This window comes from Actinomadura terrae (assembly GCF_022751215.1).
GTDB classification, from domain to species: Bacteria; Actinomycetota; Actinomycetes; order Streptosporangiales; family Streptosporangiaceae; genus Spirillospora; species Spirillospora terrae.
The window spans coordinates 286,310-343,980 of the sequence record NZ_JAICDG010000004.1; the positions used below are offsets into that span (position 1 = coordinate 286,310).

The window sequence follows — 57,671 nt, forward strand, 5'->3', positions numbered from 1 at the left end:
GAGCACGCCCTTGGGGATCTTGGCGCCGATCGACTGGAACTTCGCCGGGTTCTGGAGGAAGTCCTTGATCTCTTCCAGTTCCTCCAGGGCCTCGTCGGCCCCGGCCACGTCGGCGAAGGTGGTCTTGGGGGTGTCCTTGGTGATGAGCTTGGCCTTGGACTTGCCGAAGTTCATTACCCGCGAGCCGCCGCCCTGCATCTGGTTCATGATGAACAGGAAGATCAGCACGATGACCACGATGGGCAGCAGGCTGAACAGCAGGTTCAGGAAGAAGCTCTGCTTGGGCACGTCGACGTTGTAGCCGCCGGGCAGCTTGCCCGCGTCGGCCTGCTTCTGCAACAGCTGCTGCAACTGCACGCCCTGGCCGTCGACCCAGGACGCCTGCTGGTGCGTCTTGTTGTCGACGAGCGTGACCTCGATTCGCTGGTCCTTGTCAATGATCTTGGCGGACTTCACCTGGCCCGCGGCGATCTCCTGGACGACCTTGGAGGTGTCGGTCTTCTCGTACGAACGGCCGGGGTTGAAGCCCCACATGACGAGGGCGACCAAGAGGCCGAACAGCAGGATCCACAGCAGCGGCCCGCGAAAATAGCGCTTCACGTCCATTTATCCGGTTACCCCTTCGGGGCCCGTCCCTCCTGACCAACGTCTGTGTGCGATCCTCGCCCGTCCCGGGGGGCGGACGCCACTGCGACCAACCAAAGGCCCGTATCCCGGGGCTCCGGACCCACCAAGGCGGCCTCCCTCGGGTGGCTCCCCGACCCAAGGGCCGGGGACACCGACGGTACACCGCAGGACACAGGAGACGCAGCCAGCGCCGATCTCCTGATCCTTTCCATATACCCGTCAACGACCTTTGCAACGATCCGTCACGGTCCCTTGTTCCCCGGCGCCGCTGTCGAGCCCCTCACCAGCCGCTGAGGAGCACGATTCATTCGCCGGTCCCGGGCCGCCCCGAGCCGGGGCTCTGGAACACATCCGCCCGGGGGTGGGTGCCGCAGGTCAAGGGTAAGCGCGAACGGGCCCGGTGCGGTCACCGCCCCGTCGAAAGGGGATTGGGTCGCCGTCGCTCTGGGGCCGCACCGCCCGTGTCAGGACGTGGTCCCTCCGTACACATGCGGGGCGAGCGTGCCGACGAATGGCAGGTTCCGGTACTTCTCCGAGTAGTCGAGCCCGTACCCGATGACGAACTCGTTGGGGATGTCGAACCCGATGTAGCGCACGTCGATCTCGGTCCTGACCGCCTCCGGCTTGCGCAGCAGCGCGCAGATCTCCAGAGAGGCGGGCCCACGCGACAGAAGGTTGCTCACCAGCCACGACAGGGTGAGACCCGAGTCGACGATGTCCTCCACGATCAGGACGTGGCGGTCGATGATGTCGGTGTCCAGGTCCTTGAGAATCCGCACCACACCGGACGACTTGGTGCCGGAGCCGTACGACGAGACCGCCATCCAGTCCATGGACGCCGGCGTGTGCAGGGCGCGCGCGAGGTCCGCCATGATCATGACGGCGCCCTTCAGGACACCGACGAGGAGCAGGTCCTTGCCCGCGTAGTCGGCGTCGATCTGCTCGGCCAGCTCCCGCACCTTGGCCTGCAACCGGTCCTCGGGGATCAGTACCTTCGCCAGGTCCGTGCCCAGGTCCTTCTCGTCCACAACCCCACCCTCATCGCTGTGACACTCGCTTGCCCGGCGGACGGCCCGCCGCCGCGCGGCCGGCACGCCATATGGCGCCTGCGACGCGATCTCAGGCCGGGCCGAACAGCAGCCTGCCATACCGCCGGAACGCGCGAAGACCCCCGGGCAGGTCGACGTGCCGCTGCCCGCGCCAGGCCGTGACCAGCCGATCCACCGCATCGACATGGACGGCCGCGAGCGTACCGGGTGGGCTTCCGGCCTCGACCGCCGCCATCCGCAACACCCGGGTACGGACGGCTCTGGGCAGGTCGCCGAGGCCGTCCAGACGCAACGTGACAAGGGCTCGGGGCTCGTCGCCCTCCCCGGTGGGCCCGGCCGGTTCGGAGGCCGTCAGATCGGCGTAGGCGGCCGCGGCCATGTCGTCGAGGGCGTCGGCGTCGTCGCGCAGCATCCGGGCCGTCCTCGCCAGGGCCTCGGTCACTCCCGGGCCCAACGCCTTCTCCAGGACGGGGAGGACCTCGTGCCGGACGCGCACGCGTGTGTAGGCCGGGTCGTCGTTGTGCGGGTCGTCCCATGGCTCCAGCCCCATGGCGAGGCAACCCTTACGCACGGTCGCCCTGCCGATTTCCAGCAGCGGGCGCTTGTAGAGCACGGTCGCCATGCGCTCCGAGGGCGACCGAGTGCGTGTGAAGGACGAACGCATGCCGGACAGGGAGCGCGTACCCGAACCCCGCGCCAACCCCAGCAGGACGGTTTCGGATTGGTCGTCCCTGGTGTGGCCCAGCAGGATCGCGGAGGCGTCCAACCGCTGGGCGACCTCGTCCAGGGCCGCGTAGCGGGCGTTGCGGGCGGCGTTCTCCATCCCGCCCTCGGCCCCTACGGAGACGGCGACCGATCCGACCGGATCGAGACCGAGGCCCGTCAGCAGGCGGACGACCGCGTCCGCCCGGACGTCCGAACCGTCCTGGAGGCCGTGGTCGATCGTGACCGCGCCCGCCGCATGGCCGGAGCGCGGAGCCTCGAACGCCAGTGCCCCCGCGAGCGCCAGGGAATCGGCGCCGCCGCTACAGGCCGCGAGCACCATCGCGCCGGGCGGCAGCGTGGCCAGCGCCCCCCGCACAGCGTGACGTACCGCCGCCACCGCCGGATCAGGCCCCATGCGCTACCTCTACCACCAGCCGGTGACAAACACGGCGAGCGGAACGGCCGCAGGCGCTGAGACCGCCGAGGTTCCGCCTCAGGCTTCACTGGCCTCCGGCGGGGCCACATCGATGGCGTGCGACCCGACCACCCGCGCTATCCACAGGGCCGGTTCCTTGATCTCGTCGTGCGTCGGCAGGGTCTCCGGCGACTGCCAGACCTTGTTGAAGCCGGACATGCCGGTTTCGGCGACGACCCGCCGCACGAACCTCGACCCCTCCGCGTACTGCTTCATCTTCAGGTCGATGCCGAGCAGCCGCCGGATCGTCTTGTCCAGCTTGGAGCCGCCGTCCCGCCGCCCCTGGAAGCGCGAGCGGATCTGCTGCACCGAGGGGACGACCTCCGGGCCGACGGCGTCCATGACGTAGTCGCCGTGGCCCTCCACCAGGGTCATCACGGCGGTGAGCCGGTCGAGGATCTCGCGCTGCTCGGGGCTCTGGATCGCGTCGATGAGGTTGGCGTCGCCTCCCCGGACGGCGTCGGCGACGGCCTCCGCCGCGTCCCGGAGGCGGTCCAGCATGACGCCGGGGTCCAGATCGGACGCGAGGAGGAACTTGGTCATCTGGTCCTGCACGTACTCGCGCAACCAGGGGACGCCGGTGAACTGCGCACGGTGCGTCTCCTCGTGGAGGCACACCCAGAGGCGGAAGTCCCGTGATTCCACGCCCAGCTCTTGCTCGACATGCACGATGTTGGGCGCGACCAGGGTGAGCCTGCCCGTCGGCGCACGCCCGGACGGGTCCGGAGGCAGGAAGAGCTCGTACTGCCCCAGGACGCGGCTCGCCATATACGCGAGGATCGCGCCCACCTGCATGCCCGTGACCCGGGAGCCGACGGCCTGGACGACCACGTTTCCGGCACCGCCCAGTCCGCCGCCCGTACCGCGCCGTTCGGACATCTGCTCCATGAGGGGTTCGAGCACCACCCGGAAACCGTCCACGTTGGCCCGTATCCAGCCGGGCCGGTCCACGATCGTCGCCGGGGCCGGATCGACCTCGGAGGCCATGCCGGTGAACTCCCTGACGTGCCCGTGGGCGAGCCTCGAAAGCTCGCGGAGCTCCGCCACGACCTCCCGGGCCTCCGCGTGGCTGACCTGGGGCCCCGGCCGGACGAGCCGGGTACCGGCCTGGACCGCCACGTTCCAGTCGATCATTGAGGCGCTCATGTACTCCACCGTACGTTTCGGAGACGGCGCCGGAGCGCCCCTGCACGATCGTTCAACGAACAACCGTTCTGGTTATCTCCCGTACAGCCCCTCCCACACCCGTACGGCCTGCCGACACGACCGGGCCGTCCAAGCCGAAACCCATGCGCGGATGGGTCAGCCGCAGCCGCACGTCGCGACGGCTGCGGCGAGCCGGTCGAGTTTCCCGGGATCCACCGGCGTCTTGCCGTCCCCCGCCATGAAGGCGAACGCCAGCAGTCGCCCGTCCGCGTCAAAGGCGATGCCCGCGAGAGTGCTGACGCCCGAGAGCGTGCCGGTCTTCGCGCGCACGATCCCGGCCCCGCCCTGACTCGCCGGAACCGTGTAGCGGGGCGGGCCCAGCGTCCCCGAGAAGCCCGCGATGGGCAGGCCCGTGATGACAGCCCGCAGATCGGGACGGTCGGGGTTCGCCGCGAGAGAGACGATGCGTGCGAGCGCCACGGGGGAGATTCGGTTCAGGGGCGAAAGTCCGCTGCCGTCGTTGACCTGCACGCCGTCCGCGACGCCGAGCCTGCCGAGGACCTCGTGCACGGCCTGGGCCGCCCCGGCGAAGGACGCCGGGCGTCCCAGCTTTATGGCGACCTGCCTGGCCATCGCCTCGGCCACATCATTGTCACTGTCGGTCAGGAGATGCTCGACCAGCGCGGACACCGGGGGCGACTGGACGGCGCCCAGCTGCGCCGCGCCCTTCGGAGCGTTGACCATACGACCCGCCTTGGCGGCGACCCCGTACCGGGACAGCATGCGCGCGAACGTGGCCGACGCCGCAGCGGGCGGGTTGCCAACGCGTGTTTTGTGCTCCGAGCCCGCCGGAGCGACCCGCCCCTCGTCCACGGTCAGGGCGGTGACAGGGGCCAGCTCACCATCAGGCAGGTAGTTGGGCTTCCAACTGGCGGCCGCGCGAGGGCCCTGATAGGCGGACGTGTCGTAGTCCACTCGCGTGCGGCTCACACCGGATGACTTGAGTTGCGCCGCAGTCTGCTTAGCCAGTTCCGAGAGCGACGCGTATGGCGGACGGCCCCCGCCGGGACGCTCCGGGAGGGCCGTGAGGGTGGGATCCCCACCTCCGACCAGTACGATGCCGCCGCCGGCACCACGCACGACCTTGGTGGTGATCCGGTGCCGGGGCCCGGCCGACGCCAGCACCGCCACCGATGTCGCCAGCTTGGTCGTGGAGGCCGGGGTGGCCGGTTGCCCGGCGCGCATGTCGAACAGCGGACGCCGGGTCACGGCGTCGATGACCACCGCGTTGACCTTCCCGCCCGGGCCGCCGATCAGGGGCGTCAACCGTCCGGCGAGGACGGACGCGTTCGGAGGCCGCCCCGCGGCGGGATCGGCGGCGGGCACCACGGCCGACGCCCGCACGAGATCGCGCTCGGCGACACCCGGCGGCTGGGGCGACAGGTGCCGTTGTGGTGTGAGTTTCGCCACTGCCACCCCCGCCACGACGGTGAAGACAATAAGGAGGGACAATGACATCACTGCCGGGGTCCGGCCCCGTCCAGGCACGTGACCGCCCCTCTCCCACTCAGCAACCACCAACGTGCGACATCCTTATATAAGGGAACACCCACCCTGTGGGGGGCGGCCTCGCCCGCACAGGCTCCCGAAAGACTATTCACTGCGACCGCGCAGGGAGCGGAGGACATCTTGGATTTCGACGTCACCATTGAGATCCCGAAGGGCCAGCGGAACAAGTACGAGGTGGATCACGAGAGCGGCCGAATCCGGCTCGACCGCATGCTGTTCACCTCCACGCAGTACCCCGCGGACTACGGGTTCATCGAGGACACGCTCGGCGAGGACGGCGACCCCCTGGACGCGCTGGTCCTGTTGCAGGAGCCGACGTTCCCCGGCTGCCTCATCCGCTGCCGCGCGGTGGGCATGTTCCGGATGACGGACGAGGCCGGTGGTGACGACAAGGTCCTGTGCGTCCCCGCGACGGACCCGCGCATGGAGCACCTGCGCGACATCCACCACGTCGCCGAGTTCGACCGGCTGGAGATCCAGCACTTCTTCGAGGTGTACAAGGACCTCGAGCCCGGGAAGTCCGTCGAGGGCGCGAGCTGGGTGGGCCGGGTCGAGGCCGAGGTCGAGATCGAGCGGTCCCGCAAGCGCGCCGTCAACCAGGGCGGGCACTGACGGGCTCCCCGCTCCGGCGACCGGCTGGGCACCCACCTGGAGAACCGGCTGGGCTCCGCCCCGCGCAAAGGCTGGGCTCCGCTCGGTGCAACAAGCCGGGTTCGCCTTCGGAACGAGACTGCACGGCTCAGGACGACGCTTGGCGGACGGCGCTGGTCCGCTCCCGCCGCCCCCGCGACGGCCTCCTGGAGAACCCTTCCGTACGGGACACCGTGCGGAAGGGTTCTCGCCGTACAGGCGTCGGCCCCTGTCGGGCCTGGCGCGGCTGTGGGTCGGCTCCTCAAGGGCGGGTCAGCCTGAGGGGCGCGTAGCGCCGATCAGGTCGTTCCGGTGGATGCTGGAGATCCGTACACGCGCGCCCGTGTAGGGCGCCTCCACCATCCGGCCCTGTGCGAGGTAGATGCCGACATGATGAATCGTGTCCGGGTTGGACGTGTCCTTAGCGAAGAAGACCAGATCCCCTGGGCGAAGCTCACTTACGGGGACGTGCGGGCCGGACGTCCACTGCGTCCCCGTCCAGTGGTCCAGCCGGACACCCGCCTGGGCCCACGCGTGCATGGACAGGCCGGAGCAGTCGAAGCCGAAGATGGCCGCGCCCTGCCCGGTACCGAAGCTCGGCCCGTCCGCCGTGCCGCCGCCCCAGGAGTACGGGGTGCCGAGCCACCTGAGCGCCGCCCGCGCGACGATCAGTCCGCGCGTCCTGGACAGGGCCAGCCCGGCTGCCGGACGGCCTGACCCCTCGTAGGCCGATCGTGCTTCGGCCGCCTCCAACGCCCGTTCCCGCGCGCGCTTGACCTGGGCCGCGTGTGACTCCGCCTTGGACAGGCGCCGCTCCAGCTTCTGCTTCTCCGCGGTTATGCGTTGCACGGACGCCTGTTGCGTATCCACGGCGTCCTGTGCGCGCCGTTTGGCGTCCTCCGCGCGTCTGGTCGCATCGCCCTGTTCCTTGGACGCGCCCTTCGCCTGCTTGCGGAATACGTCCGCCACGTTCTCGGCCGCCTCCACCTGCCGGAGCGCCCCCGCACGCTGCTTGGCGAGCACCTCCACCATCCCCGCGCGGTCCATGAACCCCTGGGGGCCGCCGTGCCCGGCGACCGCGGACGACATCTGGTCGTATCCCGTGTTGTGCTGGTAGGCCTGCGCGGCGAACGTCGCCAGCGCGGCCTGGCTCTCCGCGACTCTCCGCCCCGCCTGCACGAGTCGCGCCTGAGCGTCGCGGTAGGCCTGCTGGGCGCGCTCCAATCTGACCCGCTCGCCGTTGTAGCGCTCGATGGCGCTCTCGGCGGCGACCGCGAGCCTGTCGAGTTCGCCATCCGCCTGGGCGAGCATCGCCTTCGTCCGGCCCACCTCCGCCGCACGGTCCTCGACAGCGCGTTCGCTCCGCTCCACATCCCGGGCACTGGGGGCGGGCTCGGCGGTGGCGGGCGGCACCAGCCACGTCACGCCGATCGTCACTCCGGTGGAGAGGGCAACGAAGCGCAGCATCGCACCCCAGGTGGAAGAACGGGTCCGGCCGCGGAGCCCCGCCGTGCTCGATGCCATGCACCCGTCCTGCCCGGGGCTGGTTTTGCTTAGCGCAAACGATCACCTACGAAGAGTGGTTCAGTTGGGCAACGATCGGAACTTCCCTTGCCCGAACGTGGTCGAACCACCCGGGCCCAGTTGAATCGGTCAGGCTCGTCCAAACCAGTCGGATCGGAGTTGGAACACGATCTTGGTCGGAGCACCGGCGGCCCGGCCGGTCCGTCTGATGGATCAGCGCGTGGCGGGGCCCAGCCCAGGAGGGATCGGCGGCCGGGGCAGTGGGCCTGGCGACTGCGGCGAATCCGAATGGCCGCCAGAGGGCGGCGGGCCCGAGGAGGGCGCGGGCTCCGGCTTCGGCGGTTTCGGTGAGGCAGGCGGCTTGGGGTCGGAGGATGAGGCGGAGCCGCTCGATCCCCCGCTCTTCGACGGCGAAGAAGGAACCACCGGGTCAGGGCTCGTGGAAGTGGACGTCGACGCGGGACCTGGGACGCTCGAGCCGGGACTGCTGGGCCGCCACGTGACATGCACGGGAATCCCGCCGGGCTGGAACAGAACGCCACCTTCGCCTTGCGCGGCTGCGTTCCGCGCTACGTGCACGTCCACGGTCGCCATCTGGCCCGGCGCTAGATGTCCGGAGACCGCGCTGGGTCGAACGCCTCCCCAGCTCCTGGCACGCCACGTGACCGGTCTGCCGGTTGCGCGCAGCACGATCGAGCCGTCCGAACCTCCCGCCAGGTCGAGGAAGTGCGGGGCGACGTCCAGCCGCCTGTTCGCGCCAGTGGCCGATGGATGATGCGCCCAATTCCCCGAGCTGACCTCGTACACCGCCCGCGGAGGCGTCGCGAACAGGGCGATCGGCGGCGCGGACGACCCACGCGAACCGAGCGGAGAGGTGACCGACGCGGGAACGGCGTCGATGGTCCCGTTCCTGCCCGTCCCTGGCCGCGCGGCGCCGGCCGCGGCGTGCGCCCGCTTCTGCCCGGGGCCAGCGTCCGGACGTAGGCCGCCGGCGGTGCCCGCCCGTCCGGGGCGCCAGTCCAGCAGACCGAAGAACCCGTTCGCCGAGGCGAGCACACCCCCGAAGAAGACCGTCGCCACTCCTACGACGAGGGCCACACGGCGTGCGCGCACACCCCACGCGCTCCTCTCTGACGTGCCGCGCTCCGGGTGGAGGCGGCTCGGCCGAGAAGCATCACGTCCAGGACGGGACACGCTGGGCACATGCGCCGTCTGCCGTGGCTGCGCCGGAAACCCGCTCGGCGTGAACTCGGCGGCACGGTTGGCGACGAAAAGCCGGTACCCGACGAGTTCCGGATCCAGGAAGCAGGCCAGAACCCGCTGCCGCAGGTCCGCTGGAGGCTCCACGTCCGGGAGAACGCCGAACACCTTGGCCGCTGAGACGGTACGCGGGCGGAAAGCCGCACAGACCTCGCATTCCTCTGCGTGCCTGAGCAGCCGCTGCCCCCGCTCCGTCGAAGGCTCGCCTCGTCGCACGCGAAGGAGCAGCGCTCGCTCGGCGCAACCGTACGGCCCCTGATGCGCGAGGATCTCGGCTGTCAGCGCGCCTTCGAGTTCCTCGTGCGCGCGATCCAGCGCGGTCTGGGCCTCCTTGGGCGGCAGATCGAGAACCACTGCGAGGTCGGGAACCGCCAGCTGGTGCCGAACCCGCAACTCCAGGACTTCACGGGCGTGCGGCGGCAGGGCCAGCACGGCCTGCCACGCCACGATCCGCTGGTCGGCGTCGTCCTGGTCGTGCTGGGCGACGGGGAGGTCGGGTGGCCGGGCACGCGTCGGCAGACGGCGAGCGCACTCCTGCCGGGCGATGGCGTACAGCCACGCCCCGAACCGGTCGGCGTCGCGCAACCTGTCGATGTGCGCCTCGGCCACGACGAAGGTGTCGCACAGCACGGTCTGGGCCGCGTCCATGTCGTGCAACTGGAACCAGCAGTACGCGTAGATCCGGTCGGCATACGCGTCATAGACCTCGGCCGTGGCATTCGGATCACGCGCGCGCAACGCCTCGACCAGAAGAGGGTCGTCCATGGCAGCAAGGTAAATGCTCCGAGATCCCTCAGTCGTGAATTTGAGAGATCTGAGGCCGGTGTCGCCCGCCATTCCTCTACATTGATCGACACTCTACAGGATTACGACAAGTTGACTTTTCGCGGGCAATTAGCCGCCATGTCGGTTTCCAAGCCGGACAGCCGCCGGGGCGGGGCGCCCGTCACGACAAACACCCCTTAAGAATCTTCTTGACTTTACGTGCTATTCACTCGATCTCGGACATACTGCCGTTGACACTGTCATCGTGACAGTGTCATCATGGCGGCATGGACGGAACCTGGACGATCAGCGAACTGGCGGAACGCGCCGTCGCGGCTCTCGCCGCCGGCGAATCCGCGCAGGTCAGCGGCCGGGTCCGCGACATGCCGAACGAGCGCCTGATCAGGTGGTACACCACGATCGGCCTCGTCGACCCGCCGCTGGCACGGCGTGGCCGTATCGCGCTCTACGGCCGACGGCACCTCCTCCAGCTCATCGCCGTGAAGCGGCGCCAGGCCATGGGGCGCTCGATCGCCGAGATCCAACTGGAGCTGGCCGCCGCCACCAACGCGAAACTGGAACAGATCGCCGCACTTCCCGCGCCCGACTCCCCAGCGACAACGGCCACCACATCCGACTCGCAAGCGACGGACACCTCGCGCGCCGATGCCACGGGTCGCCCGCGAAAGGCCGAGACGTCAACTCGAACGTCGAACCCAACCGTCAGCCGCGTTTCCGGCCCCCCGAAACGTTCACCCCGACCGTCCTCATCGCCGACCGATACCACGGAAAGCCAGAACGCCCAGCCGCCGGATGCCGCCACTTCCCACCCCACCGACGCACCGACCCCCACCCCTCCAGGCGCCACCTCGCCCGCCAGCGGCGCGCCCCACACCACCACGCCAGCCGACCAAGCTCCCAACACCGCCACGCGAGACACCGAGGCGCCCAACACAGCGGCCTCGCCGCACCGACAGGAAGCGGCGACCGGCGGACACCAAGCCGGCTCCGCCCTCTCGAACACCGCCGGCGCCCTCCCCGCCGGCACCGCAGACGCAACAGACACCGCGGACGTGACCGGCACCGCGGAGGCAGCAGGCACCGCGGAGGCGACAGGCACCGCGGAGGCGGCAAGTGCCGCGGAAATGGCGGGCACCGCAGAAGCAGCAAGTGCGGCGGAAACGGCAGGCGCCACAAGGGTGACAGGAGCCGCAGACACCGGAGGGGTGGCAGGGCCGGCAGGCACCCCAGGACCGGCAGGGGCGACAGACACCGCAGGGTCGACAGGCGCCACAAGGGTGACAGGGGCGACAGGGGCGTCGGCAGGCGCCGGGGCAACAGGAGCGTCAGGCACCGGAGCCGATACCGCGAGCGACTCCGACGGCCGTTCAAGGTTCTGGAGCGCCCGCCCCGACGTGTCGTACGACCGAGGCACGCCCGTCTCCTACGGCGCGCCTCCCCCCACGGTCCTTCAGGGCGTCCGGCTGGCGCCCGGGCTCATGCTGCTACTGGAGATCGCCACGCTGAGCGGCGACGACCTCGACGCGATCCAAGCCGCCGCGGAGCCCCTGCTCGAGGAGCTGCGACGACGCGGTCTAGCCCCGTCCCCCACAAGCCCGGTCCCAACGAACCCGGTCCCAGGCAACCCGTCCCCCACGAAGCCGCCCACCGCCCCCTCCCGGAGGTCACAGTGACCGTGCGCATCCTGCCGCTACCCGAGACCGCGACGCCTCCGGAACCCGACGGCGGGCTCGGGGCACTGACCACCGACAGGGGCAACCTGCCGCTCGACTCCGTCGACGTCCACGCCTCGATCACCGGCCTGGCCGCCGGAATCGAGGTCGCCCAGGGCTTCCGGAACCCGTTCGACGTCCCCCTGGAGGCGACCTACATCTTCCCGCTGCCCGACCGCGCCGCCGTCACCTCGCTCCGGATGGAGGCGGACGACCGTGTCATCGAGGGGACGCTGAAGGAGCGCGGGCAGGCCCGCCAGGACTACGACACCGCCATCGCCGCCGGTCAGCGGGCCACGATCGCCGAGGAAGACCGTCCGGACGTCTTCACCATGCGGGTGGGGAACATCCTGCCGGGCGAGCGCGTGACGGTCCGGCTCACCCTCGACCAGCCCCTGCCCTGGGAGACCGACGAATCGGGCTCCAGCGCCACGTTCCGGTTCCCGCTGGTCGTGGCCCCCCGCTACATCCCGGGTGTACCGCTGCACGGCGAACGCGCAGGCTCCGGAGTGGCGGACGACACCGACGCCGTGCCCGACGCCTCGCGGATCAGCCCGCCGGTGCTGCTTCCCGGCTTCCCCAACCCGGTGCGACTGTCGATCACCGCCGACATCGACCCGTCCGGCCTGCCGCTCACCGGCATCCGCTCCGCCCTGCACGTCGTCACCGAGAACGAGGAGGCCGGACGCACGACCCTCCGCGTCCAGCCGGGGGAACGCCTCAACCGCGACTTCATCCTGCGCCTCGACTACGCCGCGCGGGAGACCGCGTCCCTCGCGCTGGCCCCGGACGCCTCCGGCGAAGAGGGCACGTTCACGCTGACCGTCCTCCCGTCCGGCGAGGCCCGGCCGAGTCCTCGCGACCTGGTCCTCATCCTCGACCGTTCCGGCAGCATGCGGGGCTGGAAGATGGTCGCCGCCCGCCGCGCCGCCGCCCGCATGGTCGACACGCTCCGCACCGAGGACCGGTTCGCCGTCCTGTCGTTCGACACCGTCGTTGAACGACCCCGCGACCTCGACGCGGGCCTGGCCAACGGCACCGACCGCAACCGGTTCCGTGCCGTCGAGCACCTCGCGACGCTGGCCGCCCGTGGTGGAACGGAGATGCTCGCCCCGCTCGACCAGGGCTGCGCCCTGCTCGCCGACTCCACCCGCGACCGGGTCCTCGTCCTCATCACCGACGGGCAGATCGGCAACGAGGACCAGATCCTCGCCCACCTCGAACCCCGCCTCCAAGGCGTCCGCGTCCACACCGTCGGCATCGACCGCGCCGTGAACGCGGGCTTCCTGAACCGACTCGCCGCCATCGGCCAGGGCACCTGCGAACTCGTCGAATCCGAGGACCGCCTGGACGAGGCGATGGACCACATCCATCACCGCGTCGGCACACCGCTGGCGACCGGCCTCTCGCTCCACCCCGACGGGCTGGAGGTCGTTCCCGGCTCGGTCTCGCCCAGCCGCTTCGGCGCCCTCTTCCCCGGTGTCCCGCTGGTGATCGCGGGTCGCTACCGCGGAGAGCCCGCCGGAACCCTGTCCGTCCGCGGCACCACCGGCGACGGCGCGCCCTGGGAGCAGCACGCTCCCGCCACGCTCACCGAGAGCACGACCGCGACGTCCATATGGGCCCGCGCACACCTCCGCGACCTCGAAGACCGCTACACGGTCAGCGGTTCCGACGACCTCGAACACCGCATCGTGGAGACGTCCCTCAAGTTCGGCGTCCTGTGCCGCTTCACCGCCTTCGTGGCCGTCGACAGCCGGGTCGTCGCCGAAGGCGGCGCACCCCACCAGGCCGTCCAACCTGTGGAGGCTCCCGATGGCTGGGCCGCCCCGATGGCGGCCCCGATGGTCGCCCCGGCCGCCTTCACGGCCCAGATGGACGCGGCCGCCCCCGCACCCATGTCCTACGGAGCACCGCCGCCCGCGCCGGGCGCCGCCCCACAGGTTCCGCCCCCCGGCGCCGCGCCGCACGCTCCCGCACCGGCTGCTGGATCGCCGCCACCCGCACCAGGCGCCGTAGCCCGACGAGGTTCAACCCGCCCGCCGGAAAGCGCGTACGGCATGGCCCCTCCACCACGACCCGGACCCCGGCCCGCACCCCGCAGAGCCCGTCGCCCACTCAACCAGGAACTCGCCGCCGAACTCGAACGCCTCCGCAACGTCCCCGACGACCATGACCAACGACTCGATCACCTGACACGCGAACTACCGCTCGTCATCGACTCACTCCTCCGGAACATGACGTCCTACAACCTCGACACCACGTCCCTGAAGGCGCTCCGCGACGAACTCCGCCTTCTCGACACGTCCTCCACACCAACCCACATCAACGAGCTCTGGGCCCGCGCCCTCCAGATCTTCACCGGACTCACCAAGGAACCGACCCGCCGCCCCTTCTGGAAGCGCAACAACTAGCCGCAACTCCACCCACCACCACAGGAGCGTCCAAGGCCCAACTCCGCACCCAACAAGCCCCGCCAACAGCCGAGGGGCGCCCACCAACCCCACGCCATCCCCGCCGCCCCCGGCCGTCAACAACTCCGCATCAGCGCGCCTGGACGGTGGGTTTGGTGATCGCCATCGTGACCACGGTGTCCTCCCAGTCGGCCAGGTCGTCGGCGGTCTGGCAGAGGCGTTCCTATCGGTCGGTCAGCGGCTCGTCCCACCAGGTGTCGTTGGACATCAGCGGTGAAGGCGGCAGCGGTCTAGCCGGTCTCACCCATCCCCGGCGCCGACCCAGCGGTGCAGACGACCGCGGCATGCGCCCGGTCGCGGATCCGCCAGGTCTCGCCAGGTCTCACCCGGTCGGTCTGCACTGTCGATCAACTCTGCCGTGCAGAAATGGCGGGTGCAGCACGAAGGGGCGCCCTCCTGGATGGAGGACGCCCCCGCGATCATCCGGTCCCCCCGGCCGGAGGACGCCCCCGTGGATGTCCTCCGAAGCGAAGGACTACCGGGGTGATCTTTCAGCCGTGCTTCGGGCGGTGACGACGAAGAAGGGGAATCAGGTTGAGGGCTAGACCCACGACCGCGACGCCGCTGACGAGGTTGACTCCGGGGTGGAACTCGCCGAAGTCCCCGCCGCCGCTGTGCGCGCCACCCGCGACCAGGGCGGTGACGACGGCGAGCACCAGGGCCGCGCCGACCTGGCCGGAGGTCTGCACCAGGCCGGAGGCGAGCCCCTGCTCGGAGTCGTCGATGCCGTCGGTGGCCTGCGCCATGATCGAGCTGAACCCGAACGCGAAGCCGCCACCCAGCAGGAGCATCGTCGGCAGGATGGTGAACGCGTAGTGCGGCGTGTCACCGGCGGTCGCCAGGAACCAGACATAGCCGAGGCTGAGCGACAGCATCGAACTGAAGATCAGCGGCGACGTCCCGTAGCGGTCGATGAGGCGGCCGACGAACGGGGAACCGAAGGCGACCAGAAGTCCGGCGGGCAGCAGCGCCATGGCCATCTTCAGCGGCGACCAGTGGAGCACGTCCTGGAGGTACAGGGTCATCATGAACTGGAAGCTCAGGTAGGACCCGAAGAGCGCGACGATGCTCAGGTTGGCGCGGACGATCGAGCCGATCCGCAGGATGCCGAGGCGGATCAGGGGGTGCTTCACCTTGTTCTCGGTGATGACGAACCCGGCGAGCAGGATCGCCGCGACCGCGACCGAGCCGAGGGTCACCGGGTCGAGCCAGCCCCGGTCCGGCGCCGACACGACGGTGTAGACCGCCAGCAGCATGCCCCCGGTCAACGTGACGGCACCGACAAGATCGTGGCCGCCGTCGGCGGACGGCTTGTCACGCGGGATCAGCGCGATGCCCGCGACGAGCGCGATCAAAGCGAGCGGAACGGGCGTCAGGAACGTCCAGCGCCAGCCGAAGCTGGTGAGCAGCCCGCCCAGGATCAGCCCGGACGAGTAGCCGCTGGCGCCAAAGACCGAGAAGACCGACAACGCCCTGTTGCGCGCTGGTCCCTCATGGAACGTGGTGGTCAGGATGGACAGGGCCGTAGGCGCGGTGAACGCGGCGGCGAGGCCCTTCACGAATCGGGTGACGATGAGCAGCGTGCCATCGTTCACCAGCCCGCCGATCAGGGACGCGACGGCGAACACCGCCAGCGCGGCCAGGAAGACCCGGCGGCGGCCGAGCAGGTCGGCGGTCCGTCCGCCCAACAGGAGAAGTCCGCCGTAGCCGAGGACGTAGCCGTTCACGATCCACTGAAGCGAGGTGGTCGACAGGCCGAGCTCGGACCCGATCGACGGCAGCGCGACGCCCACCATGGAGACGTCGAGTCCGTCGAGGAACAGCACGGCGCAGAGGACGGCGAGGACTCCCCACAGCCGGGGAGTCCAGGTCTGTTCGGCCGGAGCGCCGGTTGCCGGCGCACGGACAGCGGAGGCAGGTGAGGTGTCGGTGATAGTCACGTCGTAGGACAGTACATGCACGTGCATCAAATGTCTACGCACTAAATTCTGTGGAATTTAATTCCGATGCATCTGATGCGCACGCATGCTAGGATGCGCGGCATGGAGTCGAACGCTGCTCTGGTCGGGCGGTGGCGATCGCTGTCGACCTGCTACAACACCGTCGCGTGTGATCTCGATCGCACGTTGCACGAGGCCCATGGCCTGACCATGAGCGAGTTCGAGACACTCGACCGCCTCGTCGAGGCCGACTGTGAGAAGCGCCGCATGCAGGAGGTCGCGGCCGAGATGTACCTCAGCCAGAGTGCGCTCTCCCGGACGGTCGCCCGCCTGGAGAAGCACGGCCTCGTGCAGCGCGGCCTCTGCGAGTCAGACCGCCGTGGCGTCGTCGTCGAGGTCACCGAAGCCGGCCGCAAGTGCCACGCCCAGGCGAGGAAGACCCACCTGGCAGTCCTAGCCAAGCATCTCGCGCCCGTCCCAGAACCGGTCGGCTGACCGCCCCCCCAGCGCAGCCACACCTGAACTGGCGCGGCTCCAACCGGGCCCTCGAACACCCGAGCGCCAGCGACCGCCGGGCGACCTCCACCAGGCCGTCCCGGCGCCAGGCGACTACGTATCGCAGGACCCCGCGTCCTCTGAATCACGCATTGATCCAGAGCGGAGCTGTGAGCTGTGGACGGCCGTGCGCACACTCTGGCGCGCCCGCCGCTTCACACGGTCCGTCAGCCCGCCGCCGAGTTCCCGACAAGCCCGCGCGCAGAGCACACGAATTCAGACCGCGCGGGTTCGAACGCGCGGCTAGGACGATGGCAGGGAGGCGGCGCCCTTGGCCCACTGGGCGGAGCCGGCGTGCGAAGCCCTGCACGAGTGCATCACTGCGCTGAAGGCACCTGTCGTTCGACGTCCAGCCAAAACGATCATGGAGTCGGCCGAGGTGGCGGCCTGGTAACGGCAGACCGTCCCGTCGAAGCCAAGTGGCGGTACCGCGCCACTGCTTGAGGCAGCCGACGCCGCGTTCAGGGCCCGAGGCCGGACGGACGGCCTGGGTAGCCACGGGCCCGGAGTGGGACAGCGGCCCGGTAGCCAGCGGACCCGGAGGCCGAACAGCGCCCTCCGGGTGAGACGCGTGGCCGGGGTCTGGGCGCAGGCCCAGAGACAAACGCAGGCCCGGGGTCAGGTGCGGGGCCGGGGCCAGACGCGGGGCCGGGGCCAGGTGCGAGGCTGGGTCAGGTGGCGGCGCTGGCGGCTTGGCCGTCCGCTCGTCGAGCGCCGCCCTGACCACGACAAGTACGGGTGGTTGGCCTGGGGCAGGCATCAGACCCCTGGTCGGCTACCACAACACGACTCGCGGCTCCGGTCCGAGTGCCCACCCACCGCGTCATGGAGCGCGCCGACGCGCCATCGCGCCGACTCAGCCACAGGCGCATCCGTCTAGAGAGCTGCGATGACTCCGCGAACGGTCCATGACGCTCGCCGCGACGCGTGGCTCCGAAAAGGCGTCACGGCTTAGCGGCCGGGACCCCCGATGGTGGGACCGTCGGGCCAGAGGGAGACCAGGTCGGCCGGGGTCAAGGGTGTCGAGTAGGCCGCACGGAGTACCTCGGCCTGGGTGGCGGGGTCGGCGTCCGCGAGGTGGACGAACCAGTCGATACCGGCCGGATAGGACCACAGGTAGGTGCGCAGTTGGGGATCGCGCCGGTCCGTCAGCGCGTCGGCGATCACCGCCTCCTTCCACCACGGGACGCGGTGCCGGGCGTGGTCGGCGAGGTCCCTGATCGGCACACCGTCGTCCAGGCCGACGTGCAGTTCGGCCCGGACGAGCTGGATGTAGTGATCGAGCCGGATCCGGGCGACGAGGGCTTGATCGTCCGGGGAGATGAAGAGCGGCAGCGTCTGGGCCAGCCCCTCCAGGAGTACCTGCTGCAACGCGTGGACGGACATGAGCGGCACCCACGGCACCGAGCCCTTCACCGTTTCGGTCCAGCTGGAACTCTGCAAGCCGTGCCCGAGGACTTCGTGGAAGGCGAACCGCCGCGCGCCGACCTCGGTGAAAACGGCGTTCCGCAGGTTCAGCCTCAGCCGGACGCGGTTCCCCGCACCATCGAGCCAGTACGCCCAGTACGCGTCCACGTCGGCGGTCTCGATGTCGAGTTCGAACGGCGCGGTGCTGCCGGTCGCCTTGCGGACGGCGGGCTCGAACCGGTCGCTGGCCCGGCGGATGGCCTCGGGTGCCGCGTCGAGGTCGAGCGGCCCCTCCGCCTCGTTCATTTCGGTGTCGGTCGCCGCGCCCCAGCCGACGCCGAGATCCGCAAGGGCGGCGCGGGCCCGCTCGCCTGTCGCGGTGACGTACTCCGCCGCCCAGCCTGCGGCCCCGCACCCCTGCGTGACCTGCACGTATTCGGCCAGCGGACGGTGTTCGCCGAGCAGGGCGCCGAGGTAGGCGATGTCCGCGTCGAGGCGTCGGACCAGGGACTCCACGCCGTCGGCGCGCTCCCTCAGCTCGATCAACCGTCGGTAGACGTCGAGTCGGCTGCGCGCGGGCTCGACCTCCGCGTCCACGGGACGGCAGTCAAAATCGATCACCGGCGCGCATCCACGGGCCACCTCGTATGCGTGCCAGGCCCGCAGGGCGGACTCCGCCTCGTCCCGCACCGTGTCAATGTCCAGAGTTTCCACGACCACCCCAAGATCAGCTTTTCCCAGACCCTAACTCCCCGCATGACCTTCGTCACATGGCCAATTCAGCCAAAGCCCGGCCCCGCTCCGCACGGCTGTCGCCTAGGCATGACCTGGCCGCATAGCCCCGGTCCTATGGGGTCCGCCGGGTTCTGCATTAATGGACCGTGACGTCGCGAGGGAGGGATAGACCCGCCCGGGTGGGTGACGTCTCGACCGGTTTGGGACGGATGAGACGTGCCGAAGTCGTCCGCCAAAGAACACTCTCGTCGTCCACACCACGGACGCTCTCGCCCCTCGCCCGATACGGGCGGCCACAAAGGTGGTCAGCCACGAGAACGTCGGCGTGGGTCGTCAGCAGGGCACGATTCCGCATGTCGGACGGTACGCCGATAGCGTCTCATCCCGACGAGCGGCGCCCAACCGACCAGGGGACGGCGCAGCGGAGGCGAGTCGAACCGGCTACGGGTTCACCGATGAGTTCGGTCGGCCCGAAAGGTCCAACAGGGATAGAGCACATCGACGGCACGCAGGGAGACCCATCATGAAGAAGATCATCGCGGGCCTGTTCATCTCGCTCGACGGCGTCGTGGAGGCGCCTGACCAGTGGCACTTCCCTTACTTCAACGCCCAGATGGGTGTGGCGGTCACCGACAGCATGGTCGGGGCGGACACGATGCTGATCGGACGCAAGACCTACGACAGCTTCGCGGGTGCCTGGCCGGATCGCGAGACGGCGGGCGGGGAGGACGCCGAGTTCGCCAAGGTGCTGGGGGACGTCCGGAAGATCGTGGTGTCCAACCAGCGGTTGGAGTTCACCTGGCGCAATTCCGAGCAACTCCAGGGCGATCTCATTGAGGCGGTCACCGCCCTGAAGAACGAGCCGGGAGACGGCTTCATCTCCATTCCCGGGTCGGTCTCGATCATTCGCAGCCTACTGAGTGCCGGGCTGCTCGATGAGTTGCGCCTGCTGGTGCACCCGATCGCCGTACGCAGGGGGATGCGGTTGTTCGACGAGGGCGAGGCCCCGATCCCGCTGAAGCTGATTTCCTCGGAAACCTTCGACACAGGCGTACTCAACCTCATCTACGCCCCTGCCGAATCAGCCGAGCAGGCGACCTATGACGACGCCAAGGCTCACCTGCCCGACGCCGAATAACCATTAAGACCGGAAAGCCGCAGCGCTTTGCACTTCCGCGAAGGTGTGTGCAATGCGCTGCGCCCCCGCCGCATGCATCGACCGTCACGTCAAGGCGGGCGGCGGCGGCTCGAGTCCCAGCAGCCTAAGCCGGTCGCGCGTCGTGGCGGCGTCGGGATGGCGGAGTTCCTCAAAGATGGCGAGGGCTTCGAGCAGGCAGTCACGCGCGGCGGCCACGTCGCCCAGCGCCGAATGGGTTTCACTTAGACGGTTCAGGGCGTCGGCCGCCTCATAGGGGCCGTCCAGTTCACGCCAGAGGCGAATCGACCGGAGATAATGGTCAACGGCCTCTTCATACCGTCCCAGCCCGTGGTAGGCATAACCGAGACTGTCGAGGCTGGCCGCCTCACCGACCCGATCACCGAACTCCAGATGCAGCCGAAGGGCCTGTAAAGAATATTCCAGGCCACGCTCGTGGCCGCCGAGCAGCGCATGATTCCAGCCGAGAGAATTCAGTGCGCGCGCACGCCAGACGGCATTATCCGCAGCGCGGGACAACTCCAATGTTCGCTGGGCATGAACGAGCGCTTCAGCGTTGCGGCCATGCCGTCCATAAATGGTGCTCAACGTAAGATGAGTGACACCCTGCCCAACGCTGTCGCCCAATTCCTGGAACAGACTCAGAGCGTGCTCGTGATGCACGGCCGCCTCCGTGGGCTGCCCGAGGCGAGCGTGGGCACGGCCGAGCTGGCGGTGGGTGCGCGCCTGTGCGACGCGGTCGCCGAGCCGGGTGGCCGCCGCGAGGGCCGTTCGCTGCGCGGTGACGGCGTCGTGCCAGTGTCCCTGGCGGTCGAAGAAGGTGGCGAGCGTCCAGGAGAGCTGCCAGGCGTGGACGTCGAACCCGTGCGCGGCGGCGTGCTCGATGGCGGCGAGGAGCGGCGCGCGTTCGGCCGTGAACCACGCCATGGCCTGGTCGGGATCGGCGACGGGAAACAGCGTCACGCCGTGGTGCGGCTCGTCCAGGGCGATCGGCACTCGATGCGGGTAGAGCCGCTGGTTGGCGGCGATTCCGGTGTGCAGGTAGTGGTCGAGGACCCGTTCCAGCGCGTCGCGCCGATCGCCCTCGTCGTCTTCGCGGAGGGCCTGCTCGGCGGCATAGGCGCGCAGCAGGTCGTGGAAGCGGAGCCGTCCGGGCGAGGACTCCTCCAGCAGGTGCGTCCGGGACAGCTCGGCGAGGAGGCGCCGCGCGACGGGAAGCTCCTCGCCCGCGAGGCTCGCCGCCGCGCGCGGGTCGATGTCCGGCCCGGGATGGACGCTGACCAGGCGAAACAGCCGCGCCGCGCCCGGGCTCAACGCCCGATAGGACCACGACAGCACCGCCCGGACGTCGGTGGCGAGCTCCCCGTCCTCGAAGGCGTCGAGGCCGCCCTGCGCCTCGCGCAACTCCCGGGCCAGCGCCGAGAGCGGAAAACGGGGATGCGCCGTGGCGCGCGCCGCGACGATCGCCAGGGCCAGCGGCAGCCGCGCGCACATCTCGACGATCTCCCCGACCGCGTCGGGTTCGGCCTCCAACCGTTCGGTGCCGAGACGGTGGGCCAGCAGCTCACGGGCTTCGTCTGGGGAGAGTAAGTCGAGCGGTAACAGCCGGGCGCCCTCGGCGGTAACCAAACTGGTGAGCCGGTTACGGCTGGTCACCATCGCGAGGCAGCCCGGCGATCCGGGTAACAACGGCCGGACATGGTCGCTGTCGTAGGCGTTGTCGAGGAGCACCAGTACCCGGCGTCCGGCGAGCAGGCTCCGGTACAGGGCGGCCTGCGCGTCGAGGCTGACGGGCACGCGCTCCGGAGGTACCTGGAAAGCGTCGAGGAAGCCCCGGACGGCCTCGGCGGACGTCATCGGCGTCCCGCTCGGGTCGAAGCCGCGCAGATTCACATAGAGGTGGCCGTCGGGAAAGTGATCTGTCACCTGGTGGGCCCAGTACACCGCGAGCGTGGTCTTCCCTATGCCCGCCGTGCCCTGGATCGCGGAGATCACCACGGTACCGCCCATGGCCGCCTGCTCCAGGAGCAGCGCCAGGGACTTCAGCTCCTCCGCCCGCCCGGCGAACCCCGAGATGGCGGCGGGAAGCTGCCGCGGGACGGCGACCTGCGGCGCCCCGCTCGGCCCGGGCCCCCCGTCCCGCGCCGCCGCACTCGACACGGACGCCTCATCGCTTGGCGCCGCAGTCGGCATGGACGCCTCGTCCCGCGACATCCCGGTCGGCACCGTCGCCTCATTCTGCGGCGTTCGAGTCGGCCCCGGCGCCCCGTCCCGCGATGCCCCGGTCGGCACGGATGCCTCACCGCCCGGCGCCACGATCCGCACCGGCGCCTCGTCCTGCGGCGGGTAAGGGTCGTCCGGACGGCAGATCCACGCGTGCGCCCGGGTCTCCTTGACCGAGACGAGGACGCGCCGGTAGAGCGCGGCGTCCGCCCGGTCATGCCAGACGACCTCCGTGTAGAACCATTCGGAGGCGATCAAGACGAGCGTCCCCGACGATTCACGCAGCGCCTCCTTCAACGGCGCGGCCTCCAGCAGGCGAAAGCTGAAGTTGATCGAGGTCGCGGCGACGCCGTGGTCGTCGCGGTGCACCTCCCCGGCGTGCAGCGCGACGCGCACCCGCAGCCGGACCTGCGGCTCCGCATGCCTGTTGTGCTCGGCCAACTCGTCCGCGAGGGCCTGCGGGACCACCGCCGCCAACAGGTGTTTCGGGACCTCGGGCGAGACGAGGATGAGCGCGCCGTCGCCGCGGTCCTCGCGGTAGATCTCGTCGCCGTCCCATGCGACGCCCGCCCGCGTGAAAGCCCGCCGCAGCGCGGCGTAGAGCGCGGCACGCACCGTGAGCTGGTCGGCGTTGGTACGCCGCCAGTCGCCGAAGCCCTCGATGTCCACGCAGAAGATGGCCCGGTGGAGCGCGGGCCGAGGTGCGCCGCTCCGCCGATCCACCTCCACCGCGGCCTCCCCGGGTGTGGTGACTCCCTGACAGCGACGTCCGGGCCCGGCTCAGCCGCCTGTGACCCATCGGTCTCGGACGCCGGTTCCGCCCACCGCCGTCACCGACGCGGCACAGTTTCGATCGAGGCACCATGCTCTCGATTACACAGAGTCATAGTCAAGGCATTGATGGTGACTCATGCCTTACCGCACGCCCGATTATGGATAGTTTTGACCACAATCCAGCGGATTATCCATTCTTGGCCAGAATCTATCGGTGGTGGTCCCCCCGGACCGGCTCAGGGCCGGTTCCCCACCACAGATCAAGGAGGCGAGAATGAGAACGACCCGCAGGAGCCGAAGACGGTCGACGACGACGGCGGCGGTCGCCATGCTGCTGATCGGCGGCCTCGGCGTCCCGGCCGAAGCCGCCGAGGGCGTCGTGATCAACGCGGACGCGCCCGGCACGGTCGACGGCCAGTACATCGTGGCCCTCAAGGGCGCGACGTCCCTCGCACCGGACGCCGCAGCCCCGGTGTCCGCGCAGGCCAAGGACCTGGTGCGCCGTCACGGCGGCTCCGTCGCGAGCGTCTTCAGCGCCGTGCTGCGCGGCTTCGCCGCCGACATGACCGCCGAGCAGGCGCGGCGCCTGGCCGCCGACCCGGCCGTACGTTACGTGCAGAAGTCGGTGATGGTGCACACGGCCGGGCCCGGTACGCAGCCCAACCCCCCTTCCTGGGGGCTGGACCGCGTCGACGGTAGGCAGGACCGCACGTACGCCTACCCGGGGACCGGCACCGGCGTCACCGTCTACGTCCTGGACACGGGTGTCCGCATCAGCCATCGGACGTTCGAGGGCAGGGCCTCCGACGGCTACGACTTCGTCGACAAGGACACCACCGCGCAGGACTGCCACGGCCACGGCACGCACGTCGCGGGCACCGTCGGCGGTGAGCAGCACGGCGTCGCGAAGGACGTCAAGATCGTCGCTGTCCGTGTCCTGGACTGTGACGGCTACTCCCCCGACCGCTACGCCATCCAGGGGTTGGAGTGGGTCGCGAAGAATGCTCACAAACCGGCCATCGGGAACATGAGCATCGGCTCGGACCCGCCCGCCCCGGAACCGCAGGCGTTCCGTGAGGCGACGCGCGGCGCCATCCGCGCGGGCATCCAGTTCGCGATCGCCGCGGGCAACGACTCGCGGAACGGCTGCGACGCACCGAGCGACGTGGCCGAGGCCGTCACCCTCGGCTCGACGGACGAGGGCGACCGGCGGTCCTACTTCTCCAACTACGGCCGCTGCATCGACCTGTTCGCGCCGGGCGGCGACATCGTCTCGGCGGACAACGAGTCCGACACCGGCGAGGTGGTGCTGGGCGGAACGTCCATGGCCACCCCGCATGCGGCCGGAGCACTCGCCCTCTACCTGGAGGGACACCCCAACGCGACGCCTCAGGAGTCGCGGAACGCCGTGGTCAGGGCGGCCCAGCCCGGCGTCGTCTCCGACGCCGGCAGCGGCTCCCCGAACCTGCTACTGAACGTTACCGCCCTCGCCAGGCTGGCAGCGCGCCGTTAGCAGACGCAAGGACGCCGGATAACGGGCGTTAGGACGGCGCTCGCCGTCCACGATTCCACGAACCCGCCAGGCCACGTCCCGCTCCCCAGCGGTCACGCTCCCAGCATGAGGAGGGCGATGGACGTGGCGTACGCGTAGCCCGCTCCGGTAGGGAGGCCCATCGCGAACGCCCGCGATGGGCCTCTTGTCTGCGGCTTCGCCGCGAGACCCTCGACCGCGGGGCCTGCTCACTCACGCCTGATCACGGCGAGCCGGACACGGCCCGGGTCGCCCCAATAACATCGGCGGCGAGCAGCGCGTGCTCCCCGGTGCCGCGGCCCAGGTCGAGGACGCGGCCCGCCACCCTGCCCAAGCCCGCGATCCGCACGATGGCCGGCTACGGCCACCCGGTGCCCACGGCAGCGGCATTCTGTCACCCCAGGACGCCCGTCATGCCGAAACGTTGACCGGACGGTTCAGCCAGCCGACGGGACGGCCCGACCGCCCAGATCGTCCGCCAAGGCCAAGAACTCGCGCCGAGCAGACATCAGATCGTCACCTTCGAGCAACGCCTCCGCCAGGGCTTCGACCGGCCAGGCGACGAGGACGCCGTGCCGGGCGAAATAGATCGCGACGTTGCGAATCCGATAGACGTCGGAGGTGTCGAGCCACGCACAGGCAAGAAGCCGCCATATCCAGCGCTGCGACTGGCGCAGTTTGTTGGTGTGGCCAACGGAGCTGACGTCGATCAGCGTCGTCCCGTCTGGCCCGCCGACGAGGACGTCGTTGTCCGCCCAGTACGAGGCGAAGACCGGCCGGGCAATGCCCCACGGCCGCCCCGGCGGAGGATTCCCGGCCAGGCGGCGCATCTCGGCCAGGCCGCCAGAGGTATGAAGCTTTCGCACCAACGCGACCACCTCGGCGACGGTGCCCTCGTCAGCTGTGGCGTGCAACTGCTCGACCGTCGGCGTCCCGTCCCGGAGGAGCTGGTAGATGTGCTCGTCAATGGGGTTGTTGCGGTAGAGGTACTCCAGCATCGACAGCAGCCAGCACAGCCGCACGACGCCCTTCTCCGCGCCGAGCTGGCCGAGAGGCGCGTGCATCGCGAGATAGGCACGAGAGCGCTCGAAGAAATCGCCCAGCATCGGCTCGGACATGAGTCCATGAAAAGACTTGAACTTCGACAACCTGTCATCACCGAGAGGGATCTCGACGCTGCGCTGACCGGTCAGGTCCAGCCATCCCGTCGGTGTCGGCCGGAGGTCCAGCGCCCGGGCCCGCTCGGCGGCCGCCAGCCGAATATGCGTCGGATACCTCGCGGCCTGCCAGTGCCCCCATTCGGGCCTCACCAGGCCGGTGCGGACGAGCCCGTACAGCGCCGAGTACGGCGGCGCGGGCTGCACCAGAGCCGCCACCCGAAGGGCGAACGTTCGGTCGACCCGCGCCCACTGCCGCCTGCCCGCCGGCGCCTCGGGCCGCACGATCTCCTGGCCCTTTGTCTCGATGCTCACCCGCTGGGCGACCTCGACCGATCCGGTGAACCGCTCGGCGCACCAATCCCCGAGTTTACCGAAGCTCAAATGCGAAATGAGCGACACGCAGTCACTATAGAGAATCGCCTCAATCCCTGCCAGCCACTCTGTTTCAAACCTCGATCGGACGGCGTGGCCGAATCGTGACTATCTCCGGCTCCCGGGCATGACAACCACCCCACGTCCATGATCGTCATTTCTACAGCCGCCCACCCTCCAGGAGGTCCCTTTGCGCCTGCCGTTCACGGCCCTGTCCGCGTCCGCCGCCGTCATGGTCGCACTGACACCACTCACGACCGCCGACGCGGCCACCCCACTCCAGGTCACCGTCACGGGCTTTGACGCCGCCCCGGAACCCGTCGCATACACCGGAACCGTCACCGGGCGTGGTCAGATCCTGATTGTGCGAGAGGACGGAAGCCGGGCTCCAGCCCCCTACGCCTCGTTCCGGCTCCAGTTCTCCACCGACAAGAAGTCCTGGAGCAACAAGAGCGCGCTCACGTCGACGGACGAACAGGGCCGCTTCACGGCGACCGGCACGGCGTACCACGACGGATATTGGCGCGTGGCCGTCCAAGGCGACGGCAGCGACTACGCGACGACGGCGGGGCCGTCCGACTACGTCGACGTCCGGTACCTCACGCGAATCCTCGACTACAACGCGTCACCCGAGCCGGTGCGGAAGGGCGGCACGGTCACCCTTCAGGGAATGCTCTACCGCTACACCGACAAGTGGCACCACTTCGTCCAGCAGAAGATGTACTTCTACTTCCGCCCCAAGGGCTCGACCAAGTGGACCTACCTGGGCAGCGCTCGCGGTGACCGCAACGGGCTCTTCCGCAAGGGCTTCAAGGCGACCAAGTCCGGCACCTGGCGCGCCTACTACCCCGGTTCAGCGTCCTACGCCAAGGTGTACCGCGACGACTACGTAAACCTGCGATAGCGACGGCACAAGGCCCCTCGCAAGCGATCGCGAGGGGCCAACCGGAGCCGCACCTCTGAATCGAACCGCCTTATTCGAGGGTTCTCACGAACAGGGTCATCAGTCCAGCTATGGGGTTTGCCCGTTGGACGGCCGAGGGAAAACGGGACCGCACGTGTTGGCGACATCCTGCTCGGCCTTGAAGTAGGCCTCCCTCAAACCGTTCGGCTGAGGCGGGCCTCCCGGCTTGCGGGCCGCGGCGTCCTTCGCCTCGTTCTCCCACGCCTTGATCACAGCGTCGGCCTTCGCGACCAACTCCTTACTCTTGATCTCTCCACGCACAGCGCGCATCTTGTCGGCGGACCGCTGGTACATCCCCGCCATCGTGGGATTCGCTGTACTGAACTCGCCCGGCGCCCGTAGTACGGCCACAATCTTTGCGCAATCAGCCGCCTGCTTATCGTCACCGGAGGAGCACCCGGTCACGCCCGTGACGGTCACAAGGAGAGCCACAGCACCATATGTCGCAAACTTCACACCGGAATCGTAGCCAGAATAAATCGCCGAGCTCAGCGATCAAGGCCGCAATGCGATCACGATTTCACTAACCCAGCAGCCCCCAGCCACTTGACCCGGAGAAGTTGCCTACAGGACCACCCACCCAGGGCCACCATGCCTACCTCGACTGGCTCAGGGTCCAGAAGGCAAAAGCCTCCTCGTAGGCGTCAAGTGGCGGGACCATGGAAGGCGGCAACATGCTCGCGACCGAACGAGGCGACCCGACTCGATGGATTGGCCGATGCCCTAGACCACCCGGCCTTTAACAAGCCCCGCGAGGGGACGCGTCCGGCTCAACCGCTTCCCCATGCCGCAGGTTCGCAACCTTCCGGCACCTCCATCCGCCAACGCTCCCCCAAGCGGGCGCCCCGTCCACGCAGCCGACGCCCAGCTCGGGCATACGGACCCGGCGATCATGCTCCGCGTCTACACGCTCGCGATCCGCTACTGCGGACGTGTTCACGCGGGTCAGAGGCGCCCCAGCCCTGTGGTTAGCAAGCCCGTTAACAAAGCCCCCTTGCGGAGATCGCAAGGGGGCTTCGACCTGGAGCCGCCTATCGGAATCGAACCGATGACCTATTCATTACGAGTGAATCGCTCTGCCGACTGAGCTAAGGCGGCCTGCCGTGCGGGGCACGGCGGGAAGCAGTCTACCGGGTGCCGGGGGGTGAGTGCGCACTGGTTAATCAGCGGCAGATCGTCCCGGGCTTCGGAGGGTCGGTGGTGACCAGGTAGTCGTCGGTGGCCCTGGTGATGCAGGGGTTGCCCTGGAGGTAGGCCGTGTGGCCGTCGCCGTCGAGGGTGAGGAGGACGCCGCTGGAGAGCTGGGACGCGAGGTTCTGGGCCCACTTGTACGGGGTGGCGGGGTCGCGGAGGGTACCGATCACGAGGATGGGCTTGGCTCCCTTGGCGGTGATGGGGGTGGGTTGCTTCTTGCTCTGGACGGGCCAGTAGACGCAGGGTAGGCCGCCCCAGACGACGAAGGCACCGAAGTGGGGGGCGACCCTCTCGGCTTCGGCGGCGGCCTTGCCGTAGGCCTTCGCGGATGCGGGGTTGGGTTTGTCCACGCAGTTCACGGCCATGTTGGCGTCGGTCTGGTTGCTGTAGGAGCCGTCCGGGTGTCGTTCGACCATCTGGTCGGCGAGCGCCAGCAGGAGCGTGCCGTCCGACTTCTGGAACGCCTGGGCGAGGGCCTGGCGTAGAACGGGCCAGTTCTCCTTGAGGTAGAGGGCCGAGGCGATGCCCATGACCGCGTGGGCTTCCGTGACCTGACGCGTGTCACGGGTGTTGCCCAAGGGCTTCTTGTCCGTCTGCGCAAGGAAGGAAGTAAGTTTGGCCTGCGCGGCGGTCATGGACGTGCCCAGCGGGCAGTTCGGCTTCTTGACGCAGTCGTCCGCGAAGGCGCGGAAGGCCGTCTCGAAGCCCTTGGCCTGTTCGACGAGGAGTCCGGTGGACGACGTGGTGGGGTCCACGGCACCGTCCAGGACGAGGGCACGAACGTTGGACGGGAACTGCTGCGCGTAGAAGGCGCCCAGGTACGTGCCGTAAGAGGCGCCGTAGTAGGTGAGCTTCTTGTCACCGACGGCGGCGCGGAGGACGTCGATGTCGCGGGACGCGTTGACGGTGCCGACGTAGGGGAGTTCCGAGGCGGCCTTGGCCCCGCAGTTCTGGGCGAACCCCTTGCTCTCGGCGGCGAAGGCGGCGGTCTCCTTCGGGTCGTCCGGGGACGAGTCGGCGGCGAAGAACGCGTCGAGCTGGCGGCCAGTGTTGCAGTGGACGGGGTCGCTCTGGCCGACGCCGCGGGGGTCGAAGCCCACGATGTCGAAGCGTTTGCGCAGGTCGGAGCCGAAAGCCTCGGCCGCCTGACGGACGAAACCGACACCGGATCCACCGGGACCGCCGGGGTTGATGAACAGGGAGCCGATCCGCTCGGACTTGTTGCGGGCGGGGAGCCTGATCAGCGCGATCCCCAGTTTCTGACCGGACGGCTTGGAGTAGTCCAGGGGAACCTGGGCGGTCGCGCACTGGAAGTTGCCGCCGCAGCCCTTCCAGGAGGGCTGCTGACTGTAGAACGATCCAAGCCCGGTGGGAGGGCTCACCTCCGAGGTGGCCTGCTTCTCGGTGGAGTTGCATCCGGCCGCCGCCAACGCCAGTACCGTGGCCACGCCGATGAGCCTTGCTGCCCGCACCCTGATCCCCGTCCCATCGTCACGGTCCGTACGTTGACGCATACGGTACGTCTTCCTATCGGCGCAGGGCTACTTCTCCCCGTATTCGTTTTCGATGCCGTCCAGCATCCACTTGAGGCCACGCTCGAAGTCGGACTGACCGTAGAGGCCCGCCTCGAAAAGTGGCTTGAGGTGGGGCAGCTCGCCTCTTTCCACCAGAGAACGGATGTACGTCTGTTCAAGCATGCTGGAATAGGCGCGCTGTAGCCCGTTCTCGCCGAGGTCCCGTACGTGCTGCTCGCGGACGGTGAAGCCCAGCATGAAGTAGTCCACGGCGGTGATGATGGCCAGCATGTCCTCCGGGTCGTCCGTGAGAAGGGCGGCGGCGGCGAGGGACTGCTCGGCGTGCCGGAGGCCGTTCGGGCCTACGCGGCTGGACCGGCCGGCGAGCTCGAAGACCCACGGGTGCCGCAGGCCGGCGGCGCGTTCCCGGTGGGCGATCTCCATCATGGCCGCGCGCCAGTCGTCCGGCGGCTCCCCCTCGACGAGGACCTCTTTGGCGATCTCGTCGTACATAAGGTCGAGAAGGTCTTCCTTCGCGTCGATGTGGGTGTACAGGCTCATCGCGCGGACCCCCAGCTCGGCGGCGACGCGGCGGATCGAGACCGCCTCCAGGCCCTCCGCGTCCGCGAGCTTGATCGCGGCCTCGACGATCGCCTCGCGGGTCAGTTTCGGGCGGCGACCACCCTTTGGACTTGTCCAAAGATCGCGCGGCTGCTCGCGCTGATTCCTGGGATTACCTGCCACAACGATGATCGTACGCGATACGGCGTATCGATACGCTGTACGGACTGATGGATACGGTGTAGCGTGTGAGCGATACGGCGTACGGAAAGGGACGTGATGATCACCACAGCGGGCACCCGCCCCGGCGGCAGGGAGCGGATCGACCCCCACCTCCGCAACCTCGCGGTCGTCGTCGTGCTCGGCGCGATCATGACCGTCCTCGACAGCACGATCGTCAACGTCGCGATCAGCGCGCTCGGCAAGGACTTCGACACCTCGTTGTCGACCATCCAGTGGGTGGTGACGGGCTACACGCTGGCGCTGTCGATGGCGATCCCGCTGACGGGGTGGTCGGTGCGGAGGTTCGGCGCCAAGACGATGTGGCTGCTCTCGCTCGCGCTGTTCATCAGCGGGTCGCTGCTGTGCGGGGTGGCGTGGTCGGTGCCCTCGCTGATCGCTTTCCGCGTCCTTCAGGGGCTCGGCGGCGGGCTGCTGATGCCGATCGGGCAGACCATGCTCGCCCGGGAGGCGGGCCCCGAGCGGATGGGACGGGTGATGAGCATCGTCTCGGTCCCCGCGATGCTGGCGCCCGCGCTCGGCCCGCTGCTCGGCGGGGTGATCGTCGACCATCTGAGCTGGCGGTGGATGTTCTTCGTCAACGTCCCGTTCTGCGCGGTCGCGCTGCTGGCGGCGTGGCGGATGCTCCCGCGCGACACCGAGCGGAGCGTGGACGCCGCACTGGACATCCTCGGCATGCTGCTGCTGTCTCCCGGGCTCGCCGCCCTGGTCTATGGGTTGTCCGAAGCGGGCAATGGCGCCAGCCTCACGGGTGGGCGGTTCCTCGGCAGCGTGCTCAGCGGTGCCGTCCTGATCGCCGCGTTCCTCGTCCATGCCGTACGCAAGGGCGACGGCGCGCTCATCGACGTCCGGCGGCTGACCACACGCGCCTTCACCAGCGCGACCGGCGGGTTCTTCCTCTACAGCGTGGCGGTCTTCGGGGTGATGATCCTGATCCCGCTGTTCGCCCGGATCGTGCAGGACGATTCCGCGCTCGACTCCGGCTGGCTCCTGGCCCCGCTGGGTGTCGGCGCGATGTTCACGATGCTGGTGTCCGGACGGCTCGCCGACCGATTCGGCGGCCGTTGGCTGGCCGCCATCGGCGTGGCCGTCGTCCTGTGCGGCGCGCTCGTCCTCACCACCCTCGACCCCTCGACGGGACGAGCCGTGATCATGAGCGCGATGTTCGTCGTCGGCGTCGGGCACGGCTTGATCGGCCCGTCCCTGATGGCGATGAGCTACCAGGGCCTCCCCCGCGAAGCGGTGCCCGCCGCGACGACCGGCGCGAACGTCGTGATCCGCGTGGGCAGTTCCTTCGGCACCGCCGTGTCGGCGGTCATCCTGCAACTCGGCATCCGAGACAAGATCCCGGGCGCGAGCGGCAACCTGGGCGAGGCGACCAGGCACCCACCGGCCTTGTTGTCGGACGCCTTCACCGGGACCTTCTGGTGGATCGGCGCGATTCTGCTGGTCGCCCTTGTTCCGATCCTGAGCGTCCCCCGCAAGCCGAAGAGCCCGCAGCCATGAGGTCCTGGCGGCGTGGGGCGACGGATACCCGGGTGGCGCCGCCGCTGCATGATGGGCGGCGACGGCGTTACCGGCGGCCGCCGAACTCCCACTTGTGGACCTCGATGTCGGCGTACAGGTCGGGCGACAGGACAGCGCGTGCCGTTTCCGGATCAGGCGCCCGGAGAAGCACCGCGGTACCTAGCCAGATGGTGCCGTCATCGGACAGCAGTGGCCCGAAAGCGACCAGTTCGTCCTTGCTGGGCGGGAGGGCCGGGCCTGTGTCCTTCTCCGGACCGAGGCCGAGTACGAGGAACCGGTCGCCGCCGGTCCGCCCACCCGGGAAGTCCCACATGGTGCGCCCCAGCATGTTGCGCCAGCGCCGCAGCAGCACGTCCCGGTAGACGCCGGCCTGATAGCCGGGCTCATCGAAGGCGAAGGCGCGTGCGGCAGCGGGATCGGGCAGGTCGACTATGTGCACGCTGCCCGTGGGCGTCTCGTCATCGTCGGCGTAGGTGGGGCCACGAGCGATCAACTCCCGCTCGTATCCGTCCATGTAGGACCAGTGCTCCTCCCCCAGTCGTATGCGCAACGCCAAGGAATCGGTGCGGTCGCGGTGATAGCAGAAGAACTCCATGCACCACAGTCTTCACCCCGCCAGCGGGCGAAGTGGAACAGAGGGGCTGAGGACGGGCTCTCCGGGCCAGGGCCGGAAGCGAGCGACGGGGCAGCCACGAGGCAGCGTCAGGTCAGAAGGGCCCGGGCGGACCTGGCAACGAAGCCGTAGGTGAGAGCGGAGGCGAAGGCTGAGGACGGGAGCGGACCCTGCCGAGGTCGAGACTACGAAACGTGGACGGAAACCAGGCGGTTCCATCGCGAGAATCATGGTGCGATCCCCGAGCGAGGCCGAGTTCCCCGGTGGCCGCGTCGAGGTCCATGCCCAGCCGCAGGAGACCACGGAGAACATCGGCGCGCTGCTCGCCAAGGAGGTGGCGACCGCAGCGACGACGCTCGGTTCGTCTTGGACGAGACCAAGCGTCCCGGGCGGTCCGGGCGGTCCGGGCGGTCCGGGCGGTCCGGGCGGTCCGGGCGGTCGGGCGGTCGGGCGGTCGAGAGTCTGGCTAGGACCAGCCGCGGGTGAGACTCGGCCAAAATGACCAGGGGGGCGCGGACCGCACCAGGTCGGCGGTCTGGGCGGATTACCGGTGATGGTGATGGTCAGCCCGGTCGACCTGCACCGATCGCGACACCGTCCGCGCAATGCTCGTCCGGCTCCGGCTCCGGCTCCGGCTCCGGCTCCGGCTCCGGCTCCGGCTCCGGCTCCGGCTCCGGCAGCGGTTGCGGCAGCGGTTGCGGCAGCGGTTGCGGCAGCGGTTGCGGTTGCGGTTACGGCTGACGCACAGCGCACTCACCTGTGGCTGGGCCAGCAGCGTCTACGGCGGCGTCCTGGACGGCTGGGCCGCCGCCGTCCTCGACCTGACCGTGGCGTTGCCTTCGTCACCCGGTCATCGGTCCCCGGTTCGTGGTCGTCCCTTGCCGTTGGGAGTGGAACGCACGCTCAGCGGATCAGCTAAGCCCGCCGCAACGTCCGCTACTACGAACGCCTGCGGCACAGTCGCAGCGGAGAGTCGCGACGGGCAGGCCGCAATGTCCGCTGCTATGAACGCCTGCCCGCGCATTGTCGCGACCACGGCGGGGGCGGAGGCCCGCGCGATGCATCGCTTCTTGGTCGCCGGCGGTCGCGACGGTGGTGGAGGCGGGATCTGAGAGAGCTCGACGACCTGGTGAGCGGCGTTGCGCTGTTGGGGAGGGGAAGAGGTGGGCCTGCCGGGCCCGGGCCCGTCCCGTTGCGCGAGCTTGTCGGTGGGCCTCACGGCCGAGTCCGAGCGGGAGGGCGGCCGCGCGTGCAACGCCGACTCGGCGCCTATCGGCCCTTCGCCGGGGTGGGTGCGGCTTCTGGGCTCGGCTCGTGCTGCTGGGGTCGGTCGTCCCCTGACCGCCCCGTTCTTCTTGGCCAACGGGCTGGGCCCGCGCTCCCCACATCGGCACCGAATCCGCCGCCCTCACCATGCACATGAACAAGCTCGCGGCCCAAGGCACCGGCAACCTGCTCACCATCAAGGTTTTACTTCACGGCGCACTCAATCTGCGCTTCTTGCCTGCGCCTGGACCGGCAAGAAGTTCGTCGAGCGCATCGGTGACCGCGTCTTCGGCCATTTTGTTGGGGCCGCACCGCTCAGCGCCGGAGCCCTGTTTCTGGTCGGTTTTGGAGCCTGCTCACCCCCGAGGACGCCCTTCAGAGGGAGGCACAATGGCTCGGTCTGGGGAGCTAGCCCAGGGCTTGGGCGACCGGGAGGTATAGGCGATCGGGGGCGTTTGTGATCGGGTTGCCGTACTCCATTACCGTGGTGGTGAAAGCGACCCGCAATCCTCGCTTCTCGGCCCAGGTGATGATTTCCGGGTGTCTGGTGTCGATGTCCAGCCGCGACAACTCGTGGACGGTTAGTTCGTCCAGCAACGTTGTGGCGGTCTCTGCGTCCTGTGCGATAACGGGGCCCATCATGTTCTGCTGCCCGTTTCGCCATCGGCCTCCGAAGCCCCTCAGGCCGCCATCGGCATCCCGGACGACGCGGAGGTCCTCACAGAACGACGGCAGTTGCTCTATGAGAGCAGCACGTTTCGCTCCAAAGACCTCACTGTCAAGAGTAGTCATATCTGGGATATCGGTTGGCCTGGCGGGTACGGAGGATTTGCTTTCGGTGGTCAGGTCTTCGGGAATGATGCCCGTGTAGGTCACGCAGCGCCCTACCGACCGGAACCCTAGCCGTTCGTACAGCGGCCGTCCGTACTCGGTTGCGGTAAGGCACAGGCTCGCAGTTTCAGCGTGTTCCATCGCGTGCCGCATTAGTTTTCCCGCGATGCCACGCCGTTCGTGTCGCGGTGCGGTCAGGACCATGCTGATGGCCGCGACGTCGTGCCCGTACGGGGTGGACACGACCGTTCCGAGCAGGCCGTTGCCGTCTGGATCGTCGAGGCCGTACACGTTTCCGACCTCGAAGAGCAGGCGCCATTTGCGGTCTTCGGCGCCCCAGTCGCGGCTGACGGCGAGCCGCTGGCAGTCGGGCAGGTCGTCGAGGCCCAGCTGCCGTATCGTCCCGTCCATCAAGTCCCCCTCCGCTTCCTACAGGGACCCTAGAGTGGGTCGGTCCGGGACTCCAACTGGTTAATGCGGGAGCGAATCGTTCGCGTGGGGGAAGGGGATCACCCGCCCGGGGGAAGGACGGCCCGCCGCTTTCCACCAGGCTCGATCCCATGGTGATCATGACTCGCAGGGCGGCGCTGGCGGCCGGGATTGTTTCGGTGGTGGGAGCGGCCACGTTCGCGCAACCCGTTGCCGCGTCGGCGACGGAATCTGCCCGGAAGGTCCGGCTGTCCCTGCCCGCTCCCACCGGCAAGGCCGAGGTCGGGACGACGGAACTGCATCTCGTCGACCGCTCCCGCCGGGACCCGTGGGTGTCGTCCAAGCCGTACCGGGAGTTGATGGTCAGCGTCCGATACCCGGCTCGGGCGAGCCGTGGCTATCCGGCGGTACCCCAGATGCCCGGCAGGGCCGCCAAGCATTTCGACACCGTTGTGTCCGAAGGGGACGATCCGCTCGTCCCAGCGGGGAGGGTCGACTGGGCAGCCACCCGGACCCATTCCCATGCGGGGGCGCCCGTCGACCGGCGTGGGAGCCGCTATCCGGTGGTTCTCTACTCGCCGGGCCATCGCACGCCGCGCGCCCTTGGCACGCTGCTAGCGGAAGACCTGGCATCGCGCGGATATGTCGTGGTGTCCATAGACCACACCTATGACCCGAGCGAGGTCGAATTCCCCGGTGGCCGCGTCGAGGTCCATGCCCAACCGCAGGAGACCCAGGAGAACATCGGCGCGCTGCTCGCCAAGGAGGTGGCGACTCGCAGCGACGACGCTCGGTTTGTGCTGGACGAGATCACACGGCTGAACCGGGGTCACAACCCCGACGCGGGGCACCGGCCACTGCCGCACGGGCTTCACGGCGCGATTGATCTGAGCCGAATCGGCATGTTCGGCCATTCCCTCGGCGGCGCCGCGTCGGCCCAGACCATGCACGACGACCGGCGAGTGAACGCGGGGATCAACATGGACGGCGGGATGCTGTTCAACGGAACACCGATCGGCCCGGTCTTCAAGAACGGGCTTTCCCGACCGTTCATGCTCATGAATTCCGACCCGTTCGACCATAACGCGCCGGAGCTTCAACCCTTCTGGGAAAACCTGCGCGGGTGGCGGCGAAACGTCCAGCTCAAGGGTTCGGCGCACAACTCCTACACCGATCTCGTGGCACAGGTCCCGCAGTTGTTCGAGGCGGGACTGATGTCCAGGGAAGGCGTCATCCAGACGATCGGCACGGACGACCCGTCCCGCGCCGCCCGCGCCCTGGACGCCGAGCGCGCCGTGATCGGGTCCTTCTTCGACCTCCAGCTCCGCCACCGGAACAACCATCTGCTGGACGGCCCGACGCCCCGCTTCCCCGACCTGAGTTTCGTCCCCTGACCAAGGCTGGTCAGCCACGCCCCGTACCGTCCCGGTTCCTCCCAGTATGTCGAAGGACGCCCAGGCCAGCCACGCCGCGACGTAGTTTCAAGATCCTCTTCCGTGGAGGCCCGTCGCAGGTCAGGATGATCCTTGCCGGACCTCATCATGAACGGGAGCCTCACCATGACCCACGACTCGCAGGACGAGCCGGGCAGGCGCAACCTGGACACGTCCGTCCCGCATTCGGCGCGGGTCTGGAACTACTGGCTCGGCGGCAAGGACAACTATCCTCCTGACCGAGCGGCGGGCGACCACTTCATCGCGACGTTTCCGAGCATTGTCGAGATCGCGCGCCAGTCCCGGCTTTTGCTCGGACGGGTCGTCCGCCACCTCGCGCGGGACGAGGGTGTCCGGCAGTTTCTCGATATCGGCACCGGCCTCCCCACGGTGGACAACACGCACGAACTCGCCCAGCGCGTCGCGCCCGACGCTCGAATCGTCTATGTCGACAACGATCCTCTCGTCCTCACGCACGCGCGCGCCCTGCTCACCAGCACCCCCGAGGGACGAACCTCCTACGTCGATGCGGACTTGCGCGACCCCGCCCAGATCGTCCAGAAGGCGGCCCAGACCCTCGACTTCGACAAACCGATCGCTCTGATGCTGATGGGAATCCTCGGCCACATCCCGGACGAGGCGCAGCCGCACGCAATCGTCCGGAACCTGATGGACGCGCTGCCGTCCGGCAGTTTCCTGTCCATCTGGGACGGCGTGAACGTCATCACCGGCGAAGCCCTGGAAGCCGCGCAAGAGGACTACAACGAAGGCGACGCCGACCCCTACTTCCTGCGCAGCCCCGAAGAGATAACGCAGTTCTTCGACGGCCTGGAACTGCTCGACCCCGGCGTCGTGACCATCAGCCACTGGCGTCCCGCCCCGGATGCGGAGGAGCGCGGCAACCTCAGGGAAGTCGACGCACTCTGCGGAGTCGCCCGCAAGCCCTGACCCGCCCGCCCACGCCTCCCGCTCAAGGAACAGCCGCCAGCCATAACGCCCGAACACCTCCCGCCTTTTCCCGGTGGACGGGTGCGGGTGTGGTGGGCTTTGTGCTGTTGGGCGCGGGCAGGCGGATGCAGGCGGGTATGGCGACGAATTCAGCCGAGTTTGACTATGAGGCGGGCGGCTGAGGGCATTGCAGCCAAACAACCGAAGTACGGCCCTACGGCCTGTGTGGGGTGGGTGCGCGCAGGTCGCCTGCCGGAGCTGCCCGCCGCCACATTGGGAGAGCGTTCCCCCCGTCCCCTGCGTCCGGGAGCCGAGAGAGCACGTCCTAGTTCTGGCCCAGAAGTCTTGGAAGCGCGAGCTGCGCGAAAGAAGTATGTGTATAACCCGTATCGGGCGGCTGATCTGCGGGCGTGCTCGGAGGCAGAGCGCGACGACAACACCGGACACGCGGGCGCGCGGGGAGCAGCCTGTGGCTTCACTCGCCGCTTCCTGAAAGGGAGGTTGCGAGTTTGGGAGACGGCGCGGGTCAGGTGGGGTCGGTGTTGTACTGGGCTTCGTGTTGTTGGCGCGGGGAGCAGACGGAGGCGGACGGGCAGGAGCAGCGGCGGGAGCCGATTTTCACTGTTACGCGGTCGCCGGGAACGTTGTAGCCGATGACCTGGCCTTCGCCTTCGGGGGTGCTCACCCGGGAGCCGAGGCGGGGTGCGCTCTCCTTGAACTCCATGTAAAGCGGGTGCTCGTATTTCAGGCAGCACATAAGGCGGCCGCAGGCGCCCGCGATGCGCAAGGGGTTGACGGGGAGGTCCTGTTCCTTGGCCATTCGGACGGAGACGGGCTCGAAGTCCTTGAGGAACGTCGCGCAGCACAGGTCGCGGCCGCAGGGGCCGATGCCGCCCTGGAGGCGGGCCTCGTCGCGGGGGCCGACCTGGCGGAGTTCGACGCGGGCCTTGATGCCGCGGGCCAGGTCCCGGACGAGGGCGCGGAAGTCGACGCGGTGCGGTGCGGTGAAGTAGATCTTGAAGATGTTCTCGGCGTCGAGGTAGTCGACGCCGATGACCTTCATGGGGAGGTCGTGCTTGCGGATCAGGCGCTTGGCGATGGAGCGGCCCTCGGCGCGGCGGCGGCGGTTGGCCTCATCGCGGGCGAGATGCTCGTCGGCGGCGGGTCCGGCACATTCGGGGAGGCCGCCGATGTCGTCCGAGACCCATTGCGGCGCCCAGACGCACTCGGCGACCTCGGGGCCTGCGTCGGTGGGGACGAGGACCTTGTCACCCACCTTCGGCGTATGCGGGCCTGGGTCGAGGTAGTACAGGCGGCCGTACCGGGTGAAGCTGACTGCCATCACCATGCCCACGGTTTCGCTCCGTTCGCCCGATTCCGTGAGAGACACTCTATGACGTCTTGTCCGGTTGGCTCCGCTACGCGCCGTTGACTACCAGGCGGCGTCGGTGAGATCGCGGGCGTCCATGAGCGTCCGGTCGGCGAAAAGACGGCCATCGGTGAAGCGGATCAGCAGGTGGCGGCCGGTGTGGTCGGTGTCGAGGACGGACACGCGGCCCCTGGACGGCTGTCGCGCGATGGTCTTCGTCGGCCTGCCGGCGCCGGGGGCGAACGCCTGGAGGGTGATCTGTCCGCGGTCGGCGAGCGCGGCGATGACCTGCCGTCCGTCGCGGGTCAGGACGGCGTGGGACGCGCCCTTCGGCAGGTTCAGGACGGGCCTGCTGACCTTCAGGTCGCCGGACGGACCGCTGGTGTCGAGCGCGCGGACCTGGTGCCGCGTCTCGGTCACCCTGCCGTCGACGCGGCGCAGCGGGCTCCAGACGAAGGCGAGAGTGTCACCGGCCCATGAGAGGCTGCCCACGTGGGCGGGGATGCGGGTCGTCCACGACTTGCGGACGCCGGTGCGGGCGGAGACGACGTCCACGCGCCTCAGCGTGCCCCGGTAGGTGACGTACGCGATGCGGTCGCCGTCCGGGCTCACGGCCTGGTCGGAGTAGGCGGTGGAGACGCCCGCGAGCGTCGCCTTGGGGAGCGGCTGGAGGGTCGCTGGACGACCGTCCTCGTCCAGCTTGAGGCGCTGGAACATGACCTTGCGGGAGGCCGAGTAGGACGAGACGGTGAACGTGCCCGCGCGTCCCGCCGAGACGCGCTGGTAGCGGCTGCCGGGCGGCGCGGCGACCGGCAGACCGGCGGCGCCGCCGCGCAGATCGCGGACGACCAGCGCGGTCCCCGAATCGCGCACGCCGACGACGAAGCGGGACGAGGAGGTCTGCTCGCTCTTGGACGCGGGCTCGGCCTCGTGCTCCTTCTTCGCCGCGCGCTGGCGTTGGTGGACGACGTCCACGCCGCCGCCGATGACCAGTGCCATCCCGGCGGCGACACCGACAGGGAGGAGCCCCTTCCACGCGGACCCGAGCCGCGACCTTCCGTCCATTGGGTTGCCCCGCACCAGCCTCTCCGCGCCCGTCCAGCTCGTCCAACCTGACGTTTCTATCTCATCTATCTCGCGGCCAACAGCCGTCAACGCCTCATTATGAGTTCGATGCTTGGGGACAAGCGCCCCGGCATGCGCCGCAGGTCAGACGGCGCCTCCGACTCCGCAACCCCTGGCGCCGGGAACCTGCACACTGTCGGAAGCCGTGTGCGATGTCACGAGTTCCGGTGCGGCATCGCGGGTGCAGATGCGCCATGGGGACTCGTGCCCGGTGTCGGAGACCGCGTCCTGTGTCGCGGGCTGGTGCTCCGGGGCGCGAGCCCGGGTCCCGGAACGGGGGCCTGGCGCCCCGACCGCAGGCTCGGGGGCGGTGTCGGAGACCGCGTCCTATGTCGCGGGCTGGTGCTCCGGGGCGCGAGCCCGGGTCCCGGAACGGGGGCCTGGCGCCCCGACCGCAGGCTCGAGGGCGGTGTCGAAGACCTCGTCCTATGTCGCGGGCTGGTGCCCCGGGGCGCGAGCCCGGGTTCCGAGTCGGGCGCCTGGGGACCAGACCGCAGGCTCAAGGGCGGTGCCGAAGACGTCTTCCTGTGTCGCGGGCTAGTGCTCCGGGGCGCGAGCTCGGGGCCCGGGACGGGGAGCTGCGTCCGGCAACAGGCTTGTAGTCGGCGTCGCAAGCTCACGTCCTGCGTCGTGGGCGTGCGCCCCGGGTGGGGAGTTCATGTCCCGGGGAGCAGGCTCGTGCCCGGTGTCGGAGACCGCGTCCTGTGTCGCGGGCTCGTGGCCCCGGACGCAAGTTCACGACTCGTGTCGTGAACTTGCGTCCGGTGGCAGGCTCGTGGTCGGTGTCGCAAGCTCGCATCCCGGGTGCGCCGGCGCATCGCCGCACCGCACCCACCCGCCTCGCTCGGCGTGAGGCCGCGGAGAGTTGCGTCAGGCGGGTTTGAGGGCGGCGCGGATCTCCTCCAGGAGGCCCGGCATCGCCGCCTCCACCATCTCCAGCGCGAGGTCGAAGTCGGCGCGGCCCCCGTAGTAGGGGTCGGGGACGTCGAGGTCCGGGCCCGCGTCCGGGTCGAACTCGCGGAGCAGCCGGACCCGGCCGCGGGCCTCCTCGTCCGGTGCCATCGACCGCAGCGCCCGCAGATGGCCCCCGTCCAAGGCGATGATCAGGTCGTAGCGGCCGAACCAGTCGGGGTCGAACTGGCGGGCGATGTGCGCGGCCCGGTAGCCCGCCCGGTGCAGCGCCGCGACGGTCCGCTCGTCGGCGGCGTCGCCCGCGTGCCAGCCGCCCGTGCCCGAGCTGTCCACCTCGACGTCCAGGCCCTCGTCCTGGACGTGATGGCGGAGGACCCATTCGGCCATCGGGGAGCGGCAGATGTTGCCCGTGCAGACGAATGTGACTCGGTACGGCATACCTCAATCATGCAGGAGGCTTTTGGTCGTCGACGACGGAGTCCACGCCGGGTACCCCGAGCATCGTCTGCTTCACGGTCCTGGCGCCGCCGTCCAAGACCCGCACCCGGAAGGCGTCGGGAATGTCACCGATCTTCACGTTCTCCCATTCCTTCTTGTCGGAGAACGCCTTCTTGAACCGTTCGTACGCCTGCAATTTCGACTCGTACTCGACCCGGCGCACCTGCCTGATGCCCTCCAGCGTCCGCCGGATGTTCGCCTTCTGGACCTCGGTCGCGTCCGCATGCCCGCAGGACGCATTGCTGGAGGTCTTCGTGCAGAGGAACACCGTCACGTGCACGCCGTCGCCGGACGAGGACGCGGCATCGTTCCCGTCCCTGGTCATGACGACGGCGCCGACCGCCAGGCCGCCCATCAGCACCAGCACCGCGGCGCACACCGAGACCAGCACCGCCGGACGCGCGATGCCCGAGCGCACCGAATGCGCGAGGCCGAAGCGGCGGGTCACAGGCGTACGCATCGGCGGGACGTCCTCGGGACCCATCGTGTCGCCCACGGTCTTCAGCGCCTCCCTCAGCCGATTCTCGGTCGTGTTCACTTCTCCCCCTCCAGAATGCGGCCCAGCGAGGCGAGCGCCCGCGACGTCGTGGACTTGACGGTGCCGCGGCTCACCCGCATGGCGTCGGCGATCTCCTCCTCGGTGAGGTCGCAGAAGTAGCGCAGCACCAGCGCCTCGCGCTGCCGGGTCGGCAGCCGGTGCATCGCCGCGACGACCTCCCGCCGGTCCTCGCCGACCATCGCCTCCGATTCGGCCGACCAGACCGGGGGTTGGTGGACGGCCCGGAACGGCCTCCTGCGGCGTCTCAGCGCCGTCCTGGACCCGTTGAGGACGGCTGAGCGCACGTACGTCAGCGCACTGTCCCGGTCGCGCAGGCGCGGCCACCGCCGGTAGAGCCCGGCGAACGCGTCCTGGACGACGTCCTCGGCCGTCCCGCGGTCGCCGACCATGATCAGGGCGAGGCGCATCAGCCCGAGCGCGTGTCCCCGGTACAACTCGGTGACCGCGCCGGTCGCGTCCGTGGGCGGCTCGCGCGGCGGGGGCTCGTCGAACACGGTCTCGGTTTCCATGTCCCAGAGACGCCGTCCGGACCCGTTGGTTGCTTCCGCCACGAGAATTCCTCACACCACAGACTTGCGGCCTCTGACCGTAGCCGGTCGGAGGCCGCGAAGAGAGCCCAGGGAAGCGGCAAGGCTCAGCGTTGGACGGCGTGCAGCGCGTCCACGATCCCGTTCCCGTAGAACCCGTTGCGCCGCGCGTGTCCCTCGCAGGTCTGCGTCGACGTGTTCTTCACCCACTTGCCGTCCGTCAGCTTGTACCAGACGTATTCGACGGTGTTCGGGCTCGGGCACGGCGTCGCGGTCGCGGTACCGCGCAGGACGCGCTCGACGACCCACGGGTCCAGAACGGGACCGCCACCCCTGCCGAACCCGCCGTCCCTGCCGAACCCGCCAGCCGTCCTGCCGTAGCGGCTGACGATCAGCGCGGCGACCCCGGCGGCGTGCGGTGAGGCCATCGACGTGCCCTGCATCGACTGGTAGTAGGCGCACACGTCGTTCTTGCAGCTGCGGATCACGTTCGGCACCTTCGGGGTGCCGTCCGGGTTGAGCTGGCCGCGCAGCTTCGCGATGTGCTCGGGGTAGGCGGCCCAGACGCCGTGCCGGTCGTCCGGCTTGCCGTCGGGCGTGTCCGCCTTGTCGCCGCCGGGCGCCGCCACCGCGACATGGCCGTCGCCGAAGCTGCTGTAGTACGACTTGCGGGTGCTGGGTCCGGTCGCCGAGACGGGGATCACGTGGTCGCCCTCGGTCGGCATCGACAGGCAGTCCGCCGTGACCGTCCGCTTGTGGGGCTTCTCCCCCGGGACGGACGGGAAGTTCGGGCTCGCCTCGTCCGCGTGCGACTTGGTGTAGTCGACGAGCTGGTTCCCGGCGGCGGCGATCAGCGTGACGCCGCGCTCGTGCGCGAAGTCGAGCGCGCGCTGCGTCGCCTCGATGATCGTGCGCTGTTCGAGCTGGTCGGCGGGCGAGTCGGCGGGGTTGCCGGCGCAGCTCCAGATCCACGGATCGATGAAGTAGGACATGTTCACGACGTTGACGCCGATCTTGGCCGCGTAGGTCAGGCCGTCCACGGTCGGCTGGAGGTAGAACTGCCCGGAGTCCTGGCCGACGCGGATGTTGACCAGCGAGACGTTCGGCGCGACACCCGAGATGCCGAGGCCGTTGCGCGGCGCCGCGATCGTGGACGCGACGTGCGTGCCGTGCTCGTTGTCGTCCCAGTCGACGGGGTCGACGCACGACGTGAATTCGCAGGGGCCGTCGAGTTCCTTCCCGTTGACGTCCTTCGGGATGTCGTGGGTGAAGTTCCGGCTGAGCTTCTTGTTGAAGTTGGGCTTGATGTCGGGGTGGTTCCCGTCGATACCGGTGTCCAGGACGCCGACCAGCACGCGCCTGTCACCCGGCTCGGTCTTGTAGGAGCCCTCGTTGGTCGCGTGGATCTGTTTCATGTCCCACTGGAGGTCGGCCAGGGGTTCGGCGTCCTTGCTGGGCTTGCCCACGGCGACGCCCCGCGTCCCGGTGGACGACTCGACCTCGGCAGCCGAGCGAGCCGCGGGCGCCTCGCCGATCACGCGATTGTGCGCGACGCCTTCCAGGGCACGATGCTCCATGGCCTCAGTCGTGAAATCCGGATTGCTGGAAACGACCGTGGCGACGCCCACGTCGGTGTTCTCGTGCACGATCCGGCCCCCCGCGTCCTTGACGGCGGCGTGGGCTTTCCCTGGGGAAACGTCCTCCCTGTAGAGGACGACATACTCCGACGCCACACCCTGATCCCGAGAGGACGGCCGGGACTGGAAGGGAGTGGCGGACGCTGGGAACGCGGGGGCCACCGTCGTCGCGATGGCACACGTGGCTGAGATGAGGGCGCGCCGCACAGCAGACCTCCTGGCGTGGGGGGAGCTTGCCCTGGTTCGCCGGGCTCGGCCCGTTCGCCGGACACGGCCAGCTGACAGTACGTCCGACTGTGTTGAGAGGGGCGTACGGGAATGTAACGAAAGGGGAGAACTCTTGTAAGTCGTCCGGCTGCACCGTTCCCACTCCGAGCGCCCCGCGAGCCCCCATCGCGAGCCATGGGTCAGGACGTGCGCAGGGCGAGGGTGAGCGCCTCGACCGCGAGCAGCGGGTTGACGTTGGCCTCCAACCGCTCCCGGCAGTCCATGATCGCGTCCAGCCGGCGGAGCGTGTCCTCGGGACGGCCGCTCGCCGCCGCCGTCCGCAGCTCCGGCCCGAGTTCGGTGTTGACCAGCTCGCTACCGGCGCCGAGCTGCAACGTCAGCACGTCCCGGTAGTAGGACGCGAGGTCGAGCAGCGCCCGGTCGAGCGCGTCGCGCTTCAGCCGCGTCGCCCGCGACTTCTGCCGGTCGTCGAGTTCCTTCAGGGCACCGGCGGTACCGCGCGGCATGCGGCCCTTCGCGCTCTCCCCGAGCGCCTGGCGCAGCGCGGACGTCTCGGTCTCGTTCAGCTCCTCGGTCTGCGCCTTCGCCTCCGCCTCGGCGGCCTTGACCAGCGCTTCCGCCGCCGTCACCGCGGGCCCGACCCCCGTCAGGCGGCGCGGCACCGCCAGCACCTCGGCGCGCCGCGCCCGCGCCTGCGGGTCGGTCGCGAGCCGCCGCGCGCGGCTGATGTGCCCCTGCGCCGCGCGCGCGACGACGTCGGCGGTGTCCCGGTCGACGCCGTCCCGCTGGACGAGGAGGTCCGCGACCGCCTGGACGGCCGGGGTCCGCAGCGTCACCAGCCGGCAGCGCGACCGGATGGTCACCAGCAGATCGTCGGGCGACGGGGTGCACAGTAGCCACACCGTTCGCGGCGGCGGCTCCTCGATCGCCTTCAGCAGCGCGTTGGCGGCGGCCTCGGTGGCGCGGTCGGCGTCCTCGAACAGGACGATCTGCCAGCGCCCGCCGCTCGGCGACGACGAGGCCCGCAGCACCAGCTCGCGTGTCTCCCGCACCCCGTAGGACAGGCCCGCCGGACGGACGACCTCCAGGTCGGCGTGCGTTCCCTGAAGCACCTGGTGGCAGGACGCGCAGTGCCCGCAGCCGCGCGGGTTCTCCAGGCATTGCAGCGCCGCCGCGAACGCCCGCGCCGCCGCGGAACGCCCGGCACCCGGGGGCCCGGTGAACAGCCACGCGTGCGCCATGCCGCCCGCCTCGCCCGCCGCGGACGACAGCTGCGCGACGACCGGCTCCTGCCCCACCAGGTCATCCCACACGCTCATGGGCAAAGGCTAGTCGGTGATGATGGGAAAAGTGCTCGTGACATCCTCGGTACCGGCCGGAATCGGGTCGGGCAGGATCTCGCGGATGCGGTACTGGATCTCCCGGCTCAGCTCGCCCTGCGGACGGCTCGCGTCCAGCACCAGGTAGCGCTCCGGCTCGGCCTCGGCGAGCGCGTGGAAACCGGCGCGGACCCGCTCGTGGAACTCGTTCGGCTCGGACTCGATGCGGTCGGCGGGCGCCGACAGCCGTCCGAGGCCCGTCTGCGGCGGCACCTCCAGCAGGACGGTCAGGTCCGGGACGAGGCCGCCGGTCGCCCACGCGTTCACGCGCGCGATCTCCTCCACCGGCTGCTCGCGGCCGTACCCCTGGTAGGCGAGGGACGAGTCGACGTAGCGGTCGCTGACCACGATCGCGCCCCGCTCCATCGCGGGCCTGATCACGTTGGCGACGTGGTCGGCGCGGTCGGCCGCGTACAGCAGGGTCTCGGCGCGCGAGGACAGCCCGGTCGTCTCCCGGTCGAGCAGCATCGCGCGCAACCGCATGCCGATCTTGGTCGCGCCGGGCTCCTGCGTGGTGATCACGTCGTAGCCGTGGTCGCGCAGCCAGATCGCGGCGAGCCTGGCCTGGGTGGTCTTGCCCGCGCCCTCGCCCCCCTCGAACGCGATGAACACCCCGCGCTCGCGGCGGGCGACCCGGCGGTCCTCGACGACGGCCTGCTCCGGCGGCGTGTAGACGCGGCCGTGGAGCGCGGCGCGCAGGTCGGCGACGAGCGGGACGCCGTGCCGGTCGTCCAGGCGGCGGAACGCGACCAGCCCCGCGAGGAGGGCGAGCAGGGCCGCGATGAGCAGCGCCGCGCCCGTCCCCTGGAAGTCGTAGTCGCCGTCGCCGAGGTCGTAGTGCCGCGAGCCGATCACCCCGGCGAGCGGCGGGACGGCCGCGACCACGACCAGCGCGGTCACGAGCGCGACCGACCTCGGGAACGCGTCCGGGCGATCCTCCGAGGGCTCGTCCCCTGCCAGGACGACGGCCGCCGTCGACCACGCCGCCCCCGCCGCAACGCCAAGGAACGCGGTCACGAACGCGACGACGACCAGGTTCTGCACGAGCGAGACCACGACCAGCGCGAGCGCGGCGGCGATCACCGCGAGGCCGAGGAGGCGGCGGCGGCTGAACGGTCCAAGGACGCGGGGGCCGAGGAACAGCCCGAAACCGAGGCCGACGGTCAGGCCGGTGAGGACGGCGCCGTAGCCCGCGTCCCCGCCGCCGAGATGTCCGGTGTGCACGCGCGCGACCGCGACGACCGCGCCCGCCGCCAGCGACACGCCGGCGACAGCGAGACCGAGCCCCCGCACGTCCTGCTGACGCGGGCCCTGGAACAGGATCCTCAACGGCGACGGCGTCCCGATCGGCTCCGTCCCGGGCACCTCGCCGAGCGCGGCGACCCCGGCGGTCGCGACCAGGAACACCCCGGCCGTCACGTAGAGCGCCAGGTCGGCGCGGTCGCCCTCGCCGAACGTCCCCTTCGCGATGAGCGCGACGAACGCGAACACCACCGCCGCGACGGGCGCGGGCCAGCACATCGCGCGGGCGGCCGAGTGCCGCGCGGCCGGGCGCAGCTCGTCCGGGACGAGCCCGGCCGGCGCCGTCGCCGCGACCGCCGACCACACCACGCTCACGCAGGCGACCAGGAACGCGGCGGCGAACGTCCACGGCAGCGCGTCCAGCAGCGGCACGGACAGGACGATCACGAACCGGAGCGCGTCTGCGACCAGCAGGGTCAGCCGCCGGTCGAGCCGGGACGCGAGCGTGCCCGCGAACGGCGCCAGCAGGACGGCCGGGACCAGCAGCGCCACCAGCACACCGCCGACCGCCTGCGCCCGCGCGGCGGCGTCGTCGTCGCGGGTCAGCGTCGCGGCCATGGCGGTCAGCGCCGGGACGCTCAGCCAGTGGCCGAGGCCGGACACCGACAGGGCGATCCAGAGCCGACGGAACGGCCTGATCGACGCGAGAGACGAAACGCCCGGCGGCGCGGCGGGGTGCGGCCGGGTGGCGCCCGTTCTGGTCATGTCGGTCAGGGTATCGGCGTAGATGTCCCTAGGAGCCGGACTTTGCGGAGGTTCGACGGCGCGTTGTCGTCTTCTTCTTGCCGCCACCCGCCGCCACCTTCTCACGACGCTCCGCGAGCAGCTCAGCGGCGCGCTGGATGGTGATCGACTCGACCTCGTCGCCCTTGCGCAGGCTGGCGTTGGTCTCGCCGTCGGTGACATAGGGGCCGAACCGCCCCTCCTTGACCACCACGGGCTTCTTGCTCGCCGGGTCGTCGCCCAGCTCGCGCAGCGGCGCCGCCGCCGCGGCCCGGCCCCGCCCGCGCTGCTTCGGCTGCGCGAACAGCTCCTTGGCCTTCTCCAGCGTGACCGTGAAGAGATCCTCCTCCGACCCGAGCGAACGGCTGTCGGTGCCCCGCTTGATGTAGGGGCCGAAACGTCCGTTCTGCGCGGTGACGGGCTCGCCGTCCAGCTCGCCGAGCGTGCGCGGGAGCGACAGCAGCTTCAGCGCGTCGTCCAGCGTGATCGTGTCGAGCGACATCGACTTGAACAGCGAACCGGTGCGCGGCTTGGGCGCGTCGGCCTTCTTCGTCCGCTTCTTCTTCTCGCCCTCGGCGGGCGGCGCGGCCTCGGGCAGGATCTCGGTGACGTACGGGCCGAACCGTCCCGACTTCGCCACGATCGTGTGCCCGGTCTGCGGGTCCCGGCCCAGCTCGCGGTCGCCGGACGGCTGCGCGAACAGCTCCTCGGCCTTGTCGGCGGTCAGCTCGTCCGGCGCGATGTCCTCGGGGATGTTGACCCGCTCGCCCTCGCGGTCGAGGTAAGGCCCGTACCGCCCGACGCGGACCATGATGTCGCTGCCCTTGAGCGGGAACGAGCTGATGCCCTTGGCGTCGATGTCGCCGATGTCCTCGGTGAGGTCCTTCAGGCCCTCCTCACCGTTGTCGCCGAAGTAGAACCGGGTCAGCCAGCGGACGCGCTCGGCCTCGCCCCGGGCGATCTCGTCGAGACCGTCCTCCATGTGGGCGGTGAAGTCGTAGTCGACCAGGTTGCCGAAGTGCTGCTCCAGCAGGTTCACCACGGCGAACGCCAGGAACGACGGGACGAGCGCCGTGCCCTTCTTGAACACATACCCGCGGTCGAGGATCGTGCCGATGATCGAGGCGTACGTCGACGGCCGCCCGATCTCGCGCTCCTCCAGCTCCTTGACCAGGCTCGCCTCGGTGTAGCGCGCGGGCGGCCGGGTCGAGTGGCCCTCCGCGTCCACCGCGAGCGCGCTCAGCGGGTCGTTCTCGGTCAGGTTCGGGAGGCGCCGCTCCTGGTCGTCCCGGTCGGTGGACGGGTCGTCCGCGCTCTCCACGTACGCCTTGAGGAACCCGTAGAACGTGATCGTCTTGCCGGTCGCGCCGAACTCGGCCGTCTCGTTCTGCGTCGAGACGCCGGTCACCCGGATCGAGACCGACTGGCCCGCCGCGTCCTTCATCTGGGACGCGATCGTCCGCTTCCAGATCAGCTCGTACAGCCGGAACTGGTCACCGGACAGTCCCGTCTCCGCGGGGGTACGGAAACTCTCACCCGCCGGACGGATCGCCTCGTGCGCCTCCTGCGCGTTCTTCACCTTGGACGCGTACACGCGCGGCTTGTCGGGCACGTACTCGCCGCCGAACAGCGACGCCGCCTGCCGCCGCGCCGCGGTGATCGCCGTCTCCGACAGCGTGATCGAGTCGGTTCGCATGTAGGTGATGAAGCCGTTCTCGTACAGCTTCTGCGCGACCGACATCGTGTACTTGGCGGAGAAGCTCAGCTTGCGACTGGCCTCCTGCTGCAACGTCGTCGTGCGGAACGGCGGGTACGGCTTGCGGGTGTAGGGCTTGCGCTCAACCGACTTGACCGAGTACGGCCGCTCCCGCAGCCGCTCGGCCAGCGCGCGCGCCGCCGCCTCGTCCAGGTGCAGCGCGTCCTTGGTCTTCAGCCTGCCGTCGGAGGCGAAGTCGCGGCCCTGCGCGACGCGCTTGCCGTCCACGGAGATGAGCCCGGCCTTGAACGCCGTGGGCTCCTCGTCCTTGCCGGTGTCGAACTGCGCGGCGATGTCCCAGTAGTGCGCCGGGACGAACGCGATCCGCTCCCGCTCGCGCTCCACCACGAGCCGCGTCGCCACCGACTGCACCCGGCCCGCCGACAGCTTCGGCATGACCTTCTTCCACAGGACGGGGCTGACCTCGTACCCGTACAGGCGGTCCAGGATGCGGCGCGTCTCCTGCGCGTCCACCAGCCGCATGTTGAGCTCCCGCGGGTTCGCGGCGGCGCGCTGGATCGCGTCCTTGGTGATCTCGTTGAAGACCATCCGGTGCACCGGCACCTTCGGCTTCAGGACGTCCTGGAGGTGCCAGGCGATCGCCTCGCCCTCCCGGTCCTCGTCCGTCGCGAGGTAGAGCTCGTCGGCCTCGGCCAGCAGCTTCTTCAGCTTGGCGACCTGCTGCCGCTTGTCGGTGTTGACCACGTAGAGCGGCTCGAAGTCGTGCTCGACGTTCACGCCGAGCTTGGCCCACGGCTCGCCCTTGTACTTGGCCGGCACCTCCGAGGCGCTCCCGGGGAGGTCCCGGATATGGCCGATACTGGACTCCACGATGTAGCCACGCCCGAGGTACCCGGCGATCGTCTTCGCCTTCGCCGGCGATTCGACGATCACCAGGCGCGTACCGGCGCCATTGTTCCGGCCACTGCTCGCGGTGCCGTTCTTGGCTGGCACAGTCGCTCCAACCTCGCTGTCTGGTCTTCTTGCTCAGGATCTCTGCTTGCCGGGTCTCTTCGTGCTCAGGGTCTGCTGGCTCAGGTCTGCTACGTCTTCTTACGTCGCTTCTAGCTCGGGGTCTTCTCTCGCACGTCCGTCTTGCTCGCCTTGCTCAGGGCCGCCCCACACTCTTCCTACACAGGCTTCCTACAACGTCGCGTGACGGCACCTTCATGCCCGCGGGTCCCGTGGGTCCGTCCAGCGATCACCGCTCCGCCCGGTGGAGCGGACGCGCCTCCCAGCGCCCGTTCGCGCCCCCGACAGGATGACATGCCGCCGGGCCGGACGCGGACCGGGCGGCCACCGTACGGTGTCGCGACCGTGGCGGACCACGTAATAATGGTCGCAATGGTGGAGTACACCTACCTCGTTCTGTCCCTGCCGCGCGGCACGACGCGTGATACCGCCCGGCAGATCTTGACCGAGCACGCGGAACACGGCGGCTGGGAGATCGATCGGTTGCGGCTCTACCCAGACGGTAGCCGCCGTATTCAACTGCGCCGCAAGGTCATCCGGCAGGTTCGCACGTTCTGAGTGCCTGGCCCGGGTTGCGATCGGGGGGCGTTTCGGGACGTCCGCGCTGGTCAGCGGCTGGCGGCGGGCGGCTTGCGCGCCCGGACATTCGCCCCGCGCCGGACGGGCCCCGATTGATACTTGGCACGGTTTCGCGAGTACGGGCACGCATCGCCTGGACGCCCGTCCGGATGCCCGAGTGGACGTCGAACCGGACGTCCGGGGGCGGGCTCGGGCCGGTGCCGGAATTTGTACCGGTTCGCCTGGATTCACTCCGGTTCGCCTTTCCCGCATCCGTCCCGGGGCGGCCGTGTGTCGCGTTTCGTGTCGCGGGCCACATGGGTCATGTGCGCCACGTCCGTCACGCCTGGGAGGTTGCAGTACGTACGAATCGTATGACGTGGCGTAATCATAATCGCTGACGGCAGGGCTTTGCCCGCCCCGGACCGCGCCTCCGGGACGGGCAAAGCGTCCTCGACCCCCTCTTGGAGCCGCCGTGCCGTCCTACAACCGTGCGGAACGGCCAGGTCACCGGCCGTTCGTCTGGATCAGCGGCGCCCGCCCAGCCGGACCCGGCGGGTCAGCGCCAGCGCGCCGGAAACGGCCGCGAGCATCGTCGCCGCGCCGAGCACCCACAGCGAACCGGTCTCGGCGTCGGCGATGATCGGCTTCTCCGCCGCGACGGTCCGCATCGGGCCGACCTGGCCGTTCGCCTCGGGAGCGTGCACGTCCGAGGAGACGGGCAGAACGGACACGTCGCGAGGCGTCTCGACCACGTTCGTCAGGTCGAGGCCGGCCACACCGCCACTCGGACCACCGTGGGCGCGCGTGGACGGCGCGGGCACGACCGGCGTACCGGGCAGCGCCCTCCCGTTGGCGACGCCGGGGAGACGCACCAGGCCGCTCACCGCGTCCACTCCGTGGGCCCCGGCGACGTGGCCCAGGTCGGACAGCGCCGCGGTGCCGTGGCCGGCGCCGGGCGGCACCGCGAGCGCCTTCGCCAGGTCGCCCAGGCCGGGGACCTGGCCCACGGACTTCGCCCCGGGAAGGGTCTGGCCGAGCGGACCCGCGCCGTCGGACATCTGCCGCATCCCGGGCATCCCCCCGGCCGCCGGCAACCCCTGAGGAAGCCCCTTGCCCTTGGGCAGCCCCTTACCCGTCGACAGGCCCTTGCCCTTGGGCAGGCCCTGAGCCTTCGGCAGGCCCTTGGGAAGCCCCTGAGCCTTGGGAAGGCCACCGCTCCCACCGGGCAGCCCGCTTCCGTCCGGCGCGATGGACATGGGGGCGGGGACGCCCGTCGACGGACGGGCCTCGCCCTGGCGCAGCGCGTCCGTCCCGGCCGCCGTCTCCGCGCCCGGGAGGGTGCGGACCGCGGGCACGTTGTTCGACCGCGGCAGCTGCCCCGGCGCGCCGACCTCTCCCGGCGAGAGAAGCCTGGACGGGACGGCGAGCGCGGCGCCGGGGTCCACCGGCACCGGCTTGCCCAGGGTGACGGGCCGGGGCGCGCTCCCCGGAGCGTCGGGCCCGGCCGTCCGGTAGTAGGGGTGGTAGCCACCGTGACCGCCCTCGCACTGCGGGTCGGAGTGGCCGACGACGGCGACGGCGTTCCCGCAGGGGTCGATCGGGTCGGTGACCGGCACGTTCTGCTGGTTGCCGCCGCCCACGCCCGCGTCGCCGGACGACTGTCCACCGGACCCGTGCGAGCCCGCGACCAGCGTCTGCCCGGCGGTGCAGGCCGCGGCTGCGGTACCGGCGACGGCCGCCGCGTCACCGCAGGCCTCCACCGGGGTACCGACCGGCGTGTTGCCCTGGCTGCCCGCCAAGATCCCGGCCTTGCCGGACGTCTGCTGGTCGCCGCCCGAGCTGCTGCGCACATGCGCGCCGCCCTCGCAGAACGCGCCCGCCTCGCCGAGCACCGCCCCCGCGTCCCCGCAGGCCGTGACCGGAAGGCTGATGGGGGCGTTGGCCTGGCTGCCCCCGATGACGCTGGAGTCGCCGTTGGTGATCTGGTCACCCGACAGATGCCCGCCGTTGCGGACGGACGCGCCGCCCTCGCACCCCGCGAGGGCGTTACCGACCGCGTTACCGCAGACGTTCGCGGGAGCGCTGACGGGCACGTTCAACTGGTTTCCGCCGGCGGTACTGGAGACGCCGGACGTGGTCTGCCCGGCGCCGGTGGGGCCGCCGTTCTTGACCAGCGCGCCGCCCTCGCAGCCCGCGACCGCCGTCCCCGCGACCGCCACGGCGTTGCCGCAGGCGTCGACCGGGGCCGAGATCGGCGCGTTCACCTGGTTGCCCGCGACGGTGCCGTTGGCCCCGCTGGTGACCTGGCCGCCGCCGCTGCCGCTGCCGCCGTCGACCCTGGCGCCGTTGACGCAGCTCGCGTGCGCGTCGCCGAGGACGCCGACCCCGTTGCCGCAGGCGTTCACGGGCGCGGAGACCGGAGCGTTCACCTGGTTGCCGGAGACGAGGCCGTTATCGCCGGACGTCCGCTGCCCGCCGCCACCGCCACCGGTGACCGACGAGCCGCCCCGGGAAGTGCCGGTCGCCGTGCCGGCGACGGCCACGCCGTTGCCGCTGGCGTCGACCGGCGCGGAGATCGGCAGGTTGAGCTGGTTTCCGGAGAGAACGCCGCCGTCGCCGTTCGTGACGTCGGCGAAGGCGTTGGCGGGAAGGGCGGTCGCACCGAGAGCGACGAAACTCGCGGTGAGCGCCACCGCACGCGAGGTGCCTTTTGCCCACGTTCGCATGATGCTCCGTTCGGGGAAGTTGTTAATGGGAGGGACGAGACACACGTGTCGCATCGGACACACCGGTCTCAAAGAAGGGATGACAGGGCCGCGCCGAAGCCACGTCCGACGCCGAACCCGCCCGACCCCCAGGGGCTCGGGTCGAGGGCGCCGGGATCAGCGGCTAGTCAGGGGCGAAGGAGGGCTCGTCCGCCGCCGTGCGGACAAGCGGGGGCACCGGCCCGAAGGCATGCGCGATCGCCACCGGGGGACGCGCCGGCACCCAGGAGGAAACAGCCGGAAACACGGCGGCTCCTCCGATCACAGGAGGCCCGCCCGCCTTCGTGTCCTGCTGGACGGGCATCGGGGCGGGCGCCGAAGGCACGTCCGGCGCCTGGACATGGGCATGCCGCTGCCGGACGACACCGGCGGCCTCGCGCACCACGGCACGCTCGACCCGTACAACACGCGAAGAAACCTTCGGCCGTCGCACCCGGTCGCCATCCTGAACCGCAGGCGCCGCGGGACGCACAACACGCTGGGGCGGCGCCTCAACAGGCACCACACCCTCCGGCACTCTTTCCACAGGAACCACCGCGGGCACCGCCGGAGCAGGCGCCACCACCTCGGGCAGCGCCGGCCTCTCGTCCAGTACGCGCTTCAAGTCGGGATGCGCGTTCTGGACGACCTCGATCGGCGCCGGCAGCTCCTCGGCATGCGCGGACTGCGCGCAACCGCCGAGGAGCCAACCCGCGAACAGCAGACCGCCCAAGACGAGCAGCGCCCGGAGGACGCGGCGCAGCCATGCCTCGTCGTCCGCCACCGGTCGCCCTCTCTACGGCCAAGCCATCCCCTACAGACGGTAACCATAGCACCACGCAACGGCAATGCGCGAGAAATTCAGGACCGATCGATAAACCGGTCGAGAACCCGCGCGCCGAACCGGAGTCCGTCCACCGGAACGCGCTCGTCGACCCCATGGAACATTCCGGAAAAGTCCAACTCTGGGGGGAGTCGGAGCGGCGCGAACCCGAAGCACCGCATGCCCAGCCGGGCGAAGGACTTCGCGTCCGTCCCGCCGCTCAGGCAGTACGGGACCGGCAGCGCGCCCGGGTCCTCCGAGGTCAGCGCCGCCTCCATCGCCGCCACGAGCGCCCCCTCGTAGTCGGTCTCGACGGCCCGGTCGTGATGGACGAAATCGCGCTGGACATCCGGACCGAGAAGTTCGTCCACAGTCGCGAAGAATTCCGCCTCATATCCAGGCAGGAACCGCCCGTCCACCTGAGCCGTGGCGCTCTGCGGAATGACGTTCGTCTTGTACCCCGCGTCCAGCCGCGTCGGATTCAACGTCTGCCGCAACGTCGCCCCGATCATCCGCGCCATCGGCCCGAGCTTCTCCAGGCACTCCTCCGGCCGCTCCGGGTCGAACTCCAGCCCGTACGCCATGCACGCCCGCTCCAGGAACGCCCGCACGGTCTTGGTCAGCTGCACCGGAAACCGGTGCTCCCCCAACCTCGCCACAGCCGCCGCGACGGCCGTCACCGCGTTGTCCGGATGCACCATCGACCCGTGCCCGGCCGTCCCCTTGGCGGTCAGGTTCATCCAGGCGAGGCCCTTCTCGGCCGTCTCGATGAGGTACATCCGCCGGTCCCCGGGCACGGTCACACTGAACCCGCCGACCTCCCCCACGGCCTCCGTGCACCCCTCGAACAGCTCAGGATGCCGCTCCACCAACCACTGCGCCCCCCACTTCCCCCCGGCCTCCTCGTCCGCCAGGAAAGCCACGACCACGTCCCTCGGCGGCCGCCGCCCCTCCCTGAGCCGCTGCCGCACCACCGCGAGGATCATCGCGTCCATGTCCTTCATGTCGACGGCCCCGCGCCCCCAGACGCACCCGTCCGCGATCTCACCCCCGAACGGATCCCGCGTCCAGTCCTCCTTACGCACGGGAACCACGTCCAGGTGCCCGTGCAGCAACAGCGCGTCCCGCCCCGGATCCTCCCCCTCGATCCGCGCCACGAGACTGGCCCGCCCCGGATGCGACTCGAAGATCTGCGACTCCAGCCCCACCTCCGCGAGCCTCTCCGCGACGTACTCCGCCGCCACCCTCTCCCCGGGCCCCGAATGATCTCCCGGATTACTGGTGTCGATCCGGATCAGCTCCTGACAGAGCCGGACGACCTCGTCCTCAGCGGTCGGCTGGTGGGCCACAGTCATCACCTTCGCGCCTAGCGTCCTCCCGGTACGCTCCCCATGGTGCCCCGCCGATCGACTTCGCCGCGACTCGGGACCTTTGGTATGGTGAAGCCCGCCGCGGCCCCAGGCCACGGCCTGCGACCGGTCCGGGTGGCGGAATAGGCAGACGCGCTAGCTTGAGGTGCTAGTGCCCTTTACGGGGCATGGGGGTTCAAGTCCCCCCTCGGACACACAGTTTGTACATGACCGAGCGTTTCCTGGCACCCCAGAGCGCCTCTCGGGGCCTAGAACTCCCCGAAAGGGCGGTCCCTTGCTTGATCACCTCCTTCCGCTGCGGGATGTGGGCGCCGTCAGAACACGGCCATAGTCCGCGTATCAGAACGACACAGGCAACACCGCGAAGCGTTGTGATATCAGCGTCTCCGGTCGATGGTGATCTTCACCTCCTTCGGCGTGCCCACCCGCAGAGTTCGGCTCTCGGGCTCATAAGTAAGCGTCATCTTGCTGGTACGCAGATGTTCGAGGACCTCCTTAGGGTTGGATGCCGCGCCCGGCACGGTCTCTGACGGTCCGGTCAGCAGAAGGTGCAGGGCCGGCAGGTGAGGCAGGATGTGGTCCTCACGGACGTAGAGGTTCTTGGGCCGCTCCGGGCCGGAACGCGACGTGCTGCTATGGCCGTGCCGGCACCGGTACGCCGCCCGGTTGTTGACCCAACACGACTCCAGCCGGCGTCCGCAGATCCCGCAGCGCAATAGCCCCGCCAGCAGGTAACAGCGGCCGGGCTTGACAGGCGTACCACGCGAAGTCTCGATGCCCTGAACCGCGATGAAATCCGCCTCGCTGACCAGGGCCGGGTGCGCGGGACGGGCAGAGATGACCCACCCATCGGGCAAACCCCACCGCTGCACCTGCCGGTGCCCCAACCCAGTATTGGACGGATCGATCAGATCACGCTCGCTCGGCTGACGATTCCACACCTGCCGACCGGTGTAGCGAGGGTTGGCCAGGATCGTCCGCACCGTGGTCAGCGTCCAGGCCCGCTGGGTCCGGTGAGCGTTGCGCCGCGGATCGGCCGCTGACGGGCAGGGAATGTGCATGTCGTTGAGCGCCCGGGTGATACGCGCCATGGAGTGCCCGGCCAGCCGCTGACCGAAGATCCACTTCACGATCGGCGCGGTCTGCGGGTCGGGCTCCAGCCGGCGGGCCCGTCGGCCCCAGGCGGCGTGCGCTCGATTCGGGTGTGGGCCCGCGTCTACAAGCTGATAGCCGTACGGTGGGCGGCCGCCCAGGTACCGGCCCTGTTCGCGGGTCTGCGCGGCCATCGCCGTGGACACCCGGATCCTGGTCCGGGTGATCTCCCGCTTGGACTGGATCCCAAGGTTGATCATCAGTTGTTCGTGGGCTTCGGCGGTGAAGTCGATGGGGCCGCCGATCTCGGGCATCCACAGTTGCACGCCGTAGTGCTCGAACAGTGGCGCCATCAGGGCGAACTGATTGCCGTAGAAGGCCCGCTCGTACTCCCCCACCACGATCGCGTCGAACCCGCGATCCGGATCGGCCAACGCCGCCAGCAACACCGCGGCTTCAGGACGGCGCGCCCACGGCAACACCCGACTGTGGCCGATATCGAAATACTCGGCCACGATCCGCCCATGCCCACCGACCAGCGCAGTGGCCTGATGATGCTGTCGCGCCCGCGATGTCACCGGATCCTGGTGATCCTCGGTCGAGACCCGCCCGTAGAACGCGAACCGCAACCCGCCCTTCCGCGGCTGCGCCACCTGGCGCTTCCCCGACCGCTCAGCCCACGCCAGGAGGGAGTCCGCCCCCGTAGCCCGGCCCGCTTCCCCGGGTGTACTCAGCGGCCTCACAGCCATGACAAGCATCTCCTT

At 69.8% G+C, this 57,671-nt stretch carries 40 protein-coding genes and 2 tRNA genes (1 of these 42 cut by a window edge); 12 read left to right on the plus strand and 30 right to left on the minus strand.

The genetic code is table 11. From position 1 onward, the window contains the following. The 5 genes from ftsH to dacB form a co-directional block, all read right to left on the minus strand. On the minus strand, positions 1 to 606 hold the 5' end (the start) of the coding sequence (gene ftsH / locus K2F47_RS25970) for an ATP-dependent zinc metalloprotease FtsH (RefSeq protein ID WP_242907905.1). 1,413 nt of this gene lie to the left of the window's left edge; the window shows 606 of its 2,019 coding nt (coding positions 1-606); the start codon lies at positions 604 to 606; its stop codon lies beyond the left edge, outside the window. 485 nt (positions 607 to 1,091) lie between these two features. Next, a complete protein-coding gene (gene hpt / locus K2F47_RS25975) occupies positions 1,092 to 1,655 on the minus strand; it encodes a hypoxanthine phosphoribosyltransferase (protein WP_242907907.1) in 564 nt (187 codons plus the stop codon). Positions 1,656 to 1,746: 91 nt separating this feature from the next. Continuing rightward, on the minus strand, positions 1,747 to 2,796 hold the full coding sequence (gene tilS, locus K2F47_RS25980; protein ID WP_242907909.1) for a tRNA lysidine(34) synthetase TilS: 1,050 nt from the start codon (positions 2,794 to 2,796) through the stop codon (positions 1,747 to 1,749). 78 nt (positions 2,797 to 2,874) lie between these two features. After that, on the minus strand, positions 2,875 to 3,990 hold the full coding sequence (locus K2F47_RS25985) for an Rv3626c family coenzyme F420 biosynthesis-associated protein (RefSeq protein ID WP_242908786.1): 1,116 nt from the start codon (positions 3,988 to 3,990) through the stop codon (positions 2,875 to 2,877). A gap of 168 nt (positions 3,991 to 4,158) precedes the next feature. Beyond that, a complete protein-coding gene (dacB, locus tag K2F47_RS25990; RefSeq protein WP_242907911.1) occupies positions 4,159 to 5,487 on the minus strand; it encodes a D-alanyl-D-alanine carboxypeptidase/D-alanyl-D-alanine endopeptidase in 1,329 nt (442 codons plus the stop codon). 204 nt (positions 5,488 to 5,691) lie between these two features. On the opposite strand from dacB, the gene K2F47_RS25995 reads away from it, so the two are divergent. Further along, the gene (locus K2F47_RS25995; RefSeq protein ID WP_242907913.1) at positions 5,692 to 6,183 is read left to right on the plus strand and encodes an inorganic diphosphatase; all 492 of its coding nucleotides are present in this window, start codon (positions 5,692 to 5,694) and stop codon (positions 6,181 to 6,183) included. A 291-nt stretch (positions 6,184 to 6,474) separates the two neighbouring features. Here K2F47_RS25995 and K2F47_RS26000 read toward each other — a convergent pair whose 3' ends face one another. Next, the gene (locus K2F47_RS26000; RefSeq protein ID WP_242907915.1) at positions 6,475 to 7,668 is read right to left on the minus strand and encodes an NlpC/P60 family protein; all 1,194 of its coding nucleotides are present in this window, start codon (positions 7,666 to 7,668) and stop codon (positions 6,475 to 6,477) included. A 270-nt stretch (positions 7,669 to 7,938) separates the two neighbouring features. Next, complete coding sequence (locus K2F47_RS26005; protein WP_242907917.1) at positions 7,939 to 9,750, minus strand: sigma-70 family RNA polymerase sigma factor; 1,812 nt, start codon at positions 9,748 to 9,750, stop codon at positions 7,939 to 7,941. Positions 9,751 to 10,133: 383 nt separating this feature from the next. Here K2F47_RS26005 and K2F47_RS26010 point away from each other — a divergent pair, with 383 nt between their 5' ends. Together K2F47_RS26010 and K2F47_RS40880 are read left to right on the plus strand one after the other, a co-directional pair. Next, positions 10,134 to 11,444, plus strand: coding sequence for a helix-turn-helix domain-containing protein (locus tag K2F47_RS26010; RefSeq protein WP_242908788.1), 1,311 nt, complete (start codon positions 10,134 to 10,136; stop codon positions 11,442 to 11,444). Then, positions 11,441 to 13,897, plus strand: coding sequence for a VIT domain-containing protein (locus K2F47_RS40880; RefSeq protein ID WP_308198461.1), 2,457 nt, complete (start codon positions 11,441 to 11,443; stop codon positions 13,895 to 13,897). Before K2F47_RS26010 ends, K2F47_RS40880 begins: the two co-directional genes overlap by 4 nt. Before the next feature lie 551 nt (positions 13,898 to 14,448). Here K2F47_RS40880 and K2F47_RS26020 read toward each other — a convergent pair. After that, positions 14,449 to 15,924: an MFS transporter gene (locus tag K2F47_RS26020; RefSeq protein ID WP_372490916.1), complete on the minus strand. Its 1,476-nt coding sequence runs from the start codon at positions 15,922 to 15,924 to the stop codon at positions 14,449 to 14,451. A 75-nt stretch (positions 15,925 to 15,999) separates the two neighbouring features. On the opposite strand from K2F47_RS26020, the gene K2F47_RS26025 reads away from it, so the two are divergent. Next, positions 16,000 to 16,392, plus strand: a complete 393-nt coding sequence (locus K2F47_RS26025; protein ID WP_242907921.1) for a MarR family winged helix-turn-helix transcriptional regulator — start codon at positions 16,000 to 16,002, stop codon at positions 16,390 to 16,392. A gap of 1,011 nt (positions 16,393 to 17,403) precedes the next feature. On the opposite strand, the gene K2F47_RS26030 is transcribed toward K2F47_RS26025, so the two are convergent. Continuing rightward, positions 17,404 to 18,480: a hypothetical protein gene (locus tag K2F47_RS26030; protein WP_242907923.1), complete on the minus strand. Its 1,077-nt coding sequence runs from the start codon at positions 18,478 to 18,480 to the stop codon at positions 17,404 to 17,406. A 637-nt stretch (positions 18,481 to 19,117) separates the two neighbouring features. On the opposite strand from K2F47_RS26030, the gene K2F47_RS26035 reads away from it, so the two are divergent. Beyond that, positions 19,118 to 19,732 carry a dihydrofolate reductase family protein gene (locus K2F47_RS26035; RefSeq protein WP_242907925.1) on the plus strand — a complete coding sequence of 205 codons (615 nt, stop codon included), beginning with the start codon at positions 19,118 to 19,120 and terminating at the stop codon, positions 19,730 to 19,732. Between the two features lie 84 nt (positions 19,733 to 19,816). On the opposite strand, the gene K2F47_RS26040 is transcribed toward K2F47_RS26035, so the two are convergent. Beyond that, on the minus strand, positions 19,817 to 22,702 hold the full coding sequence (locus K2F47_RS26040; RefSeq protein WP_242907927.1) for an ATP-binding protein: 2,886 nt from the start codon (positions 22,700 to 22,702) through the stop codon (positions 19,817 to 19,819). 319 nt (positions 22,703 to 23,021) lie between these two features. Here K2F47_RS26040 and K2F47_RS26045 point away from each other — a divergent pair, with 319 nt between their 5' ends. Next, complete coding sequence (locus K2F47_RS26045; RefSeq protein WP_242907929.1) at positions 23,022 to 24,260, plus strand: S8 family peptidase; 1,239 nt, start codon at positions 23,022 to 23,024, stop codon at positions 24,258 to 24,260. Positions 24,261 to 24,715: 455 nt separating this feature from the next. Here K2F47_RS26045 and K2F47_RS26050 read toward each other — a convergent pair whose 3' ends face one another. Further along, positions 24,716 to 25,837, minus strand: coding sequence for a hypothetical protein (locus tag K2F47_RS26050; RefSeq protein ID WP_242907930.1), 1,122 nt, complete (start codon positions 25,835 to 25,837; stop codon positions 24,716 to 24,718). A 163-nt stretch (positions 25,838 to 26,000) separates the two neighbouring features. Between K2F47_RS26050 and K2F47_RS26055 the strand changes: the two genes are divergently transcribed. After that, the gene (locus tag K2F47_RS26055; protein ID WP_242907932.1) at positions 26,001 to 26,714 is read left to right on the plus strand and encodes a hypothetical protein; all 714 of its coding nucleotides are present in this window, start codon (positions 26,001 to 26,003) and stop codon (positions 26,712 to 26,714) included. 108 nt (positions 26,715 to 26,822) lie between these two features. Here the strand turns inward: K2F47_RS26055 and K2F47_RS26060 are convergent, their stop codons facing one another. The 4 genes from K2F47_RS26060 to K2F47_RS26075 form a co-directional block, all read right to left on the minus strand. Further along, positions 26,823 to 27,230: a hypothetical protein gene (locus K2F47_RS26060; RefSeq protein ID WP_242907934.1), complete on the minus strand. Its 408-nt coding sequence runs from the start codon at positions 27,228 to 27,230 to the stop codon at positions 26,823 to 26,825. A 566-nt stretch (positions 27,231 to 27,796) separates the two neighbouring features. Then, a tRNA-Thr gene (locus tag K2F47_RS26065) sits at positions 27,797 to 27,872 on the minus strand. A 65-nt stretch (positions 27,873 to 27,937) separates the two neighbouring features. After that, a complete protein-coding gene (locus K2F47_RS26070; protein ID WP_242907936.1) occupies positions 27,938 to 29,416 on the minus strand; it encodes an alpha/beta hydrolase in 1,479 nt (492 codons plus the stop codon). Positions 29,417 to 29,509: 93 nt separating this feature from the next. Further along, complete coding sequence (locus K2F47_RS26075; protein WP_242907938.1) at positions 29,510 to 30,226, minus strand: TetR/AcrR family transcriptional regulator; 717 nt, start codon at positions 30,224 to 30,226, stop codon at positions 29,510 to 29,512. 96 nt (positions 30,227 to 30,322) lie between these two features. Between K2F47_RS26075 and K2F47_RS26080 the strand changes: the two genes are divergently transcribed. Continuing rightward, complete coding sequence (locus tag K2F47_RS26080) at positions 30,323 to 31,789, plus strand: DHA2 family efflux MFS transporter permease subunit (RefSeq protein WP_242908790.1); 1,467 nt, start codon at positions 30,323 to 30,325, stop codon at positions 31,787 to 31,789. Between the two features lie 67 nt (positions 31,790 to 31,856). Here K2F47_RS26080 and K2F47_RS26085 read toward each other — a convergent pair whose 3' ends face one another. Both K2F47_RS26085 and K2F47_RS26090 read right to left on the minus strand, forming a co-directional pair. Continuing rightward, complete coding sequence (locus tag K2F47_RS26085; protein ID WP_242907940.1) at positions 31,857 to 32,405, minus strand: YciI family protein; 549 nt, start codon at positions 32,403 to 32,405, stop codon at positions 31,857 to 31,859. A gap of 1,692 nt (positions 32,406 to 34,097) precedes the next feature. Next, entirely contained in the window at positions 34,098 to 34,931 is an 834-nt protein-coding gene (locus K2F47_RS26090; protein ID WP_242907942.1) for a GNAT family N-acetyltransferase, read from the minus strand. A 149-nt stretch (positions 34,932 to 35,080) separates the two neighbouring features. Here K2F47_RS26090 and K2F47_RS26095 point away from each other — a divergent pair, with 149 nt between their 5' ends. Both K2F47_RS26095 and K2F47_RS26100 read left to right on the plus strand, forming a co-directional pair. Then, entirely contained in the window at positions 35,081 to 36,343 is a 1,263-nt protein-coding gene (locus tag K2F47_RS26095) for an alpha/beta hydrolase family protein (RefSeq protein ID WP_242907943.1), read from the plus strand. 165 nt (positions 36,344 to 36,508) lie between these two features. Beyond that, entirely contained in the window at positions 36,509 to 37,330 is an 822-nt protein-coding gene (locus K2F47_RS26100; RefSeq protein ID WP_242908792.1) for an SAM-dependent methyltransferase, read from the plus strand. Positions 37,331 to 37,856: 526 nt separating this feature from the next. Here the strand turns inward: K2F47_RS26100 and K2F47_RS26105 are convergent. From K2F47_RS26105 to topA, 9 genes are all read right to left on the minus strand, one after another. Continuing rightward, positions 37,857 to 38,678: a PSP1 domain-containing protein gene (locus K2F47_RS26105; RefSeq protein ID WP_242908794.1), complete on the minus strand. Its 822-nt coding sequence runs from the start codon at positions 38,676 to 38,678 to the stop codon at positions 37,857 to 37,859. 84 nt (positions 38,679 to 38,762) lie between these two features. Beyond that, on the minus strand, positions 38,763 to 39,779 hold the full coding sequence (locus K2F47_RS26110; protein ID WP_242907944.1) for a TolB-like translocation protein: 1,017 nt from the start codon (positions 39,777 to 39,779) through the stop codon (positions 38,763 to 38,765). 915 nt (positions 39,780 to 40,694) lie between these two features. After that, positions 40,695 to 41,174, minus strand: a complete 480-nt coding sequence (locus tag K2F47_RS26115) for a low molecular weight protein-tyrosine-phosphatase (protein WP_242907945.1) — start codon at positions 41,172 to 41,174, stop codon at positions 40,695 to 40,697. 7 nt (positions 41,175 to 41,181) lie between these two features. Continuing rightward, complete coding sequence (locus K2F47_RS41500) at positions 41,182 to 41,772, minus strand: permease-like cell division protein FtsX (protein ID WP_242907947.1); 591 nt, start codon at positions 41,770 to 41,772, stop codon at positions 41,182 to 41,184. After that, positions 41,769 to 42,302: a SigE family RNA polymerase sigma factor gene (locus K2F47_RS26125; protein WP_242907949.1), complete on the minus strand. Its 534-nt coding sequence runs from the start codon at positions 42,300 to 42,302 to the stop codon at positions 41,769 to 41,771. The genes K2F47_RS41500 and K2F47_RS26125 overlap by 4 nt, the downstream gene beginning before the upstream one ends. 125 nt (positions 42,303 to 42,427) lie before the next feature. Beyond that, positions 42,428 to 44,053, minus strand: coding sequence for a S8 family peptidase (locus tag K2F47_RS26130; protein WP_242907951.1), 1,626 nt, complete (start codon positions 44,051 to 44,053; stop codon positions 42,428 to 42,430). A 311-nt stretch (positions 44,054 to 44,364) separates the two neighbouring features. After that, positions 44,365 to 45,504 carry a DNA polymerase III subunit delta' gene (locus K2F47_RS26135; protein ID WP_242907954.1) on the minus strand — a complete coding sequence of 380 codons (1,140 nt, stop codon included), beginning with the start codon at positions 45,502 to 45,504 and terminating at the stop codon, positions 44,365 to 44,367. 9 nt (positions 45,505 to 45,513) lie between these two features. Then, entirely contained in the window at positions 45,514 to 47,571 is a 2,058-nt protein-coding gene (gene tmk / locus K2F47_RS26140; RefSeq protein ID WP_242907956.1) for a dTMP kinase, read from the minus strand. Positions 47,572 to 47,599: 28 nt separating this feature from the next. After that, positions 47,600 to 50,299 (minus strand): type I DNA topoisomerase, encoded by a 2,700-nt coding sequence (gene topA / locus K2F47_RS26145; RefSeq protein ID WP_242907958.1) that lies wholly within the window; start codon positions 50,297 to 50,299, stop codon positions 47,600 to 47,602. Positions 50,300 to 50,689: 390 nt separating this feature from the next. Here topA and K2F47_RS26150 point away from each other — a divergent pair, with 390 nt between their 5' ends. Continuing rightward, on the plus strand, positions 50,690 to 50,875 hold the full coding sequence (locus K2F47_RS26150; protein ID WP_231329138.1) for a DUF5703 family protein: 186 nt from the start codon (positions 50,690 to 50,692) through the stop codon (positions 50,873 to 50,875). A 527-nt stretch (positions 50,876 to 51,402) separates the two neighbouring features. On the opposite strand, the gene K2F47_RS26155 is transcribed toward K2F47_RS26150, so the two are convergent. The 3 genes from K2F47_RS26155 to K2F47_RS26165 all read right to left on the minus strand — a co-directional run bounded on the left by K2F47_RS26155 (position 51,403) and on the right by K2F47_RS26165 (position 55,794). Next, positions 51,403 to 53,604, minus strand: coding sequence for a chaplin family protein (locus tag K2F47_RS26155; RefSeq protein WP_242907960.1), 2,202 nt, complete (start codon positions 53,602 to 53,604; stop codon positions 51,403 to 51,405). A 163-nt stretch (positions 53,605 to 53,767) separates the two neighbouring features. After that, positions 53,768 to 54,406 (minus strand): hypothetical protein, encoded by a 639-nt coding sequence (locus K2F47_RS26160; RefSeq protein WP_242907962.1) that lies wholly within the window; start codon positions 54,404 to 54,406, stop codon positions 53,768 to 53,770. 77 nt (positions 54,407 to 54,483) lie between these two features. Further along, positions 54,484 to 55,794: a M20/M25/M40 family metallo-hydrolase gene (locus tag K2F47_RS26165; RefSeq protein WP_242907964.1), complete on the minus strand. Its 1,311-nt coding sequence runs from the start codon at positions 55,792 to 55,794 to the stop codon at positions 54,484 to 54,486. Between the two features lie 129 nt (positions 55,795 to 55,923). On the opposite strand from K2F47_RS26165, the gene K2F47_RS26170 reads away from it, so the two are divergent. Continuing rightward, positions 55,924 to 56,009 (plus strand) — tRNA-Leu (locus K2F47_RS26170). A gap of 183 nt (positions 56,010 to 56,192) precedes the next feature. Here K2F47_RS26170 and K2F47_RS26175 read toward each other — a convergent pair. Continuing rightward, positions 56,193 to 57,560 carry a recombinase family protein gene (locus tag K2F47_RS26175; RefSeq protein WP_242907965.1) on the minus strand — a complete coding sequence of 456 codons (1,368 nt, stop codon included), beginning with the start codon at positions 57,558 to 57,560 and terminating at the stop codon, positions 56,193 to 56,195. Between the last annotated feature and the right edge of the window lie 111 nt (positions 57,561 to 57,671).

Excerpts from the sequence above, each read along its gene's own strand:
- tilS (WP_242907909.1), bottom strand. The coding sequence starts at position 2,796 with ATGGGGCCTGATCCGGCGGTGGCGGCGGTACGTCACGCTGTGCGGGGG.
- K2F47_RS25985 (WP_242908786.1), bottom strand. The coding sequence starts at position 3,990 with ATGATCGACTGGAACGTGGCGGTCCAGGCCGGTACCCGGCTCGTCCGG.
- K2F47_RS26000 (WP_242907915.1), bottom strand. The coding sequence starts at position 7,668 with ATGCTGCGCTTCGTTGCCCTCTCCACCGGAGTGACGATCGGCGTGACG.
- K2F47_RS26005 (WP_242907917.1), bottom strand. The coding sequence starts at position 9,750 with ATGGACGACCCTCTTCTGGTCGAGGCGTTGCGCGCGCGTGATCCGAAT.
- K2F47_RS26010 (WP_242908788.1), top strand. The coding sequence starts at position 10,134 with ATGCCGAACGAGCGCCTGATCAGGTGGTACACCACGATCGGCCTCGTC.
- K2F47_RS26020 (WP_372490916.1), bottom strand. The coding sequence starts at position 15,924 with ATGCACGTGCATGTACTGTCCTACGACGTGACTATCACCGACACCTCA.
- K2F47_RS26025 (WP_242907921.1), top strand. The coding sequence starts at position 16,000 with ATGGAGTCGAACGCTGCTCTGGTCGGGCGGTGGCGATCGCTGTCGACC.
- K2F47_RS26035 (WP_242907925.1), top strand. The coding sequence starts at position 19,118 with ATGAAGAAGATCATCGCGGGCCTGTTCATCTCGCTCGACGGCGTCGTG.
- K2F47_RS26045 (WP_242907929.1), top strand. The coding sequence starts at position 23,022 with ATGAGAACGACCCGCAGGAGCCGAAGACGGTCGACGACGACGGCGGCG.
- K2F47_RS26080 (WP_242908790.1), top strand. The coding sequence starts at position 30,323 with ATGATCACCACAGCGGGCACCCGCCCCGGCGGCAGGGAGCGGATCGAC.
- K2F47_RS26085 (WP_242907940.1), bottom strand. The coding sequence starts at position 32,405 with ATGGAGTTCTTCTGCTATCACCGCGACCGCACCGATTCCTTGGCGTTG.
- K2F47_RS26090 (WP_242907942.1), bottom strand. The coding sequence starts at position 34,931 with ATGGACGGGACGATACGGCAGCTGGGCCTCGACGACCTGCCCGACTGC.
- K2F47_RS26095 (WP_242907943.1), top strand. The coding sequence starts at position 35,081 with ATGGTGATCATGACTCGCAGGGCGGCGCTGGCGGCCGGGATTGTTTCG.
- K2F47_RS26100 (WP_242908792.1), top strand. The coding sequence starts at position 36,509 with ATGACCCACGACTCGCAGGACGAGCCGGGCAGGCGCAACCTGGACACG.
- K2F47_RS26105 (WP_242908794.1), bottom strand. The coding sequence starts at position 38,678 with ATGGTGATGGCAGTCAGCTTCACCCGGTACGGCCGCCTGTACTACCTC.
- K2F47_RS26115 (WP_242907945.1), bottom strand. The coding sequence starts at position 41,174 with ATGCCGTACCGAGTCACATTCGTCTGCACGGGCAACATCTGCCGCTCC.
- K2F47_RS26125 (WP_242907949.1), bottom strand. The coding sequence starts at position 42,302 with ATGGAAACCGAGACCGTGTTCGACGAGCCCCCGCCGCGCGAGCCGCCC.
- K2F47_RS26135 (WP_242907954.1), bottom strand. The coding sequence starts at position 45,504 with ATGAGCGTGTGGGATGACCTGGTGGGGCAGGAGCCGGTCGTCGCGCAG.
- tmk (WP_242907956.1), bottom strand. The coding sequence starts at position 47,571 with ATGACCAGAACGGGCGCCACCCGGCCGCACCCCGCCGCGCCGCCGGGC.
- K2F47_RS26150 (WP_231329138.1), top strand. The coding sequence starts at position 50,690 with ATGGTGGAGTACACCTACCTCGTTCTGTCCCTGCCGCGCGGCACGACG.
- K2F47_RS26155 (WP_242907960.1), bottom strand. The coding sequence starts at position 53,604 with ATGCGAACGTGGGCAAAAGGCACCTCGCGTGCGGTGGCGCTCACCGCG.